At 51.3% G+C, this 57,671-nt stretch carries 56 protein-coding genes, 2 tRNA genes, 1 riboswitch and 1 other annotated feature (1 of these 60 running past the window's edge); of the genes, 14 read left to right on the plus strand and 44 right to left on the minus strand.

Annotated features, from left to right (window positions below; translation table 11 throughout):
* Positions 1–147 precede the first annotated feature (147 nt).
* From E2980_RS18435 to coxB, 18 genes are all read right to left on the minus strand, one after another.
* Positions 148–1,182: a LacI family DNA-binding transcriptional regulator gene (locus E2980_RS18435; protein WP_135153695.1), complete on the minus strand. Its 1,035-nt coding sequence runs from the start codon at positions 1,180–1,182 to the stop codon at positions 148–150.
* Positions 1,183–1,256: 74 nt separating this feature from the next.
* Complete coding sequence (locus E2980_RS18440; RefSeq protein WP_135153696.1) at positions 1,257–2,732, minus strand: glycoside hydrolase family 30 protein; 1,476 nt, start codon at positions 2,730–2,732, stop codon at positions 1,257–1,259.
* 107 nt (positions 2,733–2,839) lie between these two features.
* Entirely contained in the window at positions 2,840–4,441 is a 1,602-nt protein-coding gene (locus E2980_RS18445) for a DUF3502 domain-containing protein (protein WP_135153697.1), read from the minus strand.
* Positions 4,442–4,548: 107 nt separating this feature from the next.
* A complete protein-coding gene (locus tag E2980_RS18450) occupies positions 4,549–5,454 on the minus strand; it encodes a carbohydrate ABC transporter permease (protein ID WP_135153698.1) in 906 nt (301 codons plus the stop codon).
* A gap of 12 nt (positions 5,455–5,466) precedes the next feature.
* Complete coding sequence (locus tag E2980_RS18455; RefSeq protein ID WP_240703095.1) at positions 5,467–6,336, minus strand: ABC transporter permease; 870 nt, start codon at positions 6,334–6,336, stop codon at positions 5,467–5,469.
* A gap of 115 nt (positions 6,337–6,451) precedes the next feature.
* Positions 6,452–9,223 carry a beta-galactosidase gene (locus E2980_RS18460; RefSeq protein WP_135153700.1) on the minus strand — a complete coding sequence of 924 codons (2,772 nt, stop codon included), beginning with the start codon at positions 9,221–9,223 and terminating at the stop codon, positions 6,452–6,454.
* A gap of 310 nt (positions 9,224–9,533) precedes the next feature.
* The gene (locus E2980_RS24320; protein ID WP_167747177.1) at positions 9,534–9,686 is read right to left on the minus strand and encodes a hypothetical protein; all 153 of its coding nucleotides are present in this window, start codon (positions 9,684–9,686) and stop codon (positions 9,534–9,536) included.
* A gap of 17 nt (positions 9,687–9,703) precedes the next feature.
* On the minus strand, positions 9,704–10,030 hold the full coding sequence (locus E2980_RS18465; protein WP_135153701.1) for a ferredoxin family protein: 327 nt from the start codon (positions 10,028–10,030) through the stop codon (positions 9,704–9,706).
* The gene (locus E2980_RS18470; RefSeq protein WP_135153702.1) at positions 10,012–11,307 is read right to left on the minus strand and encodes an FAD-dependent oxidoreductase; all 1,296 of its coding nucleotides are present in this window, start codon (positions 11,305–11,307) and stop codon (positions 10,012–10,014) included. Before E2980_RS18470 ends, E2980_RS18465 begins: the two co-directional genes overlap by 19 nt.
* Positions 11,291–12,325, minus strand: coding sequence for an electron transfer flavoprotein subunit alpha/FixB family protein (locus E2980_RS18475; RefSeq protein ID WP_135153703.1), 1,035 nt, complete (start codon positions 12,323–12,325; stop codon positions 11,291–11,293). Before E2980_RS18475 ends, E2980_RS18470 begins: the two co-directional genes overlap by 17 nt.
* Positions 12,322–13,158 carry an electron transfer flavoprotein subunit beta/FixA family protein gene (locus E2980_RS18480; protein WP_135153704.1) on the minus strand — a complete coding sequence of 279 codons (837 nt, stop codon included), beginning with the start codon at positions 13,156–13,158 and terminating at the stop codon, positions 12,322–12,324. Before E2980_RS18480 ends, E2980_RS18475 begins: the two co-directional genes overlap by 4 nt.
* A gap of 533 nt (positions 13,159–13,691) precedes the next feature.
* Positions 13,692–13,786, minus strand: a riboswitch (cyclic di-GMP riboswitch).
* Between the two features lie 129 nt (positions 13,787–13,915).
* Positions 13,916–14,071 carry an N-acetyltransferase gene (locus tag E2980_RS18485; protein WP_205699992.1) on the minus strand — a complete coding sequence of 52 codons (156 nt, stop codon included), beginning with the start codon at positions 14,069–14,071 and terminating at the stop codon, positions 13,916–13,918.
* 71 nt (positions 14,072–14,142) lie between these two features.
* Entirely contained in the window at positions 14,143–14,604 is a 462-nt protein-coding gene (locus tag E2980_RS18490) for a DUF420 domain-containing protein (protein WP_135153705.1), read from the minus strand.
* A gap of 103 nt (positions 14,605–14,707) precedes the next feature.
* A complete protein-coding gene (gene ctaG, locus E2980_RS18495) occupies positions 14,708–15,595 on the minus strand; it encodes a cytochrome c oxidase assembly factor CtaG (protein ID WP_135153749.1) in 888 nt (295 codons plus the stop codon).
* Positions 15,596–15,680: 85 nt separating this feature from the next.
* Positions 15,681–16,004: a cytochrome C oxidase subunit IV family protein gene (locus tag E2980_RS18500; protein WP_135153706.1), complete on the minus strand. Its 324-nt coding sequence runs from the start codon at positions 16,002–16,004 to the stop codon at positions 15,681–15,683.
* A 4-nt stretch (positions 16,005–16,008) separates the two neighbouring features.
* Positions 16,009–16,629, minus strand: a complete 621-nt coding sequence (locus E2980_RS18505; RefSeq protein WP_135153707.1) for a cytochrome (ubi)quinol oxidase subunit III — start codon at positions 16,627–16,629, stop codon at positions 16,009–16,011.
* Positions 16,626–18,431: a cytochrome c oxidase subunit I gene (gene ctaD, locus E2980_RS18510; RefSeq protein WP_135153750.1), complete on the minus strand. Its 1,806-nt coding sequence runs from the start codon at positions 18,429–18,431 to the stop codon at positions 16,626–16,628. The genes E2980_RS18505 and ctaD overlap by 4 nt, the downstream gene beginning before the upstream one ends.
* 72 nt (positions 18,432–18,503) lie before the next feature.
* Entirely contained in the window at positions 18,504–19,535 is a 1,032-nt protein-coding gene (gene coxB / locus E2980_RS18515; protein ID WP_135153708.1) for a cytochrome c oxidase subunit II, read from the minus strand.
* 410 nt (positions 19,536–19,945) lie between these two features.
* Here coxB and E2980_RS18520 point away from each other — a divergent pair, with 410 nt between their 5' ends.
* A complete protein-coding gene (locus tag E2980_RS18520) occupies positions 19,946–20,659 on the plus strand; it encodes a hypothetical protein (RefSeq protein WP_135153709.1) in 714 nt (237 codons plus the stop codon).
* 409 nt (positions 20,660–21,068) lie between these two features.
* On the opposite strand, the gene map is transcribed toward E2980_RS18520, so the two are convergent.
* Positions 21,069–21,830: a type I methionyl aminopeptidase gene (map, locus tag E2980_RS18525; RefSeq protein WP_276322337.1), complete on the minus strand. Its 762-nt coding sequence runs from the start codon at positions 21,828–21,830 to the stop codon at positions 21,069–21,071.
* A 140-nt stretch (positions 21,831–21,970) separates the two neighbouring features.
* Here map and E2980_RS18530 point away from each other — a divergent pair, with 140 nt between their 5' ends.
* Positions 21,971–23,113, plus strand: coding sequence for a hypothetical protein (locus E2980_RS18530; protein WP_135153710.1), 1,143 nt, complete (start codon positions 21,971–21,973; stop codon positions 23,111–23,113).
* 177 nt (positions 23,114–23,290) lie between these two features.
* Here the strand turns inward: E2980_RS18530 and E2980_RS18535 are convergent, their stop codons facing one another.
* The 8 genes from E2980_RS18535 to E2980_RS18570 all read right to left on the minus strand — a co-directional run bounded on the left by E2980_RS18535 (position 23,291) and on the right by E2980_RS18570 (position 34,231).
* Positions 23,291–23,479: a hypothetical protein gene (locus E2980_RS18535; RefSeq protein WP_135153711.1), complete on the minus strand. Its 189-nt coding sequence runs from the start codon at positions 23,477–23,479 to the stop codon at positions 23,291–23,293.
* Between the two features lie 215 nt (positions 23,480–23,694).
* Positions 23,695–24,510 (minus strand): FHA domain-containing protein, encoded by an 816-nt coding sequence (locus E2980_RS18540; RefSeq protein ID WP_167747178.1) that lies wholly within the window; start codon positions 24,508–24,510, stop codon positions 23,695–23,697.
* Positions 24,511–24,789: 279 nt separating this feature from the next.
* Entirely contained in the window at positions 24,790–26,454 is a 1,665-nt protein-coding gene (locus E2980_RS18545; protein ID WP_135153752.1) for a long-chain-fatty-acid--CoA ligase, read from the minus strand.
* 37 nt (positions 26,455–26,491) lie between these two features.
* Positions 26,492–28,285, minus strand: coding sequence for an acyl-CoA dehydrogenase family protein (locus E2980_RS18550; RefSeq protein ID WP_135153713.1), 1,794 nt, complete (start codon positions 28,283–28,285; stop codon positions 26,492–26,494).
* Positions 28,286–28,322: 37 nt separating this feature from the next.
* Entirely contained in the window at positions 28,323–29,510 is a 1,188-nt protein-coding gene (locus E2980_RS18555) for a thiolase family protein (RefSeq protein WP_135153714.1), read from the minus strand.
* 291 nt (positions 29,511–29,801) lie between these two features.
* A complete protein-coding gene (locus tag E2980_RS18560) occupies positions 29,802–32,144 on the minus strand; it encodes a 3-hydroxyacyl-CoA dehydrogenase/enoyl-CoA hydratase family protein (protein ID WP_276322338.1) in 2,343 nt (780 codons plus the stop codon).
* Positions 32,145–32,378: 234 nt separating this feature from the next.
* Positions 32,379–33,569: a copper amine oxidase N-terminal domain-containing protein gene (locus tag E2980_RS18565; RefSeq protein ID WP_135153715.1), complete on the minus strand. Its 1,191-nt coding sequence runs from the start codon at positions 33,567–33,569 to the stop codon at positions 32,379–32,381.
* A 98-nt stretch (positions 33,570–33,667) separates the two neighbouring features.
* Positions 33,668–34,231 (minus strand): hypothetical protein, encoded by a 564-nt coding sequence (locus E2980_RS18570; RefSeq protein WP_135153716.1) that lies wholly within the window; start codon positions 34,229–34,231, stop codon positions 33,668–33,670.
* A 68-nt stretch (positions 34,232–34,299) separates the two neighbouring features.
* Positions 34,300–34,559 (plus strand) — a binding site (T-box leader).
* A 69-nt stretch (positions 34,560–34,628) separates the two neighbouring features.
* Between E2980_RS18570 and ilvA the strand changes: the two genes are divergently transcribed.
* The 6 genes from ilvA (at position 34,629) to E2980_RS18595 (ending at position 39,586) form a co-directional block, all read left to right on the plus strand.
* Positions 34,629–35,903: a threonine ammonia-lyase IlvA gene (gene ilvA, locus E2980_RS18575; RefSeq protein WP_135153717.1), complete on the plus strand. Its 1,275-nt coding sequence runs from the start codon at positions 34,629–34,631 to the stop codon at positions 35,901–35,903.
* A gap of 105 nt (positions 35,904–36,008) precedes the next feature.
* On the plus strand, positions 36,009–37,169 hold the full coding sequence (locus E2980_RS18580; RefSeq protein ID WP_135153718.1) for an MGDG synthase family glycosyltransferase: 1,161 nt from the start codon (positions 36,009–36,011) through the stop codon (positions 37,167–37,169).
* A 17-nt stretch (positions 37,170–37,186) separates the two neighbouring features.
* Complete coding sequence (locus E2980_RS18585) at positions 37,187–38,386, plus strand: MFS transporter (RefSeq protein ID WP_276322339.1); 1,200 nt, start codon at positions 37,187–37,189, stop codon at positions 38,384–38,386.
* A gap of 42 nt (positions 38,387–38,428) precedes the next feature.
* The gene (locus E2980_RS18590; RefSeq protein WP_135153719.1) at positions 38,429–39,058 is read left to right on the plus strand and encodes a TVP38/TMEM64 family protein; all 630 of its coding nucleotides are present in this window, start codon (positions 38,429–38,431) and stop codon (positions 39,056–39,058) included.
* Positions 39,059–39,144: 86 nt separating this feature from the next.
* Positions 39,145–39,288 carry a hypothetical protein gene (locus E2980_RS24325; RefSeq protein WP_167747179.1) on the plus strand — a complete coding sequence of 48 codons (144 nt, stop codon included), beginning with the start codon at positions 39,145–39,147 and terminating at the stop codon, positions 39,286–39,288.
* Positions 39,289–39,301: 13 nt separating this feature from the next.
* The gene (locus E2980_RS18595) at positions 39,302–39,586 is read left to right on the plus strand and encodes a transposase (RefSeq protein ID WP_135153720.1); all 285 of its coding nucleotides are present in this window, start codon (positions 39,302–39,304) and stop codon (positions 39,584–39,586) included.
* A gap of 71 nt (positions 39,587–39,657) precedes the next feature.
* Here the strand turns inward: E2980_RS18595 and E2980_RS18600 are convergent, their stop codons facing one another.
* Genes E2980_RS18600 through E2980_RS18615 form a run of 4 tightly spaced genes read right to left on the minus strand, consistent with a single transcriptional unit; the run spans position 39,658 to position 43,562 of the window.
* Entirely contained in the window at positions 39,658–40,710 is a 1,053-nt protein-coding gene (locus E2980_RS18600; protein ID WP_135153721.1) for an FUSC family protein, read from the minus strand.
* Positions 40,707–41,816, minus strand: coding sequence for a DNA alkylation repair protein (locus tag E2980_RS18605; RefSeq protein WP_135153722.1), 1,110 nt, complete (start codon positions 41,814–41,816; stop codon positions 40,707–40,709). Before E2980_RS18605 ends, E2980_RS18600 begins: the two co-directional genes overlap by 4 nt.
* 57 nt (positions 41,817–41,873) lie before the next feature.
* Positions 41,874–42,563 (minus strand): hypothetical protein, encoded by a 690-nt coding sequence (locus tag E2980_RS18610; protein ID WP_135153723.1) that lies wholly within the window; start codon positions 42,561–42,563, stop codon positions 41,874–41,876.
* Positions 42,564–42,581: 18 nt separating this feature from the next.
* A complete protein-coding gene (locus tag E2980_RS18615; RefSeq protein WP_135153724.1) occupies positions 42,582–43,562 on the minus strand; it encodes a 2-hydroxyacid dehydrogenase in 981 nt (326 codons plus the stop codon).
* Positions 43,563–43,712: 150 nt separating this feature from the next.
* On the opposite strand from E2980_RS18615, the gene E2980_RS18620 reads away from it, so the two are divergent.
* Positions 43,713–44,633, plus strand: a complete 921-nt coding sequence (locus E2980_RS18620) for a diacylglycerol/lipid kinase family protein (protein ID WP_167747180.1) — start codon at positions 43,713–43,715, stop codon at positions 44,631–44,633.
* On the opposite strand, the gene E2980_RS18625 is transcribed toward E2980_RS18620, so the two are convergent.
* On the minus strand, positions 44,600–46,366 hold the full coding sequence (locus E2980_RS18625) for an ATP-binding protein (protein ID WP_167747181.1): 1,767 nt from the start codon (positions 46,364–46,366) through the stop codon (positions 44,600–44,602). The genes E2980_RS18620 and E2980_RS18625 overlap by 34 nt on opposite strands.
* A 106-nt stretch (positions 46,367–46,472) precedes the next feature.
* Here E2980_RS18625 and mscL point away from each other — a divergent pair, with 106 nt between their 5' ends.
* Complete coding sequence (mscL, locus tag E2980_RS18630; RefSeq protein WP_135153727.1) at positions 46,473–46,982, plus strand: large conductance mechanosensitive channel protein MscL; 510 nt, start codon at positions 46,473–46,475, stop codon at positions 46,980–46,982.
* A gap of 6 nt (positions 46,983–46,988) precedes the next feature.
* On the plus strand, positions 46,989–47,630 hold the full coding sequence (locus E2980_RS18635; protein ID WP_135153728.1) for an NUDIX hydrolase: 642 nt from the start codon (positions 46,989–46,991) through the stop codon (positions 47,628–47,630).
* A 103-nt stretch (positions 47,631–47,733) separates the two neighbouring features.
* Here the strand turns inward: E2980_RS18635 and E2980_RS18640 are convergent, their stop codons facing one another.
* From E2980_RS18640 to E2980_RS18650, 3 genes are all read right to left on the minus strand, one after another.
* On the minus strand, positions 47,734–48,231 hold the full coding sequence (locus tag E2980_RS18640) for a tyrosinase family protein (protein ID WP_240703090.1): 498 nt from the start codon (positions 48,229–48,231) through the stop codon (positions 47,734–47,736).
* 102 nt (positions 48,232–48,333) lie between these two features.
* A complete protein-coding gene (locus tag E2980_RS18645) occupies positions 48,334–49,077 on the minus strand; it encodes a DUF1906 domain-containing protein (protein ID WP_135153729.1) in 744 nt (247 codons plus the stop codon).
* Between the two features lie 77 nt (positions 49,078–49,154).
* Positions 49,155–49,430 carry a BhlA/UviB family holin-like peptide gene (locus E2980_RS18650; RefSeq protein WP_167747182.1) on the minus strand — a complete coding sequence of 92 codons (276 nt, stop codon included), beginning with the start codon at positions 49,428–49,430 and terminating at the stop codon, positions 49,155–49,157.
* Between the two features lie 251 nt (positions 49,431–49,681).
* On the opposite strand from E2980_RS18650, the gene E2980_RS18655 reads away from it, so the two are divergent.
* Both E2980_RS18655 and E2980_RS18660 read left to right on the plus strand, forming a co-directional pair.
* Entirely contained in the window at positions 49,682–50,086 is a 405-nt protein-coding gene (locus E2980_RS18655) for a helix-turn-helix domain-containing protein (RefSeq protein ID WP_135153731.1), read from the plus strand.
* 74 nt (positions 50,087–50,160) lie between these two features.
* A complete protein-coding gene (locus E2980_RS18660) occupies positions 50,161–50,673 on the plus strand; it encodes an ImmA/IrrE family metallo-endopeptidase (RefSeq protein WP_135153732.1) in 513 nt (170 codons plus the stop codon).
* A 176-nt stretch (positions 50,674–50,849) separates the two neighbouring features.
* On the opposite strand, the gene E2980_RS18665 is transcribed toward E2980_RS18660, so the two are convergent.
* From E2980_RS18665 to E2980_RS18685, 5 genes are all read right to left on the minus strand, one after another.
* Positions 50,850–50,925 (minus strand) — tRNA-Thr (locus E2980_RS18665).
* Positions 50,926–51,584: 659 nt separating this feature from the next.
* Positions 51,585–51,660 (minus strand) — tRNA-Thr (locus tag E2980_RS18670).
* 70 nt (positions 51,661–51,730) lie between these two features.
* Positions 51,731–51,976 (minus strand): hypothetical protein, encoded by a 246-nt coding sequence (locus E2980_RS18675; RefSeq protein ID WP_135153733.1) that lies wholly within the window; start codon positions 51,974–51,976, stop codon positions 51,731–51,733.
* Positions 51,966–52,232 carry an HD-GYP domain-containing protein gene (locus E2980_RS25175; protein ID WP_135153734.1) on the minus strand — a complete coding sequence of 89 codons (267 nt, stop codon included), beginning with the start codon at positions 52,230–52,232 and terminating at the stop codon, positions 51,966–51,968. Before E2980_RS25175 ends, E2980_RS18675 begins: the two co-directional genes overlap by 11 nt.
* Positions 52,233–52,437: 205 nt before the next feature.
* Positions 52,438–53,838: a sensor histidine kinase gene (locus E2980_RS18685; RefSeq protein WP_135153735.1), complete on the minus strand. Its 1,401-nt coding sequence runs from the start codon at positions 53,836–53,838 to the stop codon at positions 52,438–52,440.
* Positions 53,839–54,082: 244 nt separating this feature from the next.
* On the opposite strand from E2980_RS18685, the gene E2980_RS18690 reads away from it, so the two are divergent.
* Positions 54,083–54,691 carry a DUF3298 and DUF4163 domain-containing protein gene (locus E2980_RS18690; RefSeq protein WP_135153736.1) on the plus strand — a complete coding sequence of 203 codons (609 nt, stop codon included), beginning with the start codon at positions 54,083–54,085 and terminating at the stop codon, positions 54,689–54,691.
* A 504-nt stretch (positions 54,692–55,195) separates the two neighbouring features.
* Here E2980_RS18690 and E2980_RS18695 read toward each other — a convergent pair.
* The 4 genes from E2980_RS18695 to E2980_RS18710 form a co-directional block, all read right to left on the minus strand.
* The gene (locus E2980_RS18695) at positions 55,196–55,897 is read right to left on the minus strand and encodes an SDR family oxidoreductase (RefSeq protein WP_135153737.1); all 702 of its coding nucleotides are present in this window, start codon (positions 55,895–55,897) and stop codon (positions 55,196–55,198) included.
* A gap of 21 nt (positions 55,898–55,918) precedes the next feature.
* The gene (locus tag E2980_RS18700; protein WP_135153738.1) at positions 55,919–56,371 is read right to left on the minus strand and encodes a VOC family protein; all 453 of its coding nucleotides are present in this window, start codon (positions 56,369–56,371) and stop codon (positions 55,919–55,921) included.
* A gap of 18 nt (positions 56,372–56,389) precedes the next feature.
* Positions 56,390–57,430 carry a LacI family DNA-binding transcriptional regulator gene (locus E2980_RS18705; RefSeq protein WP_135153739.1) on the minus strand — a complete coding sequence of 347 codons (1,041 nt, stop codon included), beginning with the start codon at positions 57,428–57,430 and terminating at the stop codon, positions 56,390–56,392.
* A gap of 145 nt (positions 57,431–57,575) precedes the next feature.
* Positions 57,576–57,671, minus strand: partial view of a phosphodiester glycosidase family protein gene (locus E2980_RS18710; protein WP_240703092.1) — the final stretch only. It continues 1,083 nt past the right edge of the window; only the last 96 of its 1,179 coding nucleotides appear in the window; its start codon lies off the right edge, out of view; its stop codon occupies positions 57,576–57,578.

The raw sequence follows: 57,671 nt of genomic DNA on the forward strand, positions 1-57,671 counted from the left end.
TTACTTTGTCACGGGGCTTCAACCTTAGGATCTCTCCACCAGTTGCCCGTCAGCTACGAGGCGACTTGGCTCTTACCTCGACCGGACTTTCACCGGCTAGTTGTGCCTAGCTTGACTAGGCGCGCAAGCAATAAAAAAGCCCTCTCTTCAGAGAGGACTCTTAATTGGCGCCGTGCTTTGCCTGATTATAAGCTGCGGCTCAAGAGAAGTTAATTTCTTCACTTTTCCTTTGTTCATCATTTGTCGGAGCACTTTAACAGCTGTTTGACCAAGCTCGCTCGCTTGTTGGGATACTGTTGTCAACTCGGGAATGACATGGTGTGCCAGCGGAATATCATCGAAGCCGACAATAGAAATGTCATCCGGGACTTTCAAGCCGTACTCGCCGGCTGTCTTAATCGCTCCGATCGCCGTAAAGTCATTCACGCAGCATACAGCGGTGGGTTTCTCACTCAGTTCCAACAGTTTCTGCATCAGTTGCCTTCCCGATTCCATGGAAAAGCTATCCGTTAAAATCCAGTCTTCTTTCACCGGGAGACCCTCATCTCGCAGCGTTTTGCGAAAAGCGCGCAGCTTGATGGAGGTTGTCGTCGTATGGCTTTCCCCGCCTATAAAGCCAATCTGCGTATGGCCCAACTCGATCAAGTGACGCACGGCGAATACAGTTCCCGCATATTCATCCGTAACAACACGGGTCAGCTCGGTATTCCTTAGGTTTCCGTTAACAAGAACTATCGGAATTTTATTAGCATGATCGACGACTTCCTGGACGAGGTGCGGTTCGCAATCCTTTAGGTTAATCCGTCCCCCAAGAAAAATAATGCCGTCTACGCGTTTTTCCTGCATGATGTTAAGATATTCGGACTCTTTGGTATAAAGGCCCATTGTATTGCACAGCAGGAATGTATGTCCCGATTCTTGGGCTTCCAGCTCCGCACCTGCAAACACTTCCGGAAAAAAGGGATTGGTGAGGTCGGGCAGAATAACGCCGATAATACCCGTTTCTTTCGAAAGAAGGCTTCTAGCCATCGCATTAGGCTGAAATTGATACTTTTGAATGAGCGCCTCGATCTTCGCTCTTGTAGAGACCTTAACCGGTGCTGTTCCGTTCAATACTCTAGAGACGGTGGCAACGGATACTTTAGCTTCATTGGCAATATCATATATGGTAATTTGTCTCAAGCAAACATTATCCTTCCTGCAAAGAAGTTCGCCCTATTATATCAAAACAATGCTCTTAATGAAAAGGGTTACATTCATGGTTTTAATTCGATCTCCTTCATGATAACCGTCGTAATCGAATTTTCTACAAATTCTACTTCAAACCCGTTCTCATAGAGCGGTATTGCGGTAAGCTGTTGCAGATTCTCCGTAGAGGATGTGCGATAGGCTTCAGCTTGGGCATTTTCGAACCGGTAAGGCGTTAGGTCAATGACCATTTTACGATCAATCCATCCATTGCGGATGATGACCGATAATTGTTTAGCTTCAGGGTCATAGGCAGCTAGCGTTTGATCATCCATTGTAGGTGCAATCAGAGATCCCGGACGAATAAACTTGCTGAACTGCGCCATGGTATAATATTGTTTCGTTAGCTCATAATTCTCGTCTCCAATAAAATTGGCGTGAATAAAGCCCCAGTTATTGTTTGCCCCTTCATCCTCGACAGCTTGCCAATAGATCCAAGCCTTCGGCTGCATGAACTTAAGATCGGACATAATCCTTGCGGCCAATTCCATTACGCTTGTCATGTCCTCATGACTGTGCGAAGCGCTGCCGCCCGTTCCATACTCAGACATCCATAATCGCTTTTCCTTCTGCTCGGCAAGAGCTCGAAGCTCCTTCATTTTGGTGCCGTTATAGGAATGAACATTGATCTGGCCGATCGCTTGAAGCGTCGCATCATCATACGCCTCAATTGATCCTATGGTTTCGTCAATGCTATTGTTATCCGGTGCGCTAACGATCGTTCCCGTCAGCCCTTTACTCCGGAGAGAATCGGCTGTCTTGCGTATGATTTCCGCCTGTTTACCCGAATCGAAATGACTTCCCTCTTGTCCATTGCCTTTGATCCACCAATTTGAAGACGGCTCGTTAAGAGGATCCAATGATCTAAAGGTGATTCCCCAATGATCGCGATAATATTTCACGACCTCCGTCAGATAGTCTGCAAAAGCTTCATAAGAATCTTCTCTTAAGTTGTTGCCTCCGTTCTCCGCCCCTGTGACCGATCCGCTGATCGTCATCCAGTAAGGCGGCGAGTTCGAGAAAGCCTCTGCGAGATTGACGCCGCGCTTTATCGCCCCCTGAAGAATGGCCCTCTGGTTCGCATCCGCTTCCCAATCCCACCGGCCTTCCTCAGGCTGAAATCCAGGAATATCTCCGCCTGGACGCATCGTATGATACGCCGGATTCTCGCCGCCGCCGATATTATAGCGCACAATATTTAGTCCAAGTCCCTTAACTGGGTCAAAGTGCAGATCCATCACGTTCTGCACCTGAGCTTGATCTTTCCAGCCGCCCAGCGCATGCCCCCACCATGCGAGCGACGTACCCCAACCTTCGAATCCCTCATAACCTTCTTGAAGCCGCAGTTCTATCGCTTCTGTCTCGAACGCCTTTGCCTTGCTCGGACCCTTCTGCCCTTCACCCTGTCCCCACATATAGACTCCTCCTCCAACCATCCCGCAAATCAGAGCAATCCCGAATATGAAGATTCTTCTTTTTCTCATGCTCTTGACCTCGCTTTGTTCATGAGTGGAAAAGTGTGGGGCTGTCCTCCTGGACAGCCCCGCTCCTTTCGACTATACTTTTCTGCTTGGATATGGCAGGTCAGCTATTAGCCTTCGATTAGTTTCTTGTAAGCGTCCATTTGCTTCTGAATTTCCGCCAGCACTTTATCGTATCCTGCGGCTTTCAGCTTGTTGCGGAAATCTTCAACCGCTTTTACCGGATCGCCTGCTTTTCCCCATAGGATCGCAGGACCCATCTCCCCAGTTACTTGTGAAATTGCCGTCAGCTCAGCATCGATGCTGCTCTTGTCGAACACGAACTGTCCGTAAGGGTATGGCTTTTTGTAGGTGTCATATTCTGCAAAATATTGGGATACGCCATCCCATGTCCCATCGGAAGGTATCTCGAATTTGTCGACGCGACCACCCCAGAAGTCAGAGTAGAAACCATCTCTTGCTTCATCATAGCCAGCCGGTTTTACGCGTTTACCGTCTTTGAGCTCGTATTGAACGCCTTCCATACCGAAGTTGATCAGTTGATAAATCTCTTTGTCATTGCGCATCAGATCATAGGCCATCAGCGCTCGTTCAGGATTTTTGCTGTGTGCGCCAAGCGAAGTGCCGCCATGAGTGATCGACAGCTCGATCAGATTTTTGCGAGTCGCGGAGAATGGGAACATTGCAAGCTCGGAGCCTGGCTGCTCTTTGTCCATTTGCACGCGTAATCCAGCGAAAGTTTGCGTGTGATGCGCATCAGCGCCGGATAAGCCCGCTTTAAGCAAGGTGCGAGTATCTCCTTTGTAATTCAGTATGTCTTCGCGCCAGTAGCCCTTGTCTGCCCAGTCCTTCATCATCTTCGCCATATTCAAGAATACGTCGTTGAAAATCGGGCTATCGACCGTGTACTTCTCATCGAACGACTTCGCAAAGAATGTCATTAAATAACCAGTTCCAATAGGAAGCTCAATCATATCTGAATACGAGTTCGTAAATCCTAGATAAGGTGCTATCCCGCTGGATTGAGCATCCCAAGGTACAGTGTCCGGTTTATTATCTTTGACGTATTGGAAATACTTGCCCAGTGTTTCGAAATCGATAATCGGGCTTGTGATTCCCGCTTCCTTGGCCCAGTCTCCGCGATAGAAAATACCATGGTTAACCCATTGCGTAAAATCGTTCTCAGGAATGAGCATGATTTGATCTTTAAATTTCGTTTGCGCCCAATCCTCTTCCGGGATGGATTCCCACGTTTGCGGCGCATATTTTGGCAGCAGCTCGTCGAGCGGAGTAAAGGCGCCCCTCTGAGCATTATTCCATGTATCCAGCCAGTCGGTAGCAACCGTGATCAGATCGATCGGTTCGCCTGACGCCAGCAGCAGGTTGTATTTCGTGGACCAATCCGCCCATTCGACCCATTTCCATTCCAGCTCCGCATTGATTTTCTCTTTCATGAGCTTATTGACTTTTTCCAGCGTTTTATCGAATTGACCGTTCTTTGGCTTGTCGCCCAGTACAACATAACTAATCTTAACGAACTTCGAGGTATCTACTGCACCGCCTTCAGCGCTTGCCGGTGTACTTTCCTTACCTCCCGCGTTACTTGCGCTGCTGCCGCTGTTCGCTTCTTCATTGTTGCCGCTGCATGCAGCTAGAACAATTACCAGAATAATTGACATTACGAGTGAGACTAACTTTGTTGCTCTTTTCATACCATTTTTCCTCCCCTAGGTTAATTAGAATACAGAGCCTGACTGTAACCGGTTTCAATTTATGTGAAGGAGTCTCTATATGAGCTCTCCCTACACAACTAGCATCATTAACCTTTAACTGCGCCTACTGTAATCCCCTTAATGAAGTATCGTTGAACGAAAGGGAAGAACAGAATGACGGGCCCTGTCGCCACAATGGCGGTCGCCATCTTCATCGACTCGAGCGGCATATCTCGTAACGGGACGTTGGAAGATGCGGATGAGTTCCGGATAAAATCCGCGCTTGTAATGACGTTGTATAAGAATAGCTGCAAGGGTCGGTACTTCATGTCCGCTGAGAGAAACAGCATGGCATGATACCATTCGTTCCAGTACCCGAGGGCAATAAACAGTCCGATCGTCGCCAAGGCGGGTGTCGTCATCGGCAGAATCAGCCGGACGAAAATCGTGAAATCCCCGGCGCCGTCGATTTTGGCTGACTCCGTGATCGCATGCGGTATCGATGCAACGAACGCCTTCATCATGATAATGAGAAAGGGGCTTAGCAAGCCGGGCAGCAGCACGGCCAGGTAGTTGTCCTTCAAGCTCAAATATTGTGTGATCAGCAAGTAGAAAGGAACTAGCCCGCCAGAGAACAGCGTCGTAAAGTAAATAAGGAAGGAAATATTGTTCCGATAACTAAAATCCGGTCTCTGCAAGGCATAACCGGTCATAGCTACTACGAATAAACCCAATATCGTTCCTAAGATTGTTATCGCTGCTGTTACTCCATATGCCCCGATGACATAATCCGGATTCTCGAACACGATCTTGTAAGCGAACGTGGAGAAATCCTTAGGCCAGAAATTGAAGCCGTACTTCTGGATAGTATTCTCTGCCGTGAACGACGTGCCGAGTACGAGCACGAAAGGCAGCAGACAGCAAATGGAAAACAGTCCGATAACTCCGTAGCCGATAAAACCGACGACTCTCTCCGCGGCATTAGTCCGAATGCTTCGCGAGACATTTTCCATTCGTGCCGCCTCCTAGAATAATGAATTTTCGGGTGATACTTTTTTGACGAACCAGTTACTGGAAACGACGATGATGAAGCCGAATACTGATTGATACAAGCTGACAGCGCTTCCCATCGAGAAGTTAAAGTTATTCATAAGAGAGCGGAAGACATAAGTTTCGATAATATCTGTCGTTGGGAACAGCATCGTATTGCTGGCGCCAACCAAGTTGTAGAACAAACCGAAGTTTCCTTTGAGAATGCCGCCGAGCGAGAACAGCAGCAAGATAATGAAAGTCGGCTTCAGCCACGGAATGATAATGTGGATAATACGCTTGAAAGCGTTGGCGCCGTCGATTTCGGCAGCCTCGATTATCTCGCTGTCCAATCCCATGATTGCCGCGAAATAAACAATGGAGCCATAACCCGTCGTCTGCCATAAGTAGACTAGGACGATAATAAAAGGCCAGATATGGGGATCGGAATAGGTTTTCACAGGATTGAACCCCAACGATTCGAGCACGCTGTTTAGAATCCCGTAATCGTAGCTCAGAAAGTTATAGGCAATGAGCCCGATCAGCACCGCGGATATGAAGTACGGGAGAAACATGAACGTCTGGGCAACCTTCTTGAACCACTTTTTACGCAGTTCGTTCAGAAGAACCGCCACGACAATTTGAAGAACGTTACCCAATATAATAAAAGCCAAGTTGTAGAGGATCGTGTTCACCGTAAGTCGCCATAAGTCTCCGTTAATGACGAGGAACCGGAAGTTATCGAACCCTACGAACATACTTCTGAATATGCCGTCCGAATAGTTGTACTTAATGAAGGCGAGGTACAAGCCGGGCATTGGCAAATACGCGAAGATGATGAAAAATAATATGGCGGGAGAACACATGAGCAGAAGCGTTCGGTTGTTCCAAAGCTTTTTAGTTCGAGATATGCCTGCGTAGGGAGTTTTCTGCTTCAACGCAATGGATTCGGTTGTTTGCATCGGCTGCTCTCCTTTCCTATTAAGCTTTAATGAAAGCGAATTGTTCGATCACGCATGAGCCATTTGGATCTACCGCTTCTAGATATACCGCTAAGTCGCCTTCCGTTCCTGAGAACCAAGGACCGGGCAGCCAGAACGAATCCGGACTGCCTCCGCTCATTACAGGACGGGCATCTCCCCCAGGCAACCAAATCCGAGAAACGAGTCGACCTTGAAATAGCACGGATAGCTTCATTCCTGAGCCTGTTGCCTTCACGCGCCATCCTCCTTCGCTTGGAGAAGGAAGGATCTTGCCGAACAACCAACGGGACTCTCCGGCTTTAAGCGTTATCGGCAGCTCAATATCGCTTGCTTCGATAGACTTGCTAGCCGCATGATGAGCAAGCTCCTTCTCGGCGCATTCCGTAATCCTCCAATCCTGCGCCGCATGCCCCTCATACAATATTACTTTACCGGCATCGGCTTCGAGTCTGCGGTCCAGGAACACCGACAGCTGTACTTGCTCTCCAGGAGTAACGCAAGAGGAAATGTCAACGAAAGGATCGAAAGGCGTAACGGAAGCTATTGCAACTCCATTTGCATATACCTCTACGAGTCCTTGCAAATCTTCGAAATGCAATGTCCAAGAATCAGCGTACCGTGAAGTTTCGAACGACTTGCGGAAGCATTCCACCATCGGACGTTCCATCTGTAACCATCCGCCGAATCCCGTTACCGGCAAATGTCGGTCATCGAATGCTGGATCCGCAAGCTTTGCCCGATCTTCCTTAACGAGCTGCCTTTTCCAATTGCCGCTAAGATCTTTGACCTTGCTAACGGCAACAAGTCCTTGAAGCCCTTTCATCGAGTTCAGGCGCAGAGCAGGTTTCCTTGCGTCGTCGAAGTTGGTATGTCCCCAGATTTCGGTTCTCACCGTGAACTCCCCCGCCTGCTCGCCGGCATTTGGAAGAAAACTGCTGGATCCGCCTGGAACGGCAGTTCCTGCATAAACGTTACCCGTATACACGGAGATGATGTCGCTTGCTTTGCGTACGAGAATGCCTTCGCGGCGCAGGTTACTCGGCATCGAATCCTTGGCATGGTACCAGGCATACCCACGGTTAATGCCCAATTTCTCCAAATAATCCGCATGCTCGATCGTTCTTGTCTTGGCAGGACCGACCGGGGCAACAGGATCAATGGAAAATTCGGACCATGAAACGGTCAAGGATACGGGTTCATCGTCATATGCGGGCAATGGCTCGGTTTGAATCTGTCCAGCCAAACCGATATCTTCCAACGAAAGCGCGGTATTCCGATCCATGATTACAATGATGAGCCGGCGTCCATTGGAAGCATTTCCTTTAATAATGGAGGAGCTGCTTTGCGACCCGAACGTAAAGCGAACCCGGTTGCCGTTCTTTTTCACTTCTCCCCCGTTCGCTTCCCATTCCATCTCTTCATCGAATTGGAATACCATTTCTCCATCGTTGTCGGCATGGAATGCCGCGATCGTTTCATTCGCAAGTGTCTTTAGGAGAAACAGTTCAGCCGTCGAGTAGAGCAACTGTCCCGAGAATTTCCAGTCGGAGAGCGGAATTTCAAATGGTACGGCTATCGTGCTGCGCTCAGCGAGAGTTATTGATATTGCTTCATCGGAGTGCCTTATATTCAGAAACGCCGTTACGCTATGTTCCGATGTATTGTGCAAGAAGACTAAATGTCCTCCCAGACTAAGCGGAAGCGCTGTCGGCCCGATTAGACCGCTCGCTGGAGCGGTGTCCATGCGGAAGGGGCTTGCTTCCCCTGTCGGCAAAGCTTCTGCCAGTGATGACCCGTAGGCTTGGATCAACCGATTCAGGAGCCTGCCTTCGTAAACCTCCGGTCTTAGCTGCCCCTCAGGCGATATCATCCCTCCGAAGTCGTAGTCGGAAGTCATGAAGGCTAGGGGCTTTCCCCAGTTATTCGTTCCATTAGTGAAGCCGAAATTCGTTCCGGATACTTGCAGGTAAGGTCCGAGCAGCTTAGCGCCGGCGGATAACAATCTTCGAAGCAGGAAGTGGGAACGATTCGTCTCGGTTACTAAGAGCGGCTGATTACGTTCCCCGAGCAGTTGCGTGTATTGAAGCACCTTCTCTTCGAATTCAGGATCCGTATCGTTCGGATAGAAGTTGCAGGTAGGAATAACCCCATCCGCAAAGCCTAAGGCCTCGTATAATCCGCCTTGTCCTGCGCATGCAATCAACGGAACCTCAATCCGATGTCCCAATGCCATGTCGCGCAGCGCAGCGATATATCCATGGGGGTCTTGGCAACCGTAGAAATCCAATTCATTCTCCAGCTGGATGCAGATGACGGAGCCGCCCTCGTTGACCTGCTGCCGGCGAAGAATGGGGAGAATCTTCTCGAACCATAAGGACACATACTGCAGGTAAGCGGGATCATTATCCCTAAGCGTCATACCTTCTTTTGCGAGCAGGTATGCCGGAAGCGCTCCTCCATCCCATTCGGAGCAAATATAAGGACCGGGTCTTGCTACCGTCCACAGCCCTGCCTCGTTAACCAAACGCAGGAACTCTTCCGCATCCCGCTCCTCTTCGAAGCTCCACTGCCCTTCAGACAATTCATGAAAATTCCAAGGGAAGTAGACGTCGACACAGTTGTAACCAGCTATCTTTAGGCGATCTAATCTGTCCTTCCATAGCTCTCGAGGAATTCGGAAGTAGAAGACCGATGCAGACACGATTATGCTAGACTTTCCATTTACTCGAACTGCTTGCTTGGTTAATTGAATAGGCATGACGTCTTGCATGTAAACTAGCCCCCGTTCGATGAACAACGCGTTAAGTATTCGACAAATAATGTAACCCGTTTCATGAATCCGGTTTCATTATTCTTAAAAAATAAAAATCGTGTAACTACATCTCTGAGTTTGTTGAATGAAACGGGTTACATTTGTGAGAAAAAAAATATGAAGCGCTTTCAAATTGATATTAATACTGAACTTTATTTTTGTCAAGCGCAATACTTTGTAATACTCCGTAGAGGATAGATGACTAGCAGTGAAGGTGCAGCGTCAATAAGACTTCATCAGTCGCAGAAAAAAAACTTACCCGCATAGACTACGGGTAAGCTTCCAGTATTCTTAACCTTTCGCCGTATTCCCAACTGCTGAAGTGGTCCTCCCAGATAATGTGGTATAGGTTATCGTGGACTTCCATGATGACGCCCTTGGTACCGTCCTGCACGTATACGACGTGATCTCCGATCTTCATCCCGCGCTCCACCCCTGTCACCCGAGTCGAAAGACGATGCCGTGTCCGCCTTTGGGATACACCCACTTGATATTCTGGTGCGGACACCCGATCCGGCAGCTTCCGCATTCATGGCAGCCCTCGTAACCTACATGCATGCGGATTTCCTCCCATTTGTACACTTCGGCCGGACAGAAGATCGTGCAGATCTTATCCGGGCAGCTGGTCATGCACACTTCAGTATCCATGACGTGCAGGTGAGACTGCGTATCGGCGTTGAATCTGAGCAAATACTGCTTCTCCTCGATGTTGGCGCCCTTGGCGGAGGCCGGTTGCGGTTCGCTCATCACTTCATCACCTTCCATGCCCTGAACAGGTCGCGGGCAATCTTGAACTTCTGCTTCGCCGGGCCGATGTCGCTCCAAATCTTCTTCTGCTTCTCCCGCTTCGAGGAGCCGTCGACCGTTAACATCTGGCTAGCCGCCTTGTTCATCATAGGAATGTACTGTTCGAAGTATTGCGGAAACTTGTCGAAATGGTGGGTGGAATCCTTGTATTTCTTCATGTCCTGACCGACGAAGCTGCCCATCAGCTTCCGACGGTATTCGTCCAGCGACGCCTCGGAGAAGTCCTCGCGTTCTCTCGCCGCCACGATCGTCTCCGCCGCGAGCCTTCCCGAGGTCATCGCCATGTTGGAGCCTTCGCGATGGATCGCGTTAACGAGCTGAGCCGCGTCTCCGACGACGAGCACCCCGGCTCCGACCACCTTCGGAATCGAGTTGTACCCGCCTTCCGGAATCAGGTGGGCGAGATACTCCTGAGGTTCCGCGCCCTGTATGTAAGGACGGATCATCGGATGCGTTTTCACGTATTCCATCAGCTCGTATGGTTTTATCTTATGCTTAATCAGCCCGGAAAGTAACGTTCCGACGCCGATGCTCAAAGTATCTTTGTTCGTGTACAGAAAACCGGTGCCCAGAATGCCTTTAGTTGCGTCTCCGAACAGCTCTATCGTGCAGCCCTGGCCTTCTTCCAGATTGAATCGGTCCTCGATGACCTTCTTATCCAGCTTCAAGATTTCCATCGTGGCAAGCGCCACTTCGTCCGGACGGAACTCCTTATGGAAGCCGAGCGACTTGGCCAGCAACGAATTCACCCCGTCCGCCAGCACGACCACGTCGGCGCGAAGCTCTCCGTCCGGACGATCCGTCCGTACTCCGACGACTTTCCCGTTCTCCACGATGCATTCCAGCACGACCGTTTCGTTGACGAGCAAGGCTCCCTTCTCGACGGCTTTGGAAGCGAACCATTGATCGAACTTTGCCCTTAGCACGGTGAAATTATTGAAAGGCTCCTCCGCCCATTCCATCCCCTTGTAGGAGAAGGTGAGGGCCGATGCCTTATCCATCATCATGAACCTTTGCTCGACGATCGGGCGTTCCAGCGGCGCTTCCTTGTGGAAATCCGGCACGATCTCCTCCATCATCTTCCGATAGAGGACGCCGCCCATCACGTTCTTGGAGCCGGGATATTCTCCCCTCTCGATAAGCAACACGTTAACGCCCGCTTTGGCCAACTCGTATGCGCACGCAATTCCGGCGGGTCCTGCTCCGACGACGATGGCATCAAACTTTTCCGGCATCGACCTCTTCCTTTCTTCCTAGCGCGGTTTTGAAAGCTTGGGTGAGCATGGGCACGATCGTTAGCGCATCTCCTACGATGCCATAATGCGAAGACTGAAAGATCGGTGCCGCCGGATCCTTATTGATGGCAATGATGAGTCCGGAGTTCTGCATGCCGACCAAGTGCTGAATGGCGCCGGATATCCCGATGGCAAAATAAATCTTGGGCGTCACCGTCACTCCCGTCTGGCCGACCTGATGGTGGTGTTCGATCCAGCCCGCCTCCACCACGTCGCGGCTCGCCCCTACCGCTGCGCCAATCGTCTCCGCCAGCTGATGAATGACTTGGAAGCCGGCCGGTCCTCCAAGCCCTTTGCCTCCCGCCACGATAATGTCGGCTTCGTCGATGCGAACGCGCTTGATCGTCGTCCGGACGATCTCCAACACTTTGGTGCGGATATCATCCTCCGTAATCGGGATGCTTTCTTCGATGAGTTGACCTGAGGCTCCTTTGATTCGGGGCAGCGCTTTCATTACTTTAGGGCGCACGGTCGCCATTTGAGGCCTATATTTCTTGCACAATATCGTCGCCATAATGTTACCGCCGAACGCGGGACGGCTGGCGAGCAGTAAGCCCGTGTCTTCCTCCACGTCCAGCTGCGTCGTATCCGCCGTCAAGCCCGTCGGAAGATCGGTCGCCACTGCGCTAGCTAAATCCTTCCCCGTCGAGGTGGCGCCATAGAGGAGGATTTCCGGCTTGTGCTTCTCCACGCAAGCGAGCATAGCACGCATATATGTCTCCGTCCGATAATACCGGTATATAGGATCATCGTATATGTATACCTTATCGGCTCCGAATTCAAATGCCGTCTGAGCAAGCATACGCACGTTATCGCCTATAATGACTCCGGCGAGCTCCGTTTTCCTCTTATCCGCAAGCTGTTTCCCCGCCCCTAACAGCTCGAGCGACACCGGCGCAACCGCGCCGTCCTTCTCCTCGATGAACACCCATACTCCGCGATAATCCTCGAAATTCAAGAGCCATCACCTCCTGCGGCCGATTCGAACAATTCCTTGCGCGCGAGAACGATGTCCAGCAGCTGTTTGATTTGATCTTGGGGATCGCCATCCAGCATCTGCCCTCCTTGCGGCTTTTGCGGAGCCCACACCGAGCTGACGATCGTCGGCGAACCCTTCAAGCCTAGCTGCGTCTTATCGATATCGCCCAGATCGCTAACCGACCAGATATGCGGCTGATAACGAGCAGCCCTTAACATATTCGGGAGAGTAGAATAAGGAAGTTCATTGATATCCTTCTCCACCGAGAACAGGCACGGCAATGCCGACCGGATGACCTCGTATCCATCCTCCAGCTTTCGGTGCACGATAGCATAGCCTTCCGCTTGATTGATTTCGGCTACTTTGTTCACGGAAGTCAGCGGTGGCATATCCAATCTTCGCGCGATTCCCGGACCGACTTGGCCGGTGTCCCCGTCTATCGTCATTTTGCCGCAGATGATGAGATCGATAGGGCGAATCTCCGCAATTTTCTCGAGAGCTTTCGTTAGCGCATAGCTGGTAGCCAGCGTATCCGCACCCGCAAATGCCCGATCCGTAATCATATAACCTTCATCCGCGCCGATCTCGATGCATTTCCGTATGGCCTTAACCGCCGGCGGCGGCCCCATCGTAAGCACCGACACGACGCCGCCATACCGGACCCGGAGCCGAACCGCCTCCTCTACCGCATGCGAGTCGTACGGATTCAGGATCGCCGGGGCGCTGGAGCGGTCCATCGTATTGGTCTTCGGATTCATCTTGATGATTTTCGTATCCGGCACCTGCTTGATGCAGGCGACGATATGCAGCATGCTACTCACCCTTTCCGTGCTTGCTAGATAACCGGATCCCGTTCAACTTATCTATATTAGGGGAGTTCCGATAACATGCCTGGGTTTGTCCTATGGCAGCGCTGCATCGCATTCTAGATACTAAAAACGCATGCATCCGAAATGATTTCGGAAGCATGCGCTAAATTTACTTAAGCTTTATATCCTCGGTCTCGCCCAAAGACACATAAACGGGATGGCTACCCATGCAATTCCACAAAGAGTAAACCTCTTCCCCCTCGTATTTAAGATCCTGCAGCTCACCTTCAAGGGTGTGCCCATTGTGCAGAGTAACCACATACGTCTTCCCGGTAGTTAGTTTCAATTTCCCCACCACTTGCACCCCTCGTGTGTTATGGATTTCTATCTTCAATCTCGAATCGTTGTGTCTTGGCAGCCCTCGCAGTCAAGGCCATTACGAGTATAACCGCTGACATAACCACCTTTCTGCTATGTTTTTTCATGATTTTATCCCTCTCCTGCCACGCTTTTTGGACAACAAAAAAACAAGCTCGTCGAGCAACCCGGCTGTCATTCCATCCCAATTGGGAATGGCTAAGACCCGTGGTTTTGCGTCTCCGCCTTTCGGACGGATTTGCCTTTGTTCTGTTTCTTGATCAAGGTCTAAAGTCTGTTATTCGAATCTCATAATGTCCTAGATATTATTCGACAAAAGAGACTATAATCCTTTTTTTTCAATCGTTTTTCGACAAATATTGTTTTATTTGTATTCAAACTATCAAATTAGTACCCATTCATAGTAATCGGTCGCTTTGCTGACCCTGAATCCGCATGATTCGTACAGCCAGAGAGCACGTTCGTTCTCCACGGCGACTTCCAAAGCAATGCTAGCCGTTTCATCCTGCCCTTTTATAGCAGCTGCCGTTTCCTTCAAGATCGCTCTGCCATTATCATAACAAAGAACCCCCGGAATCAATACTCCGCAGGGTCCATTAAGTTACTCTATCAACCGAATATCGCATCGATAACCGGCTTCGTATGTCCGCCCGGGTAACAAAGGTACAAGAGAACGTACACCGTTACGCCCGTAATGACCGTAGCGAACCACATCTTCGCCGTCGTTCTGCCCCACTTGCGGTGCTTGGCGAATTTCTTGCGATATGCGAGAGTCAACGTCGTTATCCCGAACACGGCAGCCACGGTCGCGAGCACGATGTGGAACAGCAAGAAGATCAAATACACCATCTTCAGGCTTTCCGGTCCGTTAAACATGGTGTTGCCGATGAAGATCGTCCTGGACACGTAGATAATGAAGAAGCATGTCGCCGCTATCGCAGCCATCACCATGACCTTCTCGTGCGCTTCCCGTTTGCCTTTAATAATCAGCCGCCAACCAATGGCGACCAAGATTCCGCTGATGAGAATGAAGCTCGTGCTGACCAGGGGAAAAATATCATACCACGACATGTAACCATCACCTGCTCTATCGTCATAACTGCCCGCTATCTTTCACCTATTGTACCTGTCCGGCAGTCATTGTTCAAACGTTTCGGCGCGCCGTCACAGATTGTTAATAAACTACGTTGTCGTCTTCCTGAGAGCGTTCCCTGCGATACCATTGCATGAACACGGTATAGAGAGCGGCGGCGTTGACGAATTCTTGCAGAAGCTTCATTACGATACCCCCGAGTTGCTGGTCATCCTTGCCGCTCATCATATTAAAGAAGGCCGGTCCTTCGAATTTGCTTAGCAGTTCGGCAGGGTCGCCCGACACGCAGTAACCCATTGCCTTAACCCATACTTGGGGATCGTTATAAACCGCGAATAACGGACCATTCGCAAACATAATCATTGCGCAAGCTGGCGTCAGCAGAAGTCCGCTCATGAAGATGTACCCTAGCGTCAGCATATGCGACATCCTTCTCCACTCCGGGATCGGACAATACACATGCCACCACATCATCATTGAAGATAGAAACAAAAGCGCGTAATAAATTCGGTGTACCGTAAAATGCGTCATGATCCAATCGTGATTGTCGGGCATGTGGTAGAAGGAGAACAATAACGTGAACAGCCCCAAGCTGAGAATCGGATTCATAATCAGCCTAAATACTCCAAAACTCCAGAACTTAGCTCGGAATGTTCTGCGCCATAGCCAGTCCGGTATGCCATAGATCAACAGAGGCGGCACGAGGATATAGGCCAGGGCCATATTGGTCATGTGGAACGTAAACATCAAGTGGCCCATCAAGCTTAGAGGACCGCCTTGGGTCAAATACAGCAAAACCATCGCAAGCAAAAAAGCGAGCTGACGAGGGATAGATACGGGCTTGCTGCCTGCGAACCGATGTCTCCATGGTCCGATGACGAACGTATAAAGCACGACAAGCGCCATCATGAAAATCATGAACATGGGACTCCACAAGTCGCGGAAGGAGAAATACTCCAATCCCCACATATCTGCCAACCTCCTTTATTCATTAAAAAAGAGAGGACGGATTTTGGCCCGCCTCTCTGAAGTTTAAGTAAGCTTTTACAGCTTCTTACCACCAAACCCAATACAGGGCCATGACTACCATGGTGAACACGACGAATACTCCGGCAAGAATTCCGATGATCGGGAACAGATGCCCGCGATCTTTCATATGCATCCAGAATGCCATCTGAATGAAGACTTGAATGACCGCCATGGATACTAAAATGATATACGTGAAAGTTGCGTTGATTTCGCCCGCGGATACTGCGGCAAAAGCAATAATCGTAAGCGCCAGCGACATCACGAATCCTACAATGTGCTTCTGAGGACCTTCGACCTTGTGCCGTTTCGTTGCTTCTCCGGAAGCTGCATGGTCATGGTTGCTCGACATAGGATTAACCAGCCACCTTTCCCATCAAATAAACAACGGTGAAGATGAATACCCAAACAACGTCGATGAAGTGCCAGTAAATAGCGGAGATATATACTTTAGGCGCAGTTACGACCGTCAGGCCTTTTTTGAAAATCTGGCCGATTACGATAGCGATCCACACAACCCCGAAGGCAACGTGGGCTCCATGGAATCCGACTAGCGTATAGAACGAGGAACTGAATGCGCTTGTCGTAAAACCATGACCTTCGTGAACGTAATGAATGAACTCGTAAATCTCTAAGCCCAAAAACCCAAGTCCTAGAACGATCGTAACGACTAGCCAACCGATCATGGCTCTTTTGTTATGATGATGCAAAGCTTGAACGGCGAATACGCTGGTCAAACTGGATGTTAACAAGATCATCGTGGCCGCAAACACCAAAGGCAATTGAAATAACTCGTTGGCCGTTGGACCGTCTCCGATATTATGACGCAGAGCCAAGAATGCCGAGAATAAGGTTCCGAACAATACCGTTTCCGCGCCGAGGAATATCCAGAAGCCGAGAATTTTATTTCTCGCTTCCAAGGTTGCTTTCTCTGGCTCATGCGGCAGTTGTCCGTCTACGTGGTCATGTGCGCTCATGCGTGCACCCCCTTCTCCTGATCTTCCGGTTCAATGTGGAAACCGTGATCGTCATACAAGGAACGGATGACCATGCAGCCTAATGTTATCGCTAGACCGATACCACCGACAATAAGGCGATCGTACATAAATCCGAAACCTGCGATAAACAATCCGATACTCATGATTAGCGGTAATATAGATGGAGAAGGCATATGAATCGAGCCAATCGGTTCGGCCGGAGTCATTGCGGTCTTTCCATCCATCTTTTCCTTCCACCATGCATCGTAACCGCGAACGAGCGGCGTTTGTTGGAAGTTGTACTCCGGAGGTGGCGAAGGAATCGACCACTCCAGCGTACGGCCGTCTTCCCATGCATCTCCTGCGGCATTGCGCGGCTTAGCCCATGCAATGAAGACGTTGAGCAAGAACGCGATCGTACCGACACCCATCAAGAAGGCGCCGATCGTACTAATAAAGTTCATGTCGTCATATCCTTGGCCGCCTAAGTAGGTATAGACGCGGCGCGGCATTCCGAGAAGGCCCAAGAAATGCTGGATGAAGAACGTCATATGGAAACCAATAAAGAAGGTCCAGAACGTAATTTTACCGAGCGTTTCGTTCAGCATTCGTCCGAACATTTTCGGCCACCAGTAATGCAGACCCGAGAAAATACCGAAGATCAATCCGCCTACGATAACGTAATGGAAGTGAGCGACGACGAAATAGCTGTCGTGATATTGGAAATCCGCAGGCGCGGATGCCAGCATAACGCCGGTAACTCCACCCATAACGAACGTCGGAATAAATCCGATACCGAATAGGTTTGCCGTGGTGAATCGAATCGATCCGCCCCATAACGTGAACAACCAGTTGAAAATTTTAACTCCGGTAGGTACGGCGATAAGCATCGTCGCGATGGAGAAAAGTCCGTTAGCAACCGGTCCTAATCCTGTCGTGAACATGTGGTGAGCCCAAACCATGAATCCCAAGAAGGCGATCAGCACGGTCGCGAAGACCATGGAGCTGTATCCGAAAAGACGCTTGCGGGAAAACGTGCTGACGACCTCGGAAATGATCCCGAATGCCGGCAAGATCAGAATGTATACCTCGGGGTGACCGAATACCCAGAAGATATGCTCCCATAGTACCGAGCTTCCTCCGTTGCCGACTTCGAAGAAGTTGGCATGGAACAGCCTGTCGAACATGAGCGCGACGAGACCGACCGTCAGTACCGGGAAAGCGAATACGATTAGAGCCGAAGTAATGAAGATGGTCCATGTGAACATCGGCAGTCTCATGAAAGACAAACCGGGAGCGCGCATGTTGATGATCGTAGCCATAAAGTTAATACCGCCGAGCAAGGTTCCGATACCGGCGATCTGCAGCCCGATGACGTAATAATCGACGCCATGGCCGGAGTTATACGTCGGTCCTGCTAGCGGAACGTAGGATGTCCATCCCGCATCCGGAACCGCTCCCGCGAACCAACTGAGATTCAGCAACAATCCGCCGAAGAAGAATGTCCAGAAACCAAGGGAGTTCAAGAACGGGAACGCTACGTCTCGCGCACCGATCTGAAGCGGTATAACCGCGTTCATAAGCGCGAACAGCATCGGCATCGCAGCCAAGAAGATCATGGTCGTTCCATGCATCGTAAGTAATTCATTGAAAGTATCTGCGGAAACGACGTCGTTCATCGGCTTCATTAGTTGAATCCGCATGACGATCGCTTCCAGCCCGCCGATCAGGAAGAAGAACAATCCTGCAATCAAGTACAGAATACCTATCTTCTTATGGTCGACGGTCGTTAGCCAATCCATCAAGCCGCTATATCGCTTGACTGTGTGTCCATGTGCTGCCAAGGCCGCGTACCTCCTTCAATTCCTGCTTGATTAATAGTCGAGCTTGTATTCCGCTAAGTACTTGGCGATGCTTGAGACCTCTTCCGGAGTCAAGCTATTCTCTTCGGCGGTTGGCATCATGGCCCCGGATTTATATTCCTGAGGATTAATGATCCAGTCGTGGAGGTTCTTCTCGGCTGGTACGCCCTCGTCATTGTACAGAATACCGCCGACCGTTTGACGTCCGCCGATGCCGGTCAAGTTAGGCGCGCTATTGCCGCCGTTCTCGCCAACGGCATGGCAGCTCAAGCATTGCGAAGTGAATTTCTCGGCGATCTCGGCATCCGCAGGCATAACCGCCGGTGCTTTCATAGCCGCGACCCAACGGTCGAATGAAGAAGGACTAACCGCTTTGGCCTTGAAATCCATTAAAGCATGGGAAGGTCCGCACAGTTCCGCGCATTTGCCCCGGAACACGCCTTCCTTAGGGAAGTCCAAAAACATGCGGTTCGTCACGCCTGGGTTCGTATCCATTTTACCGCCGATGGAAGGAATCCAGAACGAGTGCTTCACGTCCGCTGCTACGAGCTCGAACGAGATTGTTTTGTCCGTAGGAACGATTAATTCCTGAGCGGTCGTAATTCCGTAATCGGTGTATTCGAATTCCCACCAATATTGATGCGCAGTCACTTTAACTTGTACCGCATTCTTGTCCTTGCTGTAATCCTTAGCAAGACCGAATACGTCCTTAATCGTTGGAACTCCAAGGATTAAGAGCAGTACAATAGGAACGACTGTCCAGATGATTTCCAAAGTGTGGTTGCCTTCTACTTGCTTAGGAATGCTCTTGTCGCCTTTGCGACGGCGGAAACGAATTAATACATAAATACAGATGATGAACACAACGACAACGACCAAAGCCATAATGCCAATGGACAGTTTCATCAAATCTAATTGTTTCTCAGCTACCGGTCCTTGCGGATTCAGAGTCGAGAGGTCTTCTCTTCCACATGCCGACAACAGCAATACCAAACCTGTCAGCAGCGGAAGCAGCCGCTTCATTACAGGCCACCGATTCATCATATCAACCCCAATTTGACGTTTTCATAGAACAACGTTTGCCCGGTTAAGGCAAACGCTTCTCTACATTACACGGATGTTGGACCAAGCAACAAACGCTCTTCAAGCACTCTAATAAATATAAAGATTGATCTGTTGGTTTGTCAATGTTCACAGAACAGTTCACAAATTGTTCTCAAAACTGTCAAAAACGCCGTCGTTCTAAGGATTTCATCGTTTGGCAGCAACCCTGAACCCCCGTTGCGCCATCCCTCCGTGCATTGCCCTCCTGAGCTAGGTCGACAGCCTTCGCGTTTTTGCTCCTTCCCTTCTTTTTGCCAAATCGACCGACTTTTATGTGCGCCGCCCATTGCATACTTTCGGGGTTGCGGTAAATCCTATGTCCATGTTGAATCTTTCAGGAGGGTTGTCCCATGCCGCGTCGTTGGTTCGTTCTAATCGGAGTTACCCTAATGATCGGTCTTCTAACCGCATGCAATTACAAATCCTACTTTCAGAAAAGCGCCAATGACTACGCGAGCCGTTCGGCTAACGATCCGAAAATGATGCATGTTCGCTCCTACGGCTCCTTAACGACCAATCCGAAGCAACATGAAAATCGCTATTTCGAATATAGCTCGGCGCTTTCCAATAAAGTCGCCGCTCTGCCTGGGATTAATACTGCCCTTGTATTCCTGACGGACAAAAACGCGTACGTCGGAATTCTGACCGATTGGACAGCGACAGGAACAGAGGCAAGAGGCGGGGTAAGATCGCACGAACAGGACAATACCGGCACGACGGAGGGCGTTTACAACGTCAGCAACGGCAGCCCGAAATGGGACAATCGCCAGGTGGCAACGCCTTATAACTCTTATTTCTCCCACAAAGATTATGGCGATCTTTCCAGCGAGCTTCGGCAAGTGATTGGAACTACGATCAGAAACTCTTTTCCCCGGGCTCAGGAGGTTCATATCTCCGCTAACAGGGAATTCGTGAATCAATCCCTCGAATTCGCGAAAGTCGCATGGCTGAAGAAACCGCTCGCCCCGTTGACGGCCGACTTCAACACCTTGGTCCTCTATACGTTCGGACAAGGAAATACCATTCCGCTTCCGCTTTATTTGAAGCAACAGCCGAGTCACTGAAGTCCAACGGGCGCTCGCCGGGCAAGTTAGCAAAGTAAGTTTGTTAATTATGCATCCGTAGGCGCTCGTCGGGCGAGTTAGCAAAGTAAGTTTGTTAATTCTGCATCCGCAGGCGCTGGTCGGGCGAGTTAGCAAAGTAAGTTTGTTAATTCTGCGCTTAGCGAGCATTTGTCGCCGAGTTAGTAACGAAAGCTTACTATCTCTGCGCTCAGCGAGCATTTGTCGCCGAGTTAGTAACGTAAGCTTACTATCTCCGCGCTTATCGAGCATTTGTCGCCGAGTTAGTAACGAAAGCTTACTATCTCTGCGCTCAGCGAGCATTTGTCGCCGAGTTAGTAATGAAAGCTTACTATCTCCGAGTTTAGCGAGTTTTGTCGCTGAGCTATCTCCGCGTTCTAGGACATAATAATCACCGAGTCAGAACAATCGGCCCTTCGGATGTGATCGCGACCGTGTGTTCGAATTGGGCGGCCAAGCCGCCCTCCATGGTCAAGACCGTCCAGCCATCCTCCGCGATATACACATCCGAAGACCCAATCGTGAGCATCGGTTCGATAGTTATGACCATGCCTTCTTTAAGCTTACGGCCCGTTCCTGCCTTACCTACGTAAGGCACTTCAGGCGGCTCATGCATGGATCGCCCGATCCCGTGCCCGCCGAATTGGCTAACGATTCCGTATGCTCCCGCTTCAGCCACCCTGCCTACAGCCTCTCCTATATCTCCGATTGTTTGCCCTACTCTAGCTTCAGCGATCCCATTCACCATCGCTTGATGCGCCGCTTTGCGCAACATACTTGCTTCAGGCGTGATAGCTCCGACAGCATAAGTCCAAGCCGTATCGGCCATCCATCCGTTAAACTCCACGACAAAATCTAACGTCACGATATCCCCATCCTTCAGAAGCCGTTCGTTGGGCATCCCGTGACACACGCAATCGTTCACAGCCGCGCAGATCGCATAGGGATAGCCATGATACCCCTTCTGAGCGGGGCTTGCTCCATGTTCGTTCATATATCTTTCGGCATAATCGTTTAATTCCAAGGTGGAAACTCCCGGTTTAACCCTTCTCCCTAGCTCTCTCCTAAGCTTACCCGCCAAACGTCCCGCGATCGCCATCCGGGCAAGCTCTTCCTTCGTGCGGATTGGCACTGCACCGCTGCCTCTTGCCACGCTCACACACCTCCCGTTACTTCATTATCCTATTCCGGGGGAGGCGGAATCTTTACGAATGTCTCCAATATTGCGAAGGATTTCAACTGAGATCGTTGAATATATTCTTGTACATAAGCGAAGTAGAGAAGAGGTTCAACATGCGATATCGAAAAAGTCAGCAAACACCTGTTTGGATAACCGCCGTTCTAGCGATTCTTCTGTTTACCGCCATCGTTTTACAGCCATCATCTCACTTGACAGCGAATACCTCTGCATCCGCAGTCAATGTCCCAATAGCCGAGCACCCGTACTTGACGTTCCATTATTCATTCGACGACAAAATCGTAAAGCTAAAGCCGGGCATGAGCAAAGGGGATATCGACCAACTTCTGGGCAAAGGGACGACCTATCGTTCGCCCGGGTTCGATTACGACAAGCATGGCGATTTGATCATCGCTTACGAGAATGATCAAGCCGTGTATTTCTCCGCGGACGACGAACAGGCCTCTCTCAACGGCACGATCGACGCATCGTCCACTATCGAGAAGGTTAGGCAGCAGCTTGGAAGCCCTAGCATCGAGAAAACCGGCGAGTATTTTTTTAAGGAAATAAACGGCGAGATTGCCCAAGTAAAAGCGGATGAAGAAGTAAAGGGCATTCCGAGCTCGTCGCTTTACCTCCTGCGTTTTTATTCTTCCTACGCCGATGAACTCTACTCCTTCTCCATCGAGCGGGGCGATTTCAAAAACATAGCGGAGACGAGAGTCGCTGCCGGCAACTCTCTTGCGGGACTACCTTCCAAACCGAAACCCTTCGCGATGTGGGATCTTTCCGTTCAAAGCGGGAACGGTAAAAGCAGAGTCGCAATCGGAATGAGTAAATCCGCGGTGGACAAACACCTTGGAATTCCCGAGTCGTACGATGGGTTCGGGGGAAAATGGTATGTCTATAACGGCGTGGAAGTGTTCTATAGGAATAAGAAAGCAGTGGCCATTCGCATTTCGCTAGGAGAGGATTACACGGAAATATACCGAACGCCGAGAGGTTTAGGGTTATTAAGCAACGTCGCAAAACTTATCAAACTTTACGGCCAGCCGACGAGCAGATCCGAAAATAGCATGGAATACATTTTTTACAAAAGCAAAACCGGTCTTATTAAAATGCCGCGCATATTGGGCCCGTTAGAGAAGCGCCCGCCCGCAGAGCAAACTTACGTTATTAGCATTACCAAAACCAACGATGGCAACGAACTCATCGACTATTTGCTTATATCCGACTACAAATTCGCTTATGCCCTCTAAGAAAGGCCGTCAGGGCTCTCCCTGACGGCCTTTGACCTTTGAAATCTTGAACAAAGTATATCTTGCTCGTTCCTGTCCCACGGATTTAGTTCGATCTACGCTCACTACGACGCGCAAACACAAAAAAACCGACCGGGAAGGCTGTCGCCTATCGTCAGTCGGCTATTTCCCCCGCTGTCAAGATGCGGGGGAATTTAATTTAGTCAGCTCGCGTTCTACGAGCATGGTTAGCTCATCTTCATATCCACCGGTAATTCGGTATTTGCGGATGTAATCTCTTACGAACTTGCGCGGATCCTTAGGACGGAAAATTCTAGTCAGTTCTCGCAAACTTTCTTGAACCTCGTTGTGGCTGCGTTTGGCCATGCAATTCCCTCCCAGTGGAATGGATTCCGCCCCGGAGCATCACGGAACGGAGGCGGTATTTCGCCACCCGGAGAACCGAATTAGGGTTCTGCCTTCAAGCTTCGATGTTCCACCGCTACTTGCCATTAAGGAAAAACGTTCCTGCATTTTTCCATTATACCATTTATCAGCTGGAGGATAAAGTAAAATACGATAGGCCCACGTCACCATGGAAGTTAGCCCTGGGAAGGCGTTCCCTCGCCGTTCCTGACCTCGAACAAGTGTGCCTTGCCCGACAACGAAAACCGTTCGCCCGTGCGTAGTTCGTATTTCACGCCCGGCTTAAGACGTTCTCCGTTGGATAAAAAAGTCCCATTAGACGAACCGTTATCCTCAAGAATAAATAAACGGCTTTCTTCCGTGAATCTAAGCGTACAGTGAACTCGGCTGACTTCCGAAGCCTCATAGGGAAACAGGATCGCGCACTGGGAGGGGTCCCGGCCCAGCGTCAATCGCCGGTTCAAGATTCGATAGCTATGGCCCGCATGCTCCCCTTCGATGCCGCATAATCTCGGCTCCTTCTCATCCGCGGGCTCTGCATCAGTTGGATACGAAAGAATTTGGGTAACGGGAATCGTATAATCAGTCAGCGGATCATCCTCATATTCAGGATTCGGCGACGTTTCCTCGTCGCTCCAATCGTTAATGCTATTATCGTCAAACAGCTCTTGGTCTTCCATAGCCGTAGAGGCAGCGTCGTTATTTTCTTTGCCCTTAGCCGTCATCTGCAGGAAAGCGACAACGGCTCCTACCGCGACGGCAATCCCTACCCCTAGCGCAGCTAATAAGGGGAGCGTTCCTACGTTGACCTGCGTAGCTGAAGTTTCCCATGAGCCTGCGGCGAATGCAGGAATGGGCAACCCTAGCGTTCCAAAAACGACTGTTGCAGAGCATGCCATTCTCATGGCGAATGGGGTGAAAAATTTTCCCCTAGATTGATTTTGTTCCCTCCCTTCTCGTTCATTACGCTCGCATTCCGCCAAAACCGTCACCTCCGTCCTCTTCCGCAAATGGTTTACCTTGCTAATGTAAACGCTTTCCTTTTTTATCGAAAAGAATTGTCGTCATTTTGATATATGCATCCAGTATAACGAAAATGATGTATTCCAGCAATCGATGCATCCATATTTTAGCTAATTTTAATGTTGTCTTCCTTCCTTTTATGGCGGCATTGCATTCAACCTAAATACATGTTCAAAGGCTGTTCCGCAAGCCATTTCGACCTTGCGGAACAGCCTATGTCCCCCATGGATGTTCCCTATGGATAAACCCTATGGATCATCTCTTAATTTGCGCCGCAGCACCTTCCCGATTATCGACAAAGGAAGGCTCTCCCTGAATTCGTACTGTTTGGGAACCTTGTAAGCCGCGAGCCGGTCCCGGCACCATCGGTCCAGCTGCATTTCCGATACCTGCCAGCCCTCCTTCAGCACGATATAGGCTTTCACCGTCTCCCCGCGATATTCATCGGGCACGCCCAGAACGGAGGCTTCCTTCACCGCGGGATGCTCGAACAAAATTTCCTCCACCTCCCGAGGGTATACATTGAATCCGCCGGCAAGGATGATGTCCTTCTTCCGATCCATGATCGTGAAGAATCCTTCCTCGTCCATTGTCCCCAGGTCGCCCGTCCGTAACCATCCGTCCTGAAGCGCCGCTTCCGTCTCTTCGGGTCGGTTCCAATACCCCGTCATGACTTGCGGGCCGCGAATGACGAGCTCTCCGATCTCTCCGACGGGCAGAGGGTCCAAGCTGTCTTCTCCGACGATTCTGACATCGGTGTCGGGAAGAGGCACACCGATCGAACCTGATTTACGATACCCCCAGATCGGGTTGCAATGCGATACCGGAGACGCTTCGGTTAGACCGTACCCTTCGATTAACCGTCCGCCGGATTGCCGCTCGAACTTCTCCTGCACGTCGCGTGGCAGAGGTGCCGCACCGCTTACGCAAATTCGCACGGAGCCTAAGTCTCCTTCTTGCGTCAAAGGATGATTAAGCAACGCGATATACATCGTCGGCGCCCCCGGAAATACGGTAGGCTTACGGCGGCGAATCGTCTCAAGCACCATTTTCGGATCGAATCGCGGCACGAGAAGCAACGTTCCAGCCTTGTAGACGGCTTGGTTAAGCAATACCGTTAAGCCGAACACATGAAACATAGGCAATGCGGCCAAGTACCTTTCCTTGCCCTGCTCCATGCGATAACACCAAACCGCTACCTGCATCGTATTGGCCAGCAGATTAGCATGCGTCAGCATAACCCCTTTGGGCTTTCCGGTAGTCCCTCCCGTGTATTGAATCATTGCAAGCTCCGTGCCCGAGTCCATTTCCTCGCAAATCTCGGTTTCCTTACCGCGCCTTAACACGGTAGACCAGCGCATTATTCCGTCTGCAGCTCTATACTTTACTTTTAGTTCCGGGTATTCCTTGCGTCGTTTAATCGGGTACAATATATTTTTCGGAAAAGGAAGCCCGTCGGACAGCGAGGTCACGATAACGTTCTTAACCGCCGTACCCTCAATCGCTTTACTGACTCTCGGCATAAGTAAATCCAATGTAATGAGAGTCGTCGCCCCGCAATCGACAAGCTGCGTGTGCAGCTCCCGCTCCGTATAGATGGGATTAGTCTGAACGATGACAGCCCCCGCCATCAGCCCCGCATAATAGGAGATGACCGCTTGGGGGCAATTGGGCAGCATGATGGCGACCCGCTCTCCCTTGGCAACGGGAAGCGATTTTAGGGCATTCGCCATTTTACGGCATTGGCGCAGCAGCTCCTTGTAGCTGTAACTCTTACCTAGAAAATCAATCGCTTCATGATTCGGGAACTCGCGCGCGGAATCGATCAGAACTTTGGCGATGTTGTGCTTGGGATATTCATAAGTAGGTGACACCTGGAATGGGTAGTGCCGCAACCATGGACGTTCGCTCATCTGCGGTTCGGTATCCTCTCTCACGCTGCTTGCCTCCTCAGAGTCCGACATAACTTTCGGCAGAGATAACGCGGGCGGAAATTCGTTTGCGCAGGACGGATAAATCCGCCGGGTCGAATCTGAGCAGCCTCTTCAGCACGGACAGCTGCAACCGCAGATTTTCCCCTTTTTCCAATGTCGCCAGAATGGATCGCGAGCGTCGACCGGCTCTCTCGACTGCTTCCTCGGCGAATAAAGCCGTCATGTCTATTGGTTGCTGCATGCTTTGGGCTACGGTTGGTTTAAGCGCTGACTTGCGAGTTCTAAGCAGGGCGCTTTCAAGCGCATAAATATCGATCATGGCATCGGCAAGCGCTGCCACGATCTCCTGCTCTCGCTCTAGTCTTAGCCCGTGTTTCTGTACCGCAAGCCCGCCGACCATCAGGAATACTTTTTTTAATGCGGCAAGGATTTCGGTCGGTTTGGTCAAAGGGTTCAGCGCGGAAGACGATGCAGTCGAAAGAGGGGCGGGGTTCAGCAGTTCGCGTTGAAGCGCTTGGGCTCTCTCGATAAGAGGCAGCTCACCCTTTAATGCCCGCTTAAGCAGGGTTGCCGGGATTAGGAGGCGGTTAATCTCGTTGGTACCCTCGAAGATCCGGTTGATCCGGGAATCCCGGTATAGCCTCTCGATCTTATATTCTTGGATATAGCCGCAGCCTCCGTGAATCTGGACGCCCTCGTCAACGATGGCATCCATCGCCTCGGACGCGAACACCTTGTTAATGGAGCACTCTAGAGCGTACTCCGCGATGGCTTTTGCCGCTTGCATGCCTCCCGTCGGCTGCTCTAGATCGACTTGCTCCAGCGACTGGTCGATGAGACCGGACGTCCGGTAAACCATGCTTTCGTTAATATAGGTAAGGGTATTCATATCCGCAAGCTTGGAGGCAATCAGCGGAAACGAGGAAATCGTTTTGCCGAATTGCTTGCGCTGGTTAGCGTAGGAAGCCGATAGCTGGATAGCTTCCTTCATGCCGCCAAGGCATCCAGCCGCCAGCTTGAATCTCCCGATATTCAGAATATTGAAGGCGATCAGATGGCCTTTGCCCACTTCCCCTAGCAGATGATCGACGGGAATACGGGCATCTTCGAAATAGAGAGGACGGGTGGACGAGCCTTTAATACCCATCTTATGCTCCTCCGGTCCAATCGAGAATCCCGGAGTATCGCGCTCGACGATAAAAGCGCTGAAGTGCGTTCCGTCCACCTTCGCATAGACGATGAACACGTCCGCGAATCCGGCATTCGTAATGTAAAGCTTGGAGCCGTTCAGAATGTAGTGACGGCCGTCCTCGGATAGGACGGCGTTCGTCCGCGCGCCAAGAGCATCCGAGCCGGAGCCCGGCTCGGTCAGGCAATAGGCGGCGATTCTTTCTCCGCTGGCCAAGCTTGGGAGCCAGCGGCTCTTCTGCTCCGGCGTACCGAAGAAGACGATGGGAAGCGTCCCGATTCCGGTATGCGCAGCTACCGAAAGCGCGAACGAAGAAGCCGGCGCTAATGTTTCCGTAAGCAGCGCCGTGCTTGTTTTATCGAGTCCCAAGCCTCCATAGGCTTCCGGTACGTCCGCGCCAAGAAGTCCGATTTCTCCGGCCTTGCGCATGAATTGCACCGTTAATTCATAGTCCAGCTTCTCGATCTCGGCGTCGCGGGGCTTGATATCCCGCTCCACGAAAGCGCGAACCGTCTCGGCTAGCATGATCTGTTCCTCCGTGAAATCCTCCGGCGTCACGATCTGATCCGGCTCTGCGTCATCCACTACGAATCTGCCGCCGCCCCCTGCAGGTTTAGACATCGTGCGCCACCTCCTTTCCGGGGAATGAAAAACCGAACTATTCAACCTCGAAAACTCCCGCCGCCCCCATTCCGCCGCCAACGCACATCGTGACCACTCCGTATCCGCCGCCAAGCCTCAGCAGCTCATGCAGCAAAGTAACCGTTAGCTTAGCTCCCGTGCAGCCTAGCGGATGGCCGAGCGCGATGCCTCCCCCATTGACATTGACAAGCTCCGGGTCTATTTCTAGCCTGTCGATGACCGGTATGCATTGCGCGGCAAAGGCTTCGTTGATTTCCCAGAGAGAAATCTGCTCGGTCGCGAGTTTCGCTTGCTTCAGCGCCTTGGGAACGGCTTCTATAGGACCGAGTCCCATGATCTCCGGTTGGATTCCCGCGGCAGCATATGCCCGAAATACCGCCATAGGCTGAATACCTAGACTTTCGGCTTTCTCTCTGCTCATAAGGACGACCGCCGCGGCCCCGTCGCTGAAAGGCGAAGAATTGCCCGCGGTAACCGTTCCGTTTAACGCGAAGGATGGCTTGAGGGTCGATAGAATCTCTTCGGAGGTATCCGGCCGGACGCATTCGTCTTTGGAAATGGTCAGGGATTGGCTTTGCAACTGACCCGTCGATGGGTTAATTGCGGTCGTCGTTGTTAGGAGAGGGGTTATCTCCTCTTGGAAGCGTCCCGCAGCCGCAGCCTGCGCGGCTTTGCGATGGCTATCCGACGCGAAGCGGTCCTGCATCTCCCTGCTGATTCCGCAGCGCTTGGCGACAAGCTCCGCCGTATGCCCCACGCCCATGTAGGCGGTTGGCATCGCATCCCAGAGACCGGGGTGCGGAGAAAGCTTGAAGCCGGTCATCGGGATCCGGCTCATGCTTTCCACACCGCCGGCTACGACCGTGTCGGCCATCCCGCACTGAATGGCGGCGGCAGCCTGGGCGATTGCCTGAAGGCCCGATGCGCAGAACCGGTTCACGGTGACCGCAGGAACCTGGACGGGAAACCCGGCATGCAGCGTCAGCAGCCGGGCAACGTTAAGTCCTTGCTCACCTTCCGGCATCGCGCAGCCGATGATGACGTCGTCAATGCCGGACGGGTGTAATCCCGGCACACGCTTGACCGCCTCGCGCAGCACCGCGGCGCCAAGGTCTTCCGGTCGGGTTTGCGCGAAGCCGCCCTTCTTCCCCCGGCCAACCGCCGTGCGTACCGCCGAGACGATGACGGCTTCTCTGCCAGTCATGGCATTCCCCTCCTTGTTGCGATCGACTGCTAGCCGCCCCCGAGTGTGCCTAGGGCATTTTATTGACCTTCATGCGCCTTGCCTATCACATTTCCATTCGCCCAGGGTAATTTTTTGGCCTTCATACAACGCCACTACCGTCACTCTCCAGCACCAAGGTCACTTTTTAGCCTTGGCGTCCTTCAACTAAAGTCGTTCTCCAACATCAAGGCTAATTTATGGCCTTGATAGCAGGGTATTGGTTGGTTTGGTGTCCGTCATAGTCGCTTTTTGCGACGATGGGAGGCACAATCAGTTGCGAAGCGGCTTGCCGGTGGCGAGCATCTGCCGCATGCGGGCTTGCGTGAGCGGTTCGCCGCATAGGCTGAGGAACGCTTCCCGTTCCAGGTCGAGCAGATGCTGCTCGGGGATGGCCATCCCCGCCGGAACGTCTCCCCCGGCGAGAACACCCGCCAGCTTACCGGCAATCTTAGCGTCGTGATCCGATATATAGCCGCTGCGCCGCATAGAGGAGACGCCCAGCTTCAACAGGGTCGCTGCCTCTCGGCCGCCAACTCTGACCTGCCGATCCGCGTCGGGAACCGCGTAACCGCGACGATCCAGCTCCAGTACCGCGTTTTTCGCTTCGGCAATCCTCGTTTCTTCTCGCATCGAGACCCCGTCGCCAGACCTCCAGTAACCAAGCCTCTTCGCATGATGGCCGCTCTCCGATACTTTGGCCAACGCGATCGTCTCGAACATCTGGGAGATCGGCGACGTCACGTCATCCAATCCGGCTGCTTCCGCGCGATCCTGCGCTAGAACGGCAGCGGCCAAACATCCGCCTCCTGCCGGAATTAATCCAACCCCCGTCTCCACAAGTCCGAAGTACGTTTCCGCGGCAAACAAAATCCTATCCGAGGGAAGGCACGCTTCCACTCCTCCTCCCAAGGTCATCCGATGCGGCGCCGCCACGACCGGGCGCGGCATAACGCGAAGCGATTGCATGCTCATCTGAAACTCCCGGATGATAAGGTCGATTTCCTCCCATTCCCCGTTTTCCGCTTCCATTAGCAGCAGCATGAGATTGGCCCCGACGCAGAAATTCCGGCCTTCGTTGGCGAGCACTAGCCCTCGCCAGTTGCGGTCTACCTCCTCGGAAGCCTGGCGAATAGCGGATAGCACTCCGGGGCCTATCGCATTATGCGGAGAATGAAACTCTAGACATGCCACGTCATCCCCAAGATCGATCAAGCTCGCGCCATCCGCGGCGAAGACGGTCCTCCCTCGATCGCGCAGCATGCCTAAAGATAGTACCTCCGGCCTTTCCTCCACGAACTTGTAATGGCCTTGCGAATAATGAAACACGCTTCCCGCTTTCCGCACGTAGAAAGTCCCGGAGCCCTTATCCAGCAAAGAAGCTACCGGCGCCGGAACGGCCTTCCCCCTCTCCTCCAGCTTAGATGCCGTTACCGCCACTCCAAGGGAATCCCACGTTTCGAAAGGGCCTTCCTCCCAGTTAAAGCCCCATTTCATCGCTTGGTCGATTTCCAATACGGTATCCGCGATCTCGCCGAGCTTCTCGGCAGAGTAACAGAGAGTAGCCTCCAGCACGTCGCGGGCAAACGCAGCCAACCGGTCCTCATCAGCCGCCTCCAGCAATGCCTGCAATTTGGCCGAAGTTCCTTTCGCCATTTTGGCTGCTTCCAACGCATGCGAGGCTGGTTTCCTACGCGAACCATAAGTCATCGTGGCGGGGTCAAGCACTTGTATCCGGTCCTTGCTTCTTTCGGCGTCATTTTTGCGGTAGAAGCCTCCTCCGCTTTTTTCCCCGAGCCACCCCCTCGATACGAGCTCTTCGACGATCGCGGGCGCGGCGAAAGCCGCAGCCTCAAGCGGATCCGTTATGTTCTCCCTTACATTGCGGCACACGTGCAGAATTGTATCCAGACCGACCAAATCCAACGTTCGAAAGGTAGCGCTCTTAGGCCGCCCCAACAACGGACCGGTTACGGCATCTACTTCGTCTACCGTCAAACCGTGCTTTTCCATCGCTTGAAGCGCCACCAGCATGGAATACGTTCCGATCCGGTTCGCGATGAAGTTGGGCGTGTCTTTGGCGATGACCACTCCTTTGCCTAGCCGATCTTGGCAAAACCGCGAAACATCGGCAACAGCCTGCGTATCCGTATCCCGGCAAGGAACGATTTCAAGCAGCTTCATATAGCGTGGCGGGTTGAAAAAATGCGTCACCATCGCATGCCGGCGACACGCCTCCCCGCACACCGAGGTCACTTCATTAATCGATAAACCCGAGGTGTTGCTGCTGACGATCATTCCCGGTCTCCATACGGAGTCGATCCTTTTCCACACGCTGTGCTTTACGTCTAATTTTTCGGAGACTGCTTCGATTACCCAATCGCACTCCGACAATTGCGCCAAGTCCCGATCCAGATCCCCGGCCCGAATACGCGCCGCGAATGCCGGATCGTACAGAGGCGACGGCTTCGTCTCCTTCAGCCTGGCAATCCCCTTGACCGCCAGCCCCTCTAGATCCAGCAGCAGGCACGGAATACCGGCATTCGCTAAGTGAGCAGCAATGGCTGAACCCATTACCCCCGCTCCGATCACAGCCGCTTTCCGCACATTCCACAATCTGCCTCACTCCTTTCGGCGTTTTCTCCTCGCTATTTAGGAAGCATCGCTCCAAAGAACACCCATTTAATCGACTTCATATTCGTAAATTTATTCCTACGCCTGCCCTGCATATGCTCATCTCGGCAAAAAAGGACACGCAACACCGGGAACGGGCGCGAATCCGCTTTCAAAGGAAACGATAGAGACGCAAAAAGAGACGCGCCCAGGGCACGCCTCTTTTCCGCTTACTATTTATACCGGCTCGTTGGACAAGATTACCGCTTCGGCTTGCAGAAGCCATTTCCCGTCGACCTTGTTGACTTCGTTTAGGAGGACGCTCTTCAATTTCGATTTCTGGCCGTTCGCTTCGACCTCGGTGGTCGTGGAGGCTAACAGGATGGCTTTGTTCGTTCCGTCATATTCCACGATCGTCCATTGGTCAGCGGTTACGGTCATGACGGACGTCTTGAAGAATTCCTCCAGCGATTTTTTCAACACTTCTTTGTCCGGGAAGTCAACGAGCGTAGCCGCATATGCTTCAACGTTCTTCTCGTTGGCGGCTTTTATTTGATCCGCGAAGACCTGTCCGATCGCCGATTTCTCCGCGTCCGGAACGGCAACCGACTGTTCGAATAAACCCGGAATGTTCGTGTATTCCATGGCTAAAACTTCTACGTTGTATATTTTCCAAGATCCGTCCTTGGCCTTGTGCAAGGTGTAACGGCTTTGAGATTTATTATCCGGGAAGAAGTCGCCGCTAACCTTCTTGGTATCTTCGACGAGTACGGCAACGGCTGCCGTATCCGAGTAGGATTCGATGTATTTGCCTTCGATGACGGTCTTCGTCTTCGTGCTGTTCCAATTTTCTTCCGCTTCTTCAATATTCAGCAGGGCATCATCGGAGAGCAAAGCCTTAAATCCAGCCTTATCATCGGCCGCTTCTATCAGAAGCAGCTTGTTGAACAGCTCGTACACGGCCGCTCTCTGCTCGGGCGTTGGTCCCTGATAGACGATGGATATCGATTTGCTTTTACCGTTCCATGTCACCTTGTGGTTCGTTAGCAATCCCGCAAACCTTACTCCGACCATTGTTTGTCCATTATGCTCGATGATTTCGCCGGTGCTTTGTACCATCTCGCCGTTGACGAAGCTCATGTCTGCGCCTATGGCAGCTTCGATCTGGAAGTCCTCGCCCGTCGCCAGGAAGGATTTGGTCGTCGGGTCGAACTGCGTCTCATAACCTAGCTGATTGAACAGCACCTCGTACTCTACGAAAACTTTGCCTTTTTGCACCAGCAATCCGGTCTTGAAATCGACGGCCTTTCCGTACACGACTACTTTAACCGTGCTCGATTTACCGGCTTCGGCTGCGGCAGCGGATGCGGTACCCGCCAAGGAAAACGCAAGAACGATACATGCCAATAGGGATATCAAACGTTTCAAGCCAACACCAGCTTCCTTATTATGTCATTGCCTCTCTCTAATCTATTCTATTTCACCTTCTTAATTCAAGTATTAATAGAATCATTTATGATGCGATCTCAACCAATCATTTGCTGCAGATCCTCAAGCGTAGGCTTCTTGAACTTCACCTTCACTTCTCCGTCTCCCCATATAAGATCATCGATTTTTAATAACTTAGGCAGTTCCTCCCCGATTGGGATGACCCGGTCCGAGAACATGGAATCGGGCAACGTTATCCCTTTCATCTTTGCCTTCTCGACGGTAGCGACCACGTTCGGGTTGTCCCAGCGAAGGCGGTAAGTGATCGCTAACCCGGCTGAGATTCGGTTTTTCCAAATAATATTCAGATCTGCTTGCAGAAGCTCCCCATCTAAAGTGAAGTTAGCGCCCGTTACGATAACGTCCTTCTCGACTTGCGGATTTTCAGCTATCGACTTCTTGGCTAGATTATTCAGGTCCTCCGAAGTCAAAATCATCTCGGGAGATAACCTGCGCACCATACTAATCGCCCGCTGCTCCAGCGGTACTTGCTCGTAAGCCAAATCCAGCTGTTGATCCGGTTTGACATAATACAGAGCACCTACTCCCGCAATAACGATAAGAAATGCAAATAGGAACAATCCGATAAATAATTTTTTCATAGGGATCCCCTTTATAAAAAATGGCATTCAACGATTGACTTCCGGGTCAAGGAAGCGTATAACAGGAGGTATATTCAATGACGGGAACACATTGCTTGCCCCTTCAATCTCCAGAGAGTCGGCGATTTGCTGCAAGTCGACGATTGAAGCCCAGGACAATATCCTCCCCGAGAAGCGGCGCCGAAACCTAAACGTAAGCGCCGACGGTTTCCCCCGTTACGGGACGTCGTATACACACTATACGACACGCGAGCGCCTAACGTTGCACCCTGCGAGGATGCAAGGTTCGGAACGAGGGTGGTACCACGGATGACAATCCGTCCCTTTTACGGGGCGGTTTTTTTATACCCTAAAACGTATATCTCATTAATCGTTAACCCTAGAAAGGATGATTTCGATGGCACTATCTCAATCCCGTTCCGATTACGCCGTACCTCTAGCCGATATTCTTAACGCGCATAGGGTCCTTCAGGAAGTAGTTAGCCAAACCCCTTTGCAGCTGAACCGTGCCCTGTCCGCTAAATTCGGCTGCAATGTTTATTTGAAAAGAGAAGATCTGCAGGTCGTGCGCTCCTTCAAGATTCGCGGAGCCTACTACCTTATCGCGTCTTTACCCGAAGAAGAGCGAAAAAAAGGCGTTATCTGCGCAAGCGCGGGCAATCACGCCCAAGGCGTGGCCTACTCCTGCCAGAAGCTTGGCATTACCGGGATCATTTACATGCCGGCCACGACGCCTAGGCAGAAGATCAACCAGGTGAGGCTGTTCGGCGGAGACAAGGTAGATATCCGATTGATTGGGGATACCTTCGACGATGCCTATGCAGAGGCCATAAGGGTCAGCCAAGAAGAGGGTCTGCCATTCGTGCATCCGTTCGACGATGCGCGGATTATTGCGGGTAACGCGACTCTGGGTAAAGAAATCATAGAGGGCGGCGCTCCCTCCATCGATCTGCTGCTCGTTACGATCGGCGGGGGCGGATTGGCGGCAGGCGTCTCCACTTATATGAAAGCAATAAGTCCTTCAACCAAAATCGTCGGCGTAGAGCCCGAAGGAGCTCCTTCCATGCAGCGTGCCTTGGAAGCACACGAGGTTGTCACGCTTAAGGAAATCGACAAATTCGTGGACGGGGCAGCCGTCAAGCGGGTCGGCGAACTCACGTATGCCCTATGCCGCGACCTGCTGGATGACATCGTCATCGTTCCCGAAGGCCGTGTTTGTACGACGATATTGGAGCTATACAATGAGCATGCTATCGTTGCCGAACCGGCGGGAGCTTTGACCGTCGCCGCTCTCTCCGCCCTCGATCCCGATACCGTGCGCGGGAAGAATGTCGTTTGTATCATCAGCGGCGGGAATAACGACATCGACAGAATGCAGGAAATCAAAGAACGCTCGCTCATTTATGAGGGGTTGAAACACTATTTCATGATCAACTTTCCTCAACGGGCAGGAGCGCTGCGCGAATTTCTGGACGACGTGCTCGGACCTAACGACGACATCGTGCAATTCGAATACACTAAGAAACACAATAAAGAGAATGGCCCCTCTCTTGTCGGCATCGAGCTGAAGTGCCCGGAGGACTACGACAGCCTGGTAGCCAGGATGAACGGCAAAGGGTTTCAGTTCATCGAGCTGAACAAAGACCCTATTTTGTTTAACCTGCTCATCTAATTTTGACACAGCCTCCCTTTACGTTTATCCCTATTTTACACTCGGACGTTACAGTGAACATAGAACTGTACGTTCTGACTAACCGGGATAAGGCGAGGTGCGCAAATGACTAAACGAAGAAAAATCTTCATCTTGTACGCGCGGTTCGGAGAAGGTCACTGGCAGGCTGCTTCCGCGCTGCGGCACAGCTTTGCGAATCAGGGAAACACGGAGATTAGGCTCATCGACCTGCTGGCCGAATCCCATCCCGTCCTTAACGGAGTAAGCCAATACGTATATAACAAGAGTTACCATGTTCTGCCCCAAGTTTACGGTTGGGTATATGAAGCGACTAAAGGCATGAAATCCAATTCCATGTTCGCTTCCTGGTTGCATTCCTTCGGCGCTGAAACTTTACAAAGACTCGTGGAAGATGAGCGCCCGGATGCCATCGTCCATACGTTCCCGATATTGGTATTGCCGTTCGTGACCCAGAAAACGGGACGTAAAATCCCCATGTTCAACGTCGTTACGGACTTTGACCTGCACTTCAGATGGGTTCACCCCGACGTGGATAAATATTATGTTGCGACGGAAGATATAGGCAGGCAGCTTTGCGAACTTGGCGTTGATCCCTCGCGCGTTGCCGCCACCGGGATCCCGATTCGGCCAACCTTTATGTCAGGGACAACCGGAGCTCTGGCCGCTTCCTATTATGATCTGACACCCAGTAAACCAATCGTACTCGTAATGGCTGCTGCGAGCATACCGTGGACCGAAACCGCCGAACTAAGCCGAAAGCTGGCAGAGCGATGCAATGCCCAAGTCGTTATCGTGTGCGGGCGTAACCGATCCTTGCGGGCTTCCTTATCGAATGAACTCTTGACGATTAAGGAAATCACAGTGTTAGGATACGTCGAACACATTGATGAGTTAATGAGTATATCTGCCTGCATCATCACCAAGCCCGGCGGACTGACTTTATCGGAAGCTATTTTCGCCGAGTTGCCTATTTTTCTCTATCGCCCCGTTCCCGGACAGGAACGCAACAATGCCCGTTATTTGGCAAGCAAAGGCGCTGCGGTCATCTGCCAAACGGTAGAGCAAGCAGGAAAATCCGTCACGGAGCTGCTGGAAAAGCCCGAACGCCGAATAGAGATGAGGAAAGCTCTTAAGGCGCTTAGCAAAAAAGGAGCATCGGACAGCATCGCCTTGGATATTGCCCGCCAATTGCATATAATGAAAGAGGTTTCCTTGGCTTACGGTTCGATTCTGATTGAAGGTTGATTAAAGGAGAGCTGCCTGTGAGCAAGGCTTCTATAAAATCTTTTTTCCAATCGGACATGCTGCTGTTTCTGGCGATTCTCTATTTAGTGGAGTTCGTGAGAGGCGCGGCTTTGATCAGCTTTCTTCCGATCTATGGGGATAAGGCGCTCGGCCTCGATTTGGACGTCATCGGAGCAGCCATTACGGCCCATTACCTGACGGACACGAGTTTGAAGCTTGCCATCGGATATTTGCTTGATCGCCTGTCTGTTCGCACCGTCGTATGCATAGGATTACTATTCTCGTTCGTCGGCATCGCCATCCTGCAATTCGCGGATATCCCGTGGATATTCATCTCTGCCGCAGCCATATACGGAATTGGCATCTCTCCAATTTGGATCGTCTGTCTCACAAAGGTGAATGAAAACCAGCGCGCTACCCAGATGGGCTTCCTATATACGATCTGGCTCGTGGGTTTAGGCAGCGGGCCCGTCGTTACGAACCTTCTTCTGGATTTCAACCTCGATCTGACTTATTGGGTTATGGCGGGAGTGGCTCTTGCGGCGTTTCTTCTATCCCTCTTTATTCGCGGAGGACGAAGCGTTCACATTGACGTCGTCCCGTTCCGACAGCAATTGGCCATCCTCGGGAGCCGATTGCGCGATATGAAGCTTCTCCTGCCCGGAATGGTCCTGCAGACGCTCGGTGCGGGCATGCTGTTGCCCATCCTGCCGAGCTTCGCGGTTAACAGTCTCGGAATGACGGCAACTCATTATTCTATCCTGCTTATTATTGGCGGCGGCTGCACCGTTGTCGGACTAATTCCGATGGGTAAGCTTTCCGATTCCTTAGGAAAAAAATGGTTCCTCATTGCCGGATTCTTGGCATTCGGTATCGTATTGTTCGCCCTGACCCAGCACCCTCAGCTCGCATTAGCGTTATTCTGGGCTTTCGTGCTCGGTATCTCCTATGCCGCCGTACTGCCCGCATGGAATGCATTGCTCGCGGCCTATGTTCCCCCAGGTCAACAAGGCCTCGGGTGGGGAGTGTTCTCCACGGTTGAAGGAATCGGCGGCATTATCGGACCGATTATCGGCGGGTTTCTTGCCACTCGATTCAGCGAATCCTCAGTCGTCGGCTTGGCTGGAATCATGTTTATGATCATCAGCTTATTTTACGTCTTCTTCCCTTTCCGGTTATTTAAGGGGGATTCGTTGCCTCCCGCAAAAGAATCGTAGTAGTACATTACTTGCCGCTTGGGTTGATTGGAGTTAAAGAGAATGTGGAACGCGCATTGGACTTGGACGGCCGCATGGAGCTTATCTGAATGGATCAACTATGCTAAAGGCATGAATCTTGAAGACATCAAGGAATGGCTTCACCGCTATTCCGAGTATGGGCCTCTGCCCGGTATTTTGCTTCCTTTTCTGGAGGCTTTGCTGCCTATTCTGCCTTTGGTCGTATTCGTTGTTGCCAATGCGGCCGCTTACGGAATTTGGCTCGGATTTCTGTACTCGTGGATCGGCGTGACTTCGGGTTCCATAGTCGTGTTTATACTCGCAAGACGGCTCGGTTATCGTTATGGGGATCGGATTCGCAAGAGGTTTCCTAAATCGGAGAAGTTCTTCGGTTACGTGGAACGGAAAGGCTTCACTCCGATCTTCCTGCTCGCATGTTTCCCGTTCTCCCCTTCCGCGCTCGTGAACATCGCTTCCGGATTATCGAAGATCCCGTTGCATACGTTCCTAACCGCGATGGCCCTGGGCAAAGCGGTCATGATATTCACGCTCTCCTTTCTCGGTTACGACTTGCAAGCGATGGCCGATCAGCCGTGGCGTATCGTGCTTGCGATCGCAATTCTCATCTTGATGTGGCTCGGCGGACGCAAACTGGAAAACCGCTATCATTAAACATTTAACTTTGACATAGCCAAGCATAACCCGTTCCCTCCGGTGGAACGCTAATCGAGCAATCGATCGCAAAGGAGGGAATGGTCATGTCGGGCGAAAACCCTTCCGCCAATCAGAAAGCGGCCAGCAAGGCACAATCGGAGGCAGATCGTTCGGGAGTAGGCAAGCAGAAAGCGCGCCAGCTTCAATCGGATGCCGATAGAGCAGCCGTTCCGAAACACGGATTGTGAGGGAGAGCATACCATGAGCGAAACCAACAAGGATAGAATGGAACCCATTTCCGGCGAGAAGGTCGAAGTGAACGGGATATACGAGAACGAATGGGGACGCGAGGAAAGGCTCATGCGTGGAGATACGTTTCCCGCCGATCTGATGCTTGGCAATACGGAATGGAAACTATCGGAGTTGATAGTGGACAACCATCACGAAGGCCGAACCGATGGACGGCTCGTCCCTAAAGAAGACGACTTAAACAAGCGAGGCAAAATCGATCACCCTCGGCGGCAGATGGACCGTGGAAAGAAATAACTTCAACGAGAAAGACCAATCGGTTTTTACCGATTGGTCTTTTTTGTTTTTGTTGTTGGCTGTGTCGGCAGCTATTTTTTCGCTTCGTCAACGGGCTCCAACTCTTCCTCCCGGTGAAGCCACCTTTCAATCAGCTTGTCTAATCGGCGTAATCTCTCCTCATACGTATAGACAGCCGAGGTGATAACGAACAGGCGGGCCCTGGCAGTCAGATCCTCGTCCGTACGCTCGCCGATCATCTCCGTCAGCAGCATGGAAGCTTCGGGAGGAGGAGCCGCAGCCGATGCGCCAGGCTTCATTTTCCCTTCCCATTTCCACAGCAACTGCTCGTGATAGCCGCACAACGATTCAATATGCCGATCAATAAGTTGATTCCATGATTTGCTTGTCGAAACGGCCCAATAATGATCCTCCACCGCATCGATAAGCGTGTTGCCGCGTTCAAGCGCCGTAAGCATTCCTTTATACACGACTAATAACCTCACTCGCTTAAGCCTCGAATTCTTCCTGAATACCCGCTCCTCGGCGAAGAGCTCGTAGAATTCATCCAGCTTGCGAAGCCTGCTTCTCAGGCGGTTCTGTTCTTCCCGGTATACGTTCTCCTTCAGTTCGTTGGACACGACGGTCCTGAGCAAACGGGATAACAGCGCCTGAACCTCTTCCACCTGCTTCATAAAGCGATTGCGATGACGCGGCGGCGCTATCGCTACGTTAACGGCGAATGCGGCAACCATCCCCGTCAAAATTGCGGCTAGCCGGTCAAAAGCAAGATTCCATCCTTGGCCTTGTGCTTCCATGATGACTACGACCGTTACCAGCGTTAGAGCGATGGTTTCTTCCGTCTTCAACCGGATGCACAATAAGATCACGCAGATACATACAAAACCTACGAAGACAGGCGTGTTTCCGAGGAGCCATACGGCGGCGATCGCGATGATCGCCCCGAGCACATTGCTCTGAACTTGCTCCAATACCTGCATCCAAGATCGGTAGATCGAAGGCTGTATGGTGAAAATAGCCGCAATTGCCGCGATAAGAGGCGAATCCAATCCGACTAAAGTGCCAACCCATAGCGCAATCGCGACGGCAAGGCCCGTCTTTATCACCCTTGCTCCGATCGTCATGCGTTGTCTCCTCTCGCCGCCGGTTGGAGAAGATTAACCTCGGCGGTTGCTGCCTCTTGGCCGTTCACGACGAGCGCAAGCTGATGGATGCCCGGGTAATGGCGGCGAGTGGACAGGTCGGCGAAGGAGAAGCTCCTTCCGCCTTGCAGCAGGCTGCCGCCCGAAGCCGTTTTCTCGCTAAGCTTAAACAGTTTGCGGTAAACCTTCCCCGTCGTTCGCGGAAAGGATACCGCGAGCTCCAATCTCAGCTTAACCGGCTCATCGGCCGGTACTTGAAGGCCATAACGGAACTCAACGGAGCCGCCGATTTCCAAAGCCGAAGGCGTAACGGTCCACTCCGTCACTTGAGCTTCCGGTACCGGCACGATTCCGAACAAAGCCATAGCCGCCGGGTCGGCGGATCTTAATAGCCCCCTGCACCCGTGGCGAACGATCCAATCCGTTTCCTCCCGAGCGCCTATCCACGACTTCGCGATAGCGAGAACCTTGTCCGGATGATCCTTCGAGATATCGTTCAGATTATTCGCAACGCTTCGCCTCACGTATTCCGACGGGTCCGCTTTCAGTCGCTCCAAGATCGGCCATATCGGGCTTGGATCCCGCTTCAGCGCAGGCAACGCATCCGCCCAAGGCAACCGAGGGCGGCAGCCTTCGCTCGCAAGCCTTCTTACATGCTCGTTAGGATGCCGGCTCCACAGCTCCATCTGAGCCATCATGCGAGGCTGATCATGCTTCAAATAGGGACGCACGGCAAATTCCGAGGAAGACATCCTCGTGAATAACTCGAGAGCCGCCACGGAACGCTCCCAATGAGCCAAGCCATATACCTCGACAAAATCGGGGAAAAATAAATAAGGAAAGCCTCGGCATTCCTCCGCGATCGCTTCGAGCACGTCCAGCGCTGCTTCATACTCTGCCGGCAACGCAGCCCCAAGACTCGCCGTGATTCGGCGCATCCGTCCCTTCAGCTCCAACTCGTCCCATCCCTCGGCAAGCGCAAGCCGAACGAAGGCCTCTCCATCGAATGCAGGATAGGCCTTTCGTACAATATCATTAAATGCTCTAAGAAAAGGCTCGTTATACATCGCCTTGAGCGGTTCCGCCATTCCGATTCCTCCTGAAAAGCATATACCATCTAATTGTGACAAATGAAACCTTTACCATTATAGCATGTCAGGCCTCCTGGAAGCTTCCTTTGCCGCAACCGCAAGCGAGCGTATTTTCCCCATCCATACGCATAGAAAGGCCGACAGGAAAGAAGTCATCGCGAGCGTCTCCACCCCTTCTTCCAAGGACTGCAACAGCCTCTCCGTCCCTTTGTCTAAGCTGCGAATGTGAATCGTATCCATTCCAACGGAACATATGGCCAGCAATAAGGCGACAATTAGAAATAGACGGGATGACCGGTTATCTCCGATCAACCGCCATATCCCCCATAATGCAGCCAAGCCGAAGGCCATGTAAATAAGAATGATCCAATCGCCTTCTTCCATCCAAGGAAGAATCTTAATGCCCGTCGGCTTGAGGAAGCGGTCTCTGATTCTCTCATGAAGGGCAAACCTCTCATCCAGGGCAAGCCAAGCGAATGCCGCGGCAACGATTAGCCAACCCAGAACGTCTCTCCGCGATGATTTCCCGGTCAATCCTTCTAGGTATGCGACTAACCCCGTAACCGCGGCCGTCAACACGAGCAATAGGCTTTCCAGCCAAGTCAAGGGCGTTGCCTCGGATGCGACATATATCCAATAATTCGGCCAAGCGGCAACCACGATCAGAAGCATGAATCCTATGACTGCCCCCCACAAAACGAGGAGCAGCATCCGTTCCCCCGTAAACCCCTTTAACCGGCTCATTCTTAATCCCCCGTATCCTTATGGTTTCATCGGCCGCGCTAGATTCTGAGGATTTCCTGTAACGAAACCAACCAAATTATCTATCCACGTGTCGTAGCCGCGCCGGATAACCTCTTGCGAATACCATGCCGTATGCCCGGTCTGAAGGAGTCGCCCTTCCGCAATCTGCTTGCGGGCAAGTTCATTCGATTCCCCAATCGGGAAAATATCGTCAACCGCATAACCCTTCAACGTCCCTTGGTCGATCGCTTTCACGACGGCTTCCGGATGGACCAAGGCGCAGCGAGATACATTGATAAGCGTTGCCCCGGGCTTCATCTTCGCCAGCTCTTGCTCGCCGAATGCCGCGCTCCCCTGCCATTGCGCGGGGAAATGCAAGCTTACGACATCGCTGGAGGCTAGAAGCTCCTCCATGCTCACGTTAGGAATGCCCTCTATGCTGCGTTTAGGATCGTATCCTAGCACCCGCATCCCAAATACGCGGGCCAGCTCTGCTACCCGGCTGCCTATTCTCCCGAGCCCGACGATTCCGATCGTTCGTCCCTGAAGCTCCCATCCGAGCACGGACGTCCCCGCCGGAACGCGTCCACGCACTCTGTCTTGGCTGAGGTGGATTCGGCGCGACATCGTCAAGAGCAAACCAAGCGCGTGCTCGGCGACCGACTCCGTCGAATACTCCGGCAGATGGCTAAGCGCGATGCCTTTACTATGCAAATAATCCATATCGATATAGTCCACGCCGGTAGCAAATACGGCGATTCCCTTAAGCTTTGGCAGACGCTCAAGCCAGGCGCCGTCGATGACTTGCACCGATCGCGGAGTCAAGCCCGCGTAATCCGCGTCAGCCAAGCGCGATACGATCTCGTCCGCGCCAAGGGGCTCCATTGCCGAGCCGAAAGCAACTTGAGCAACGGCTTCCAATCTCGAGGCTTGCAGCTCCGTGAACGTATTCCTGCCTTGAGCCGTAATAACAGTTACCTGATTTGAAGTCTTTACCATTGGACCCGCTCCCTTCAATACCCTTTTGAGCAATTCGACGTCTCGATTCCCCAAAAGGTTTCTTATTCGATTTCGGGCAGGTTGTGGGTCTTCCCCAATCCCCTTATAATGGGAGTCAAATGTTCGCAATATCTAGGAGGCCTGGACAGTTTGGTCTTGTTCGTCGTTAACGAGAATTCCGGCAATGGCCGAGGCAAAAAAATATGGGCGCAAGTAGAGGCTCAGCTGCGCATCCAGGGAACGGCGTACGGAAAAGTCGTTACGAAATCGGAATCGGAGGCCATTACCCTCGTAAGAGATTTCTTGAAACGCGGAAACTTGAAAGCGATTGCGGTGGTTGGAGGAGACGGCACGCTGCACAGCCTGTTGCCGGTGCTCGCGACCTCGGGCATTCCTTACGGAATCATCCCTTCCGGCTCCGGTAACGACACTTCCAGGGCGCTGGGCATTCCGCGCGACCCGCTGAAGGCTCTCGATATTATTGTAGCCGGATACACCCGCCGAATAGACCTGCTAGAGACCGCCACGGAGAGCGGAGACAAGCAGTTAACTTTAACCGCCGTTGCCGTCGGACTCGATGCGATGGTCGCTGCGGACGTTAACGGCTCCCGTTATAAGAAATGGTGCAACAAGCTCGGGATCGGCTCTCTCGCCTACGTGATCGGATTATTGCGAGCTCTCGCGAAATATAAACCCGGCCCCATAACGGTTACCATGGACGGGATAAAACATGAATTTAAGCGCGGCTGGTTGTCCGCCATTTCTAACGTTTCGACGTATGGGGGCGGATTACAAATATGCCCGGACGCCCTTCCGGACGATGGGCATCTCCATGTGTGCATCGTGCATAGCTGCAGCGTTAGAAGAATCTTATTTATATTCCCCGCCGTACTAACGGGAAACCACGTAAAGCTGCATCGCTTCGTCACGATCTTGTCCGGCCGTTCCGTCACCGTTCAGGGCGCAGCTCCCATGCTTGCGTTCGGAGATGGCGAGCCTTCGGGCGAAACCCCGATATCGGCCGTCATCCGGCCGCGTCAGCTTGATTTCTTGATTACGGCATCCGGGTAACGGAATGGCAGCATGATCTCGAATAACGTGCCTTTGCCAAGCTCGCTCTTGACGTCGATCTTCCCTTGATGGTTGTCCACGATCTTGTAGCTAACCATGAGGCCGAGACCGGTCCCCTTTTCCTTGGTCGTATAGAACGGCTGGCCCATCTTGGCCAGCTGATCTTCGCCGATGCCCGGCCCTTCGTCGCGAATGCGTACGTACACCCCGTCGCTCTCGCGGGAAAGCTTGATCGAGATGGCCCCTCCGTCGATCATGGCTTCAATCGCGTTCTTGATGACGTTAATGAATACTTGCTTCACTTGATTCTCCACGCCGTATATCCATAACGGATCCGTGCCGTACTCCGCTTCGATCGCGATATTATGTAGAATCGCCTGCGTCTCCAGCAAGGTTACCGTATCCCTCATCATTACCCGCATGTCCTGATAATTTAGCTCGTACACCTGCGGCTTGGACAGCATCAACAGCTCGCTGACGATATCCTCGATCCGGTCCAATTCCGCGTTCATGATATCGTAATAGCTGTTATTGTTTTTCCGTCCCGAGGCGATCAATTGCAGGAAACCCTTAAGCGACGTAAGGGGATTGCGAATTTCATGCGCGATACCGGCTGCCAGTTGACCCGCAACGTACAGCTTCTCCGAATTGATGAGGAGCTCCTCGTTCTTCTTCCGCTCCGATATATCCCTGATAATCACTTGAATAGCCGGCTCGTTGTCGAGCGTCGTCATCGTTTCCACGATCTCCGTGTGCAGCACCCTTCCGTTTAAGGTTAGCCAATCCTGTTCGATCGGCTTGCTGCTGCCCGTGAACACGAGATTATGCAACCTTTCCCTAATGGCGTCGTGATCTTTTGCCGGGAGGAAATGATAGATCGTTTTGCCCAATAGCTCGCTATCCATTTCGGCTTCGAACATCCGAAGTCCCGCCACATTGACGAACCCCCACCGGTCTCCCTTCAGGATCGCGATCGTATCCAGCGAATTTTCCACCAGGAGCCGATAACGCTCGTCCATCTGATTAAGCCGCTTGTCGATGTACCAGGTCACAAGCGTGGACATGAGGATCAGCAAGGCGCCGACACCCACGATTAAGGCCATTAGATTGATATCCTCATTAAGTCTGTCGAACGTGAGGTAGGTTCCGTTCACATACTCGATATGAAGCGCCTTTTTACCGATGATCTGTACCAGCACGACGGAGCCTCCGAGTAACAGGCTAGCCATTAACTTTCTATACCGGTAAGCGCTCTCCGACAGCAGAAAGGAAAAGTAAGTACCAATGAATAGCAGTACCAATGAAAGGAAAATGAAGTTCGGATTATCCTCCAGATTTTTGATCTCCGGTCCAAGCACGCTGAAATAGTTCATGATGGCGACGCCGAATGCCAGGATGGAGCTGCCGATGAGAAGACGATATTTCAAAACCCCGTCCAAAGTAAGCATGACGAAGGCCATCAATGAAAAGAAAATAATGAACATTAACGCAACCGGCATCACCCACGTGAAGATGAGGGGCTCATTTTCATCGACCAATATCGTGACGAAATGCTTTGCCCATAAACCCACCCCGAAGACGAATGCTCCGCCCGCAAGCCAGAACTGACGGAAGGTACCGTTGGTTCTTTTGAGATTGCCGATGAAGTTGAACATGGTATATGATGCGAGTATGCTGATTAACAATGCCAGCAGCAGGAAGAAAACGGGCCAGAAGGTCATAATACTGTTCATAAGTAAGTCCCTCGCAGAAACTGACATCTTTTACTTTAGTGTAATACAATTCGACGAGTTCCAACAAATTCCTTTTCTTGAAGGACTAATAATGGAGGTTGTGCATATGTTTCGTTCTGTATTAAGTGAATTTAAGGCTTTCGCTATGCGTGGAAACGTAGTAGATCTAGCCGTCGGGGTTATTATAGGAGCTGCGTTCGGCAAAATCGTCACGTCTCTCGTTAACGACGTGGTAATGCCGCCGATCGGGAAATTGCTGGGGAACGTGGATTTTAAGGATTTGTATTGGAATTTGGATCCTGGGAAGCTGCTTGAGGGTAAGGAGCCCGAATCCCTAGATCAAGCTAGGCAAGCAGGAGCTGCCATCATCGCCTATGGACAGTTCATTAATGTCCTTATCGACTTCATTCTTGTAGCCTTCTGCGTCTTCGTGCTCGTCAAATTCTTGAACCGCTTAAGCCGCAAGAAGGAGCAGGAGACCGTCGCGGCAGAACCGACTACGCGCGATTGTCCGTACTGCCTGTCCGAAATACCGCTCGCCGCTTCCCGCTGCGGACACTGCACCTCGGAAGTTAAGCCCGTTGGACAAGCCTCTTCAGAAGCGGATAAAGGTTGATCGGCCATGGCGGAAATGTTCGACGTATACGATGAACGGGGAAATTGGACGGGAACTGCGGAGCGCAAAGAAGTCCATGCGAAAGGGTTATGGCATCATACCGTTCACTGCTGGCTTGTTCGACGCGACGAAAAAGTCCCTGACCGCGCGAAAGTGTTGTTCCAACAGCGGTCAGAGAGCAAAGATACGAATCCCGGCTGCTTCGACATTACGGCAGCGGGCCATCTGGAAGCAGGCGAATCGCCGGAAGCTGTCGTCCGCGAACTGGAAGAAGAGCTGGGGGTTCGCGTCGCCTTCGAGGAGCTAGCCGAATTCGGCATTATCCGCGAACAAGAATCCGGCGTTGTGCATGGCGTGCCGTATATCGATGCCGAGGTTAGCCATGTTTACGGACTCGTTACGTCTTTGAGCATGGCTGACTTCCGGCTGCAGGAAGAAGAAGTGTCCGGCATATATGAGGCGGATGTCGAAGAGCTGATCTCGTTAATGGAGGAATCGGTCAAGGAAATTACCGCGCATGGCCTGGAATTGCGGGAAGGGAAGCTTCAAGATTCGGTGAAGAAGATCACCCGCAGTTCCTTCGTATCTCGCGATTACGGCACCTATATTTCCATATTTAGGTTTTTGCGCGAACTGGTCAAGCTCTAGCGGGTAAACAACGAAGCTGAAGGTAAATTGGGGACCAAACCAGTTGGCCGGCCCTTACTTTACCTTCACCCATCTCCCTTGATCCGGATACCGGAATAGAACCTCAAGTTTGCCGTCGCCGTCCCACGCGAAATCGGCCCAATCCCTCCCAGTTTCTCCACCAGCGATCCACCATTCCATGAATATTATAAAAAACCGTGTTTCGCGGGGCGGTATCGAAATCGTTGATCGCCGGGTCTCCGAAGAGCTTGGCGGATTCCTGATGAATGCAGGAATGAATGTTCGAAGATTCAATGAACCTACCCAACTCGTCTGCGCTCGCGAAGGTCTCCGGCTGGAATAGGATCCGGGCCTCGGCCGCATGGTTATAGCAAGGTGCTTGCCGAATCGGCTCAGGCACGGATGCCCATGCTTCCACGAGCCTTGGATCATAGCCATTCCGGTAATACCAAGCCAATGCCCTCGCGGTGAAATCACGGTGATATCGGAGAAACTCCAAGCCGTATCCCGGAGGCGGATCGAGGTTCATGTTATGCCTGGCGTGATGCCAATTTTTATGCTCTTCGAGCAGGCTTTGCGGGAAATTCGGTATCGTTGGCATAGGGATAGCCTCCCTGTCATCTGCCTAAGTATGGCAGAGTGGTTGCCTTAGCATATGCAGTAGCCTATTGCTGTGAAACCATCGGGAATCCAACTTTAATTGTCAAGATTTCGTAGGAACTCCCGCTGCTTTGCGAACCTCGTCGGCTAACCGGTTGAATTCTGCCTTATCCTCTTTAGTCGTTGCAGCAAACCACGCCGCGGACAGGAAACGAATGATTTTCTCCGCATCCTCTTGGCTCATTGTCGGTTCCTCCTCTTCTTTCGTATTCCACCAGCCTTCGCCGCCGTACGACTCGTTCAAGTCCACCGCGACTCCGGCGACCATGACATTGTTCTTATATTGAAACACGTTCGCATGTTCGCTCTTCTTGCCGTAGCTCCAGGCATAAGTCTGCCAAAAGACGTCGCACGCCTTGCGCTTAAACATCTCTTCTATGACCGAGTAGGAACCGTATACTCCCGCAGCGTATCCGGGGATTTGTTCCGCGGCCGCTTTCAAATATTGCTCAATGGCGGCGAAATCCTTTGGCTGCGCATCGTAATCCACAGCGAAATAAATCGCGCTGCCGGTTGGCTGACCGATAGTCTGTGCCTCATTGAGCGCCGCTTTCCCGTCCTCAGTCCCTGCCGTCGCTCCACCCACGGGCCTATTTGCGGTCGTCTCGAATACGGAAATGAGTTGCATTCCCGCGACCGTGATCGCATTCGCTTCGGCGGCAGTAAGCCTTTTCCACGCATAGCTGGATGGGACTAGATACCTCGCGGCGAATTCATAGCCTTGCTTGGCAATCTTGGCGGCCGTCGAGGCGGTGAGAGGCGTGGAGCAATCTATCCCTTTTACCATGTTGTAGCCTCCTTTCCTGATGTACGACTTCCTCTTCATCTAATGACAGCGCGAGGTTTGGGGTGTCGGCTCTAGGGTTAGTACGTCTGCCCTCTTCTCCTTTGCACCTCCCTGTGTCTCCTTACATGCCGCTTAATATCGCCGACGTCTTTACTTAAGTCTTCATATTGCTTAGTCAGGTTTTCGAACTGCTCGCTCATATCTTCAATGTAAAGCATAAGCTTCTCCTCCCGCTCAAGCGCTTCTAATCGGCTGCACTTGTTTTCTTTCAAATGATGCAGGTATAAAGAAACGAAAAGGACAGCCCACACTCCTTGTTCAAACGCCTCTCTTACAACTAAGTCTTCAATCATGCGATAAAACTCCTTTCTATTTTTGCCAATTCGGTAAACAAAAGATAGAACCAAAACCATCAAAGCATGCTAGAAATATCTTCGCTCTCGTAACTCGCCTCATTTTTTACCATTTCGGTAACTTGTCTTAATCATATGACGGTAATCAGGCAATGTCAACATTTGGTTTACCATTTTGGCAAAATTAATAGTTTTACCAATATGGAAAATATGGTATGCTATAATTATCTTATTATAGAAGGAAGATTACCATGTCGTTGGGGTTTCGTCTGAGGGAACGACGCGAGAAATTCGGCAAAACGCAATTAGACGCAGCTAAGCACTTAGGAATAAGTAATGTGCAGCTATCCAGATACGAGTCGGACGACCGCAAACCGGATCCGGATATGCTCAGCCGTTTCGCGGAATATTACCGCACGACGGCCGATTATCTGCTGGGACGGACGGATAAAGCATCTATCGATAATAACGATGCCGTAATCACGACCGAGTACCCGGCCTACGAGGAATTCATTAACAACCCCGAGCATGGCGTATTTTTCAAGGATTACTTAAATGCCCCGGAAGAACGGAAAGAGGAAATGCGCCGCTTTTGGGAGTTCATCCAAGAGAAAGAAAAAGGCAGGAAGCCCGGAGATCTGCAAGGAAAGAATTGATCTTTTAAGAAGCCCGCACGGGCTTTTCTTTTCCGCTTTTATACGAACATACATTCTCATTATAAGGTGGTCCTATGTACCAATACTATCAAACGACCCCATTGGAGCAATGGATCGAGCAGCTATGGATGAAGTCCGGAATCGTTTCCCCGTCGCTTTTAAACGTTGACGAGGTGGCAACCCGATTAGACGTGTGGGTCCACTATTTGAAGGACACTAGCAGAGCTCTAGAGTATATGGGGTTACGGACAATCTTACTCGATAAGCGGCAGGGACGCGATGCGCAATGGGAGGACTTTCTTCACGAGTTATGCCATGTTCTTAGGCATGCCGGCAATCAAACGACTATGCCCCCTATGTTCTGCGAAGGACAAGAGGCGGAGGCAAATCGATTCGTCTTGTATGCAGCCATTCCGTTCTTCATGCTTCGGCATGTCAGGCTTCCGGAACGGATTGATGAGGCTGTCGGAGTTATCGCTCTTCAATTCGGAGTCACGTTTGAATTGGCGCGCAAGAGACTGGAACAAATCCAGCGTCGCACATTGGCGGCTATTTTGTGGGAAGAAGCTCTGAAACAGGAATCGTAATCCAACCCAATTGTTTCCATGAAACTAGCCGCGGGTAATGGAAATTGACGAATTTATCCAAACCCTAACCCGCTCAACCCTTCTCGGGTAGGCAGGTTTTTTGTCACGCCAATATGCAAAAAAACCCCGCACAGCCGCATGGCCGCACGAGGATTAAAAGTTGTAGGTGAAGAAAATGGTGCCGACTAGAGGACTTGAACCCCCAACCTACTGATTACAAGTCAGTTGCTCTACCAGTTGAGCTAAGTCGGCGTAATTTATGGCCTACAAGAAAAGATAATACCATGTTCGCATAGGGTTGGCAAGAAGAAATTTGTAAAATCAACGAAAATTATGGCGGCAGGAGTCGCGTAGCCCGGACGCGATTCCCCTGCAGAGGACGAGGTTGGCTAACTTACTTCGCTAATTCGGTCGGATACGTTCAACGACAGCTGAGTTAGCAAACTTTCTTCGCTAATTCTGCCCGGTATGTGCTACGACAGCTGAGTTAGCAAACTTTCTTCGATAATTCTGCCCGGTATGTGCTACGAAAGCCGAGTTAGCAAACTTTCTTCGTTAATTCTGCCCGGTATGTGCGACTACAGCCGAGTTAGCAAACTTTCTTCGTTAATTCTGCCCGGTACGTGCTACGAAAGCCGAGTTAGTAAGATTTCGTTACTATCTCCGCTCGATTCGACTGCGGCTGACGGAGTTAGTAAGATTTCGTTACTATCTCCGCTCGATTCGACTGCGGCTGACGGAGTTAGTAAGATTTCGTTACTATCTCCGCTCGATTCGACTGCGGCTGACGGAGTTAGCTCGATTTCGTTACTCCCTCGATTCGACTGCGTAGCGCTTCCCACGCAGCTGTCCTGTTCATAAATAAAACGCACCCCGAAAACCTCGGAAGGCGCGCCGTTAAAGATTGTTCATGGTGCTGATGAAGGGATTCGAACCCCCGGCCTACGCATTACGAATGCGTTGCTCTACCAGCTGAGCTACATCAGCAAATCCTTTATTAGAATAGTAATTTCAGCGGCAAAAGTCAAGATTCCGTTTGCCGAATCTTACTGTTTTTTTATACCAAGTGGAACACCTTGTTCAAGCGTCTTTCCGTCTGCTCCGGTTGGCCGACCAGCAGCTTGCCCAACTTGTCGCTGCCCACGCCGCAGATCATGAGATCGAGCTGACGCTTCAGATCCACCTCGTAGGGCTGCGGAAGCAATTGACCTTCGGACGTGCGAATAACGCGAACGATGGGGCGTTGCTTCGTGTCTTCGTGCAGCGCGGATACGACCCCCAGCTCACCCGTGCTAAGACGCACCGTCGTCCCCCGGGGAAATAACGCCATGTTTTTGCGAAGACGGCATACTTTGTCCATGTCGTATAACGCCGACTCCGCAATAGAGAAACCTCCAGCACCTCGAGCGGCAGCATCGGGGAACCGTTACCGCGACCAACGTGTCGAACATGTCGAAGATGCTTATCCATTGTTGGTACGGGTGGATTTTGCAGCCTTCCAAGCCGAACGGATAGCCGCTGCCATCCATTCTCTCGTGGTGAAACAACGCGTAATTCATTTCGCTTACAGCTAACTCCTATCGCCATAAACGGATATTCACAAGAAGATATCGGATTCGGGTTGCGCGCAATTTCCGAGCATGCAGCCAAGATCGGCGGCAAAATCACCGCAAGAATGGAAACGGCCGGCTTCGTGTTGACTTTGACGCTTCCTCTAACAAAAGCCGACCACTGGATCATATGAAAAGCCAGTCCTGAGTTATTTTATTTCCCAGGGACATGGACGGGTAGCCGAAGCTTAAAGCAGCTGCCCTCCCCTTTCTCGCTTTTCAGTTCCAGTCGCCCCCCGAGAAGTTCTGCCAATTTCCGGCTTATGGCTAGTCCAAGACCCGACCCGCCGTATTTGCGGCTAATTGAACCATCCTCTTGCTTGAATACCTCGAAAATAGCCTCCTGCTTGTCCAATTCGATCCCGACTCCCGTGTCGCGGACTTGGAAGATGACCTCCTCCATCCCTCCGGGCGCGATCTCGGTCGAGATTTCAAACTCCACTCTCCCCTTCTCGGTAAACTTGAAGGCATTTCCTAATAGGTTGCGCAGAATTTGGTTCAACCGCATCGGATCCGTCTTGATCCATCCGGTCGAAACCTCTGACAGCGTCGTCTTGAATTCAAGGTTACGGCTATCCGCAAGCGGTTGGAATTGCTCCTCCATCAACCGAAGAACATCGTTCAAGTCGATCGGTTGCAGGGAGACGTCAAGCTTTCCGGCCTCCACCTTTGACAAATCCAAAATATCGTTGACCAATCCAAGCAATTCTCCCCCGGATTGGTGAATCATTTTAGCATAGCGAACCCGATCCTCGTCTTCGGTATCCTGCTCCATCTGCATCTCGGATAATAGCATGATGCTGTTTAGCGGCGTTTTGAGCTCATGGGACATGTTGGCGAGGAATTCGGATTTGTAGCTGGAAGCAGCCTCGAGCTGCTCGGCCTTCTTCTCCAGCTCCTCCTTGGTCTGGTTCAAATCTTGCGTTCTTAATCGCAACAATCGATTGGCAAGACTTAATTCCTCCATTCGCGCTTGGTTCTGTTGGAAGTCCCGGATCATGAAGAGGAAGAAAAAGCTCAGTATAACGCCGGTCGGGAAAGTAACGGGCGCGATCTCGCTTAAATATTGATGCATTGGAATAATGCCGAATACCGCGATGTTAACCATATTGAAAAAATTAATGCCGAGAACGGCGATAACCGCTTTGGTTAAGTAATTGAACTCCATCCTTTTTTTGAACCATACGCATATCAAGGCTGCGAGCGCACCGAGCAAGGTCAGATTCAGAAGACCGATCCAAGCTGCCGGCTCTAACCCGAAGGTCAGTCTTAACAAACCTATGCTTAAACCGATCAGAAACAGCGTAAGAGGATGCGAATACACCATTAGTCCGAAAATTAGCGGGACGACCCTCAAGTCAAACTTGGAAGTATCTCCTACGTTGAAGCTGAAGAACATGGTAAGCCAGCCTGCCAGAATGAATATGATAACGGATAACCCGTATTTCGCGGATTTGGACAAATTGGGGAATATGAGATTATAAGCTGTATTAATCAGATAAGCGAACGTGATCAAAATACCGATATTAACGAGGAAAGCCTTAATAATGCCCATTAAGCACCCCTTTATAGGATCGCATATGCCTCGGCAAGTTAGATAGGAATAATTACAATTGTAACACAAAAAGCCCTGACCGAAGGGGGCCCCGGACTGAGCTTCACTAGTGAAAATGTTAAAGGCATGGAGGAAAAGGGTGATCACGGAGAGTTTACCCTTTTCCGGAATACCTGGTTTCCACTATCGCCCCCTCTGCATAAAATGGGATGACAACAGCCCATAAAGGCAAAGGGGAATGAGAATGAACGGCCAAACCATGATGCTGCCGATCCGAGTGCGGACTATGACCGCCAAGAACGTCAAAATAAACGTTCCTTACATTACCGGAGGAACCACCTCCGCAGCCCAAGAGGCCATGAACAAGGCAATCGCGGCAGCAACTCAAGAGCTTATGAAGGAGCAGGGCTACCCCAGCAAAGACATACAGGAGATGGACGGTACTTTCGAGATCAAGACGAACGAACGCGGCGTTCTCAGCTTATCGCTGCTGAATTATGCCTTCGCGGGAGGCGCACACGGCAATACTTTGCAGAAGTCGCTTACTTTCGATGCGGATACCGGACGAAGCTACACGTTGGGTCAATTGTTCAAGAGCGGCAGCAACTATATTGCCCGTCTGGACGCGATCATCGAAGCGCAGATCAAAGCCCGGCAGCTCCCGCTTCTGGTCGACTACCCGGGTATCACTCCCGATCAGGATTTCTATGTCGCGGACAAATCGTTAGTGATCTATTTTCCCCTGTATGAAATTGTCCCGTACGCATGGGGATTCCCTTATTTCCCGATTTCCGTGTTCGAGATTCAGGATATTATCGACGAGAGTGGACCATTGGGCGTCCTGATGTATTAATTAAGATGAGTATCAAGTTTGCTCCACTAATTTCCGGCTAAAGACCGGTTTTGGGTTAATTGTTAGTCAACTAACTGCATGTTTTGCAATTAGTTTTGAAAATGATGCCTGTTCCTTGAAACTAACTGACTATTTTACACTTAGAATTGTAAACGGTAGCGAAGTGGCGGGATTAAGGTAAAGAGGGATTCCTCCATCATATCAGAACGTAAAAACAAGTACTGTCCCACAAGTATGAGAAACCCTTGGGACAGTACTTATTTTAATGGATTAGCGATGATTTTCATCTTACTTCGGACGTTAGCGAGTGGAGTGTAGGGGAATTAACAATGATTTTCATCGCTGTTGGTGCAACTTTCCGCAGAATGGTCAATAATTCCACACAACAGCAATGTCTTTCATCGTACTTTGATCTATTAGTGAGGGAGTATAGGGGAATTAACAATGATTTTCATCGCTGTTTTACCCATCTCGTCTCTTGGTTATCAGTCAGGCTCCCACTCGTTAGACGGGCATTGCGCGCCCAGAGTAATCCACGAAGAACAATTCCTCATCGACGACCGTTTTGCGCTCCATGAGATCCAATATCCCGCTCGCGCTTTCCGACGCTTCCATAGGCGCTTGATCGCCGCCCATATCCGTCCGTATCCATCCCGGATGAACGGACAATACCCGAATCCCGCGCGGGCGAAGCTCGTCGTTCAATTGCTTGGAAAACATATTCAAGGCTGTTTTGGAAATCGCGTACGGATAATCGCCTCCGTAACCGGAAGCCATGCTCCCCGCCTCCGAGGAAATGTTGATGACATTCGCGCCGGAATGATCCGACATCAAAGACGACATATGCTTCATAACGTTCATGGGTCCGTATAGGTTAACATCGAAAGTCGACTTCAGCAGATTCATCGGGAGCGTCCCGATCTTATGCTCGCGCCCGAGCAGTACGCCGGCATTGTTAATGACTCCGTCAAGCTTCGCCGATTCCTTACTCAGCTTGTCGGCAAGCTCGGCAACCTCATTCTCTAGAGTCACGTTCATACTTTCGATCCGTACTTGGTCAGGATGTCGGGCGGCTAACGCCCACAACCCCTCAGAAGTATCGGATACTTCTCGGACGCATACCACGACTTGATTACCCCGTTTCGCCGCCAACATAGTCAATTGTAACCCCAAACCTCTTCCCGCGCCGGTAATCAAGATATTCATAGGATCCCCCTCGCCTTTCCGTCAATCGTTCTCGAGAAGCTCGACCAATACCTTCAAATCACGGAACGTATCCATGTAAGCATAACGCCCGCCGGTATATTCGCCTTTCTGGAGAAGCGGCATACCCCCGGCTTCCATGATCGAAACCTTCTCCTTTAGCCCTTTAACCACGAAGGCGATGTGATGAAACCCTTCGCCGTTCTGGTCCAGCGACTCGCGCCATGTGCTGGGATTATGATCAGGCTCGATCAATTCAAGCTGCAACGAGCCCATGTCGAAGAAAGCAAGCTTCGCCCGAGCTTCGGACCGTTTCCCCTTCACCTCCGTCTGAGCGACATCGGCCGTATCCGTCCAGAACCAATTCGGTTTCTCGATTCCGAAAAAATCGGCATAAGCTTTCGATGTTTTCTCGATATCATTAACAAGAAGACCGATTTGCGTGATGACATGATTACCTAGCACATTGTTGTTCATAATGATTCCCCCCATAAATTAAATTTCGACGCAAGATTCGCGCACAATCAATTGCATATCCACCGTAAACTTGGTGAAGTCCGTCGTTCGCTCTTCGATATGTTCTATTAATGAGGTTGTCAGCCGTTCCATCATCGCTCCGAAGTCGATCCTAAGCGTCGTCAATGCCGGCTGGAAACGGGAACTCAAGGCATGATCGTCGAATCCGATCACCGAGATGTCGTTAGGAACCTGAATGCCATGCTCCTGCAAAGCTCTGATCGCACCGAAAGCCACGCTGTCGTTCGCCATGATTATAGCCGTTGGAAGCTTCTCTCCCTTTTGCATAAACTTCCCGATTGCCTCATAACCGGCATCCTCGCTGAATGCCCCCGGCAAAATCCATTGCTCTTGTATAGGAAGTCCATGCTTCTTCATCGCCAAGTAATACCCCTCCAGCTTAGCCGGGCCGGAGCATCTTCTCATATCTCCGCTAATGTGTCCGATTTCGCGATGCTTCAGATTCGCCAGATGCGCTACCGCTTGTAACATCCCCCAATCATTATCGAAATTAGCCACGATTCTGTTCGGCTCGTTATGCCCTGGCAATTCCTGGTCAACGACGGCCACGGAATAGCCTTCCGCAATGAGTTGCTCGATGAAAGGCTCATAGTTAGCCGCGCCGATGAATATACCCCCATCGATGCGGCGTTGATAGAAAATATCTTTAACTCCCCGAATGCTTTCCGCATCCTGGGCATCGCGAATAATGCGGGTCAATACATAATATCCGCGAGAGGAAGCGCTCTCAATGACGCTTGCGATAAGCATGTTCGAGAGCATATCGCTGGAGACGTGACCCGCCTCGATCATGAACAACCCGATCGTCCTCGTTTTTTTACCCGCCAATACTTGCGCGGAGGCATTCGGAACATAATGATACTGCTCGATGACCCGCAACACTTTGTCGCGGGTTTCCGGAGGGACATTGGAATAGTTATTAACGACTCGACTGACCGTGCTTCGCGAGACGCCCGCTAGCTTGGCAATTTCCGTGGAGTTCATTTCGTTCTTTTTCATGTGCTCATCCACTTTCTGTAAACACGCGTTCACGCTACAATCGTAAACGAAAAAATAGACGGAGTCAATTGCCTAGCATACGGAAAGAAGAGACCTCCGCGAAGGGGGTCTCTTCCAGTTAAATTTTTCGCTTGTAGCTAGCTCGTCACCATTTTCCCGCGTCGATCTCCGATGGCTTTAGTCCCGCCCAAATGTTCGGCACTTCGACCGCATCTGGATCCTCGAAGACGAGGAAGCCTGA

This window comes from Cohnella luojiensis, assembly GCF_004564235.1.
Lineage (GTDB): Bacteria > Bacillota > Bacilli > Paenibacillales > Paenibacillaceae > Cohnella > Cohnella luojiensis.

Bases quoted from the DNA above. Each gene is read 5' to 3' on its own strand.
- E2980_RS18505 (WP_135153707.1), bottom strand. From the start codon at position 16,629: ATGAGCGCACATGACCACGTAGACGGACAACTGCCGCATGAGCCAGAG.
- E2980_RS18545 (WP_135153752.1), bottom strand. From the start codon at position 26,454: ATGAGCGAACGTCCATGGTTGCGGCACTACCCATTCCAGGTGTCACCT.
- E2980_RS18690 (WP_135153736.1), top strand. From the start codon at position 54,083: ATGAACGGCCAAACCATGATGCTGCCGATCCGAGTGCGGACTATGACC.
- E2980_RS18650 (WP_167747182.1), bottom strand. From the start codon at position 49,430: ATGATTGAAGACTTAGTTGTAAGAGAGGCGTTTGAACAAGGAGTGTGG.
- E2980_RS18705 (WP_135153739.1), bottom strand. From the start codon at position 57,430: ATGAAAAAGAACGAAATGAACTCCACGGAAATTGCCAAGCTAGCGGGC.
- E2980_RS18640 (WP_240703090.1), bottom strand. From the start codon at position 48,231: ATGCCAACGATACCGAATTTCCCGCAAAGCCTGCTCGAAGAGCATAAA.
- E2980_RS18610 (WP_135153723.1), bottom strand. From the start codon at position 42,563: ATGAGCCGGTTAAAGGGGTTTACGGGGGAACGGATGCTGCTCCTCGTT.
- E2980_RS18580 (WP_135153718.1), top strand. From the start codon at position 36,009: ATGACTAAACGAAGAAAAATCTTCATCTTGTACGCGCGGTTCGGAGAA.
- E2980_RS18655 (WP_135153731.1), top strand. From the start codon at position 49,682: ATGTCGTTGGGGTTTCGTCTGAGGGAACGACGCGAGAAATTCGGCAAA.
- mscL (WP_135153727.1), top strand. From the start codon at position 46,473: ATGTTTCGTTCTGTATTAAGTGAATTTAAGGCTTTCGCTATGCGTGGA.
- E2980_RS18595 (WP_135153720.1), top strand. From the start codon at position 39,302: ATGAGCGAAACCAACAAGGATAGAATGGAACCCATTTCCGGCGAGAAG.
- E2980_RS18490 (WP_135153705.1), bottom strand. From the start codon at position 14,604: ATGTCGTGGTATGATATTTTTCCCCTGGTCAGCACGAGCTTCATTCTC.
- E2980_RS18470 (WP_135153702.1), bottom strand. From the start codon at position 11,307: ATGCCGGAAAAGTTTGATGCCATCGTCGTCGGAGCAGGACCCGCCGGA.
- E2980_RS18455 (WP_240703095.1), bottom strand. From the start codon at position 6,336: ATGTGTTCTCCCGCCATATTATTTTTCATCATCTTCGCGTATTTGCCA.
- E2980_RS18445 (WP_135153697.1), bottom strand. From the start codon at position 4,441: ATGAAAAGAGCAACAAAGTTAGTCTCACTCGTAATGTCAATTATTCTG.
- E2980_RS18550 (WP_135153713.1), bottom strand. From the start codon at position 28,285: ATGTCTAAACCTGCAGGGGGCGGCGGCAGATTCGTAGTGGATGACGCA.
- E2980_RS24325 (WP_167747179.1), top strand. From the start codon at position 39,145: ATGTCGGGCGAAAACCCTTCCGCCAATCAGAAAGCGGCCAGCAAGGCA.
- ctaG (WP_135153749.1), bottom strand. From the start codon at position 15,595: ATGTGGGGATTGGAGTATTTCTCCTTCCGCGACTTGTGGAGTCCCATG.
- ctaD (WP_135153750.1), bottom strand. From the start codon at position 18,431: ATGGATTGGCTAACGACCGTCGACCATAAGAAGATAGGTATTCTGTAC.
- E2980_RS18685 (WP_135153735.1), bottom strand. From the start codon at position 53,838: ATGGGCATTATTAAGGCTTTCCTCGTTAATATCGGTATTTTGATCACG.
- E2980_RS18450 (WP_135153698.1), bottom strand. From the start codon at position 5,454: ATGGAAAATGTCTCGCGAAGCATTCGGACTAATGCCGCGGAGAGAGTC.
- E2980_RS18530 (WP_135153710.1), top strand. From the start codon at position 21,971: ATGCGATATCGAAAAAGTCAGCAAACACCTGTTTGGATAACCGCCGTT.
- E2980_RS18625 (WP_167747181.1), bottom strand. From the start codon at position 46,366: ATGAACAGTATTATGACCTTCTGGCCCGTTTTCTTCCTGCTGCTGGCA.
- E2980_RS18480 (WP_135153704.1), bottom strand. From the start codon at position 13,158: ATGCTGCATATCGTCGCCTGCATCAAGCAGGTGCCGGATACGAAAATC.
- E2980_RS18635 (WP_135153728.1), top strand. From the start codon at position 46,989: ATGGCGGAAATGTTCGACGTATACGATGAACGGGGAAATTGGACGGGA.
- E2980_RS18645 (WP_135153729.1), bottom strand. From the start codon at position 49,077: ATGGTAAAAGGGATAGATTGCTCCACGCCTCTCACCGCCTCGACGGCC.
- E2980_RS18535 (WP_135153711.1), bottom strand. From the start codon at position 23,479: ATGGCCAAACGCAGCCACAACGAGGTTCAAGAAAGTTTGCGAGAACTG.
- E2980_RS18615 (WP_135153724.1), bottom strand. From the start codon at position 43,562: ATGGTAAAGACTTCAAATCAGGTAACTGTTATTACGGCTCAAGGCAGG.
- E2980_RS24320 (WP_167747177.1), bottom strand. From the start codon at position 9,686: ATGAAGATCGGAGATCACGTCGTATACGTGCAGGACGGTACCAAGGGC.
- E2980_RS18500 (WP_135153706.1), bottom strand. From the start codon at position 16,004: ATGTCGAGCAACCATGACCATGCAGCTTCCGGAGAAGCAACGAAACGG.
- E2980_RS18465 (WP_135153701.1), bottom strand. From the start codon at position 10,030: ATGGAAGGTGATGAAGTGATGAGCGAACCGCAACCGGCCTCCGCCAAG.
- E2980_RS18520 (WP_135153709.1), top strand. From the start codon at position 19,946: ATGCCGCGTCGTTGGTTCGTTCTAATCGGAGTTACCCTAATGATCGGT.
- E2980_RS18590 (WP_135153719.1), top strand. From the start codon at position 38,429: ATGTGGAACGCGCATTGGACTTGGACGGCCGCATGGAGCTTATCTGAA.
- E2980_RS18660 (WP_135153732.1), top strand. From the start codon at position 50,161: ATGTACCAATACTATCAAACGACCCCATTGGAGCAATGGATCGAGCAG.
- E2980_RS25175 (WP_135153734.1), bottom strand. From the start codon at position 52,232: ATGAATTACGCGTTGTTTCACCACGAGAGAATGGATGGCAGCGGCTAT.
- E2980_RS18570 (WP_135153716.1), bottom strand. From the start codon at position 34,231: ATGAAAAAATTATTTATCGGATTGTTCCTATTTGCATTTCTTATCGTT.
- coxB (WP_135153708.1), bottom strand. From the start codon at position 19,535: ATGATGAATCGGTGGCCTGTAATGAAGCGGCTGCTTCCGCTGCTGACA.
- E2980_RS18695 (WP_135153737.1), bottom strand. From the start codon at position 55,897: ATGAATATCTTGATTACCGGCGCGGGAAGAGGTTTGGGGTTACAATTG.
- E2980_RS18460 (WP_135153700.1), bottom strand. From the start codon at position 9,223: ATGCAAGACGTCATGCCTATTCAATTAACCAAGCAAGCAGTTCGAGTA.
- ilvA (WP_135153717.1), top strand. From the start codon at position 34,629: ATGGCACTATCTCAATCCCGTTCCGATTACGCCGTACCTCTAGCCGAT.
- E2980_RS18600 (WP_135153721.1), bottom strand. From the start codon at position 40,710: ATGACGATCGGAGCAAGGGTGATAAAGACGGGCCTTGCCGTCGCGATT.
- E2980_RS18440 (WP_135153696.1), bottom strand. From the start codon at position 2,732: ATGAGAAAAAGAAGAATCTTCATATTCGGGATTGCTCTGATTTGCGGG.
- E2980_RS18555 (WP_135153714.1), bottom strand. From the start codon at position 29,510: ATGACTGGCAGAGAAGCCGTCATCGTCTCGGCGGTACGCACGGCGGTT.
- E2980_RS18700 (WP_135153738.1), bottom strand. From the start codon at position 56,371: ATGAACAACAATGTGCTAGGTAATCATGTCATCACGCAAATCGGTCTT.
- E2980_RS18605 (WP_135153722.1), bottom strand. From the start codon at position 41,816: ATGGCGGAACCGCTCAAGGCGATGTATAACGAGCCTTTTCTTAGAGCA.